General features: G+C 44.4%; 49 protein-coding genes, 1 pseudogene and 1 riboswitch (1 of these 51 running past the window's edge). Of the genes and pseudogenes, 43 read left to right on the top strand and 7 right to left on the bottom strand.

Features of this window, described 5'->3' with window-relative positions; all coding sequences use genetic code 11:
* The 8 genes from ASG85_RS21360 to ASG85_RS21325 all read left to right on the top strand — a co-directional run.
* Positions 1-56: the end of a PIG-L deacetylase family protein gene (locus ASG85_RS21360; protein WP_060647704.1), read on the top strand. 652 nt of this gene lie to the left of the window's left edge; only the last 56 of its 708 coding nucleotides appear in the window; its start codon lies beyond the left edge, outside the window; it ends in the stop codon at positions 54-56.
* A gap of 770 nt (positions 57-826) precedes the next feature.
* Positions 827-1,966 (top strand): exo-beta-N-acetylmuramidase NamZ domain-containing protein, encoded by a 1,140-nt coding sequence (locus tag ASG85_RS21355; RefSeq protein ID WP_060647703.1) that lies wholly within the window; start codon positions 827-829, stop codon positions 1,964-1,966.
* Positions 1,967-2,041: 75 nt separating this feature from the next.
* Positions 2,042-4,222: a helix-turn-helix domain-containing protein gene (locus ASG85_RS21350; protein ID WP_060647702.1), complete on the top strand. Its 2,181-nt coding sequence runs from the start codon at positions 2,042-2,044 to the stop codon at positions 4,220-4,222.
* A gap of 201 nt (positions 4,223-4,423) precedes the next feature.
* Positions 4,424-5,347 (top strand): ABC transporter permease, encoded by a 924-nt coding sequence (locus tag ASG85_RS21345; RefSeq protein ID WP_060647701.1) that lies wholly within the window; start codon positions 4,424-4,426, stop codon positions 5,345-5,347.
* Between the two features lie 13 nt (positions 5,348-5,360).
* Entirely contained in the window at positions 5,361-6,221 is an 861-nt protein-coding gene (locus ASG85_RS21340) for a carbohydrate ABC transporter permease (protein ID WP_060647700.1), read from the top strand.
* 66 nt (positions 6,222-6,287) lie between these two features.
* Complete coding sequence (locus ASG85_RS21335) at positions 6,288-7,856, top strand: extracellular solute-binding protein (RefSeq protein WP_060647699.1); 1,569 nt, start codon at positions 6,288-6,290, stop codon at positions 7,854-7,856.
* A gap of 57 nt (positions 7,857-7,913) precedes the next feature.
* On the top strand, positions 7,914-8,969 hold the full coding sequence (locus tag ASG85_RS21330; protein WP_060647698.1) for an amidohydrolase family protein: 1,056 nt from the start codon (positions 7,914-7,916) through the stop codon (positions 8,967-8,969).
* Positions 8,970-8,984: 15 nt separating this feature from the next.
* Positions 8,985-9,344 (top strand): Rieske (2Fe-2S) protein, encoded by a 360-nt coding sequence (locus tag ASG85_RS21325; RefSeq protein ID WP_060647697.1) that lies wholly within the window; start codon positions 8,985-8,987, stop codon positions 9,342-9,344.
* A gap of 138 nt (positions 9,345-9,482) precedes the next feature.
* On the opposite strand, the pseudogene ASG85_RS39965 reads toward ASG85_RS21325, so the two are convergent.
* A pseudogene (locus ASG85_RS39965) lies at positions 9,483-9,698 on the bottom strand (DeoR/GlpR transcriptional regulator); the annotation flags it as partial.
* Here ASG85_RS39965 and ASG85_RS21315 point away from each other — a divergent pair.
* The 7 genes from ASG85_RS21315 (at position 9,699) to ASG85_RS21285 (ending at position 15,925) form a co-directional block, all read left to right on the top strand.
* Positions 9,699-9,989: a Gfo/Idh/MocA family oxidoreductase gene (locus ASG85_RS21315; RefSeq protein WP_414858769.1), complete on the top strand. Its 291-nt coding sequence runs from the start codon at positions 9,699-9,701 to the stop codon at positions 9,987-9,989.
* Between the two features lie 130 nt (positions 9,990-10,119).
* A complete protein-coding gene (locus ASG85_RS21310) occupies positions 10,120-11,130 on the top strand; it encodes a LacI family DNA-binding transcriptional regulator (protein ID WP_060647694.1) in 1,011 nt (336 codons plus the stop codon).
* Between the two features lie 215 nt (positions 11,131-11,345).
* Complete coding sequence (locus ASG85_RS21305; protein WP_060647693.1) at positions 11,346-11,819, top strand: RpiB/LacA/LacB family sugar-phosphate isomerase; 474 nt, start codon at positions 11,346-11,348, stop codon at positions 11,817-11,819.
* A gap of 26 nt (positions 11,820-11,845) precedes the next feature.
* The gene (rbsK, locus tag ASG85_RS21300) at positions 11,846-12,799 is read left to right on the top strand and encodes a ribokinase (protein WP_060647692.1); all 954 of its coding nucleotides are present in this window, start codon (positions 11,846-11,848) and stop codon (positions 12,797-12,799) included.
* Positions 12,789-14,108, top strand: a complete 1,320-nt coding sequence (locus ASG85_RS21295) for an ABC transporter substrate-binding protein (protein WP_060647691.1) — start codon at positions 12,789-12,791, stop codon at positions 14,106-14,108. Before rbsK (ASG85_RS21300) ends, ASG85_RS21295 begins: the two co-directional genes overlap by 11 nt.
* Before the next feature lie 69 nt (positions 14,109-14,177).
* Positions 14,178-15,074, top strand: a complete 897-nt coding sequence (locus ASG85_RS21290; protein ID WP_060647690.1) for a carbohydrate ABC transporter permease — start codon at positions 14,178-14,180, stop codon at positions 15,072-15,074.
* An 11-nt stretch (positions 15,075-15,085) separates the two neighbouring features.
* Positions 15,086-15,925 carry a carbohydrate ABC transporter permease gene (locus ASG85_RS21285; RefSeq protein ID WP_060647689.1) on the top strand — a complete coding sequence of 280 codons (840 nt, stop codon included), beginning with the start codon at positions 15,086-15,088 and terminating at the stop codon, positions 15,923-15,925.
* Here ASG85_RS21285 and ASG85_RS39960 read toward each other — a convergent pair.
* The 3 genes from ASG85_RS39960 to ASG85_RS21275 form a co-directional block, all read right to left on the bottom strand.
* Positions 15,886-16,215: a helix-turn-helix domain-containing protein gene (locus ASG85_RS39960; protein WP_162257282.1), complete on the bottom strand. Its 330-nt coding sequence runs from the start codon at positions 16,213-16,215 to the stop codon at positions 15,886-15,888. The genes ASG85_RS21285 and ASG85_RS39960 overlap by 40 nt on opposite strands.
* Before the next feature lie 99 nt (positions 16,216-16,314).
* On the bottom strand, positions 16,315-17,028 hold the full coding sequence (locus ASG85_RS21280; protein WP_060647688.1) for an SDR family oxidoreductase: 714 nt from the start codon (positions 17,026-17,028) through the stop codon (positions 16,315-16,317).
* Between the two features lie 26 nt (positions 17,029-17,054).
* Positions 17,055-17,606, bottom strand: coding sequence for an NAD(P)H-dependent oxidoreductase (locus ASG85_RS21275; RefSeq protein WP_060647687.1), 552 nt, complete (start codon positions 17,604-17,606; stop codon positions 17,055-17,057).
* Positions 17,607-17,812: 206 nt separating this feature from the next.
* Here ASG85_RS21275 and ASG85_RS21270 point away from each other — a divergent pair, with 206 nt between their 5' ends.
* Complete coding sequence (locus ASG85_RS21270) at positions 17,813-18,151, top strand: winged helix-turn-helix transcriptional regulator (RefSeq protein ID WP_057305472.1); 339 nt, start codon at positions 17,813-17,815, stop codon at positions 18,149-18,151.
* A 628-nt stretch (positions 18,152-18,779) separates the two neighbouring features.
* On the opposite strand, the gene ASG85_RS21265 is transcribed toward ASG85_RS21270, so the two are convergent.
* The 3 genes from ASG85_RS21265 to ASG85_RS21250 form a co-directional block, all read right to left on the bottom strand.
* Complete coding sequence (locus ASG85_RS21265; protein WP_060647686.1) at positions 18,780-19,025, bottom strand: hypothetical protein; 246 nt, start codon at positions 19,023-19,025, stop codon at positions 18,780-18,782.
* Positions 19,012-19,935, bottom strand: coding sequence for a ParA family protein (locus tag ASG85_RS21260; protein ID WP_200961695.1), 924 nt, complete (start codon positions 19,933-19,935; stop codon positions 19,012-19,014). Before ASG85_RS21260 ends, ASG85_RS21265 begins: the two co-directional genes overlap by 14 nt.
* 378 nt (positions 19,936-20,313) lie before the next feature.
* Positions 20,314-20,676, bottom strand: coding sequence for a response regulator (locus tag ASG85_RS21250; protein ID WP_060647684.1), 363 nt, complete (start codon positions 20,674-20,676; stop codon positions 20,314-20,316).
* A gap of 129 nt (positions 20,677-20,805) precedes the next feature.
* A riboswitch (cyclic di-GMP riboswitch) is annotated at positions 20,806-20,894 on the bottom strand.
* 327 nt (positions 20,895-21,221) lie between these two features.
* On the opposite strand from ASG85_RS21250, the gene ASG85_RS21245 reads away from it, so the two are divergent.
* The 27 genes from ASG85_RS21245 to ASG85_RS21115 all read left to right on the top strand — a co-directional run bounded on the left by ASG85_RS21245 (position 21,222) and on the right by ASG85_RS21115 (position 57,300).
* Complete coding sequence (locus ASG85_RS21245; protein ID WP_057306268.1) at positions 21,222-21,569, top strand: hypothetical protein; 348 nt, start codon at positions 21,222-21,224, stop codon at positions 21,567-21,569.
* Positions 21,570-21,828: 259 nt separating this feature from the next.
* Positions 21,829-22,935, top strand: a complete 1,107-nt coding sequence (locus ASG85_RS21240; protein WP_060647683.1) for an ABC transporter substrate-binding protein — start codon at positions 21,829-21,831, stop codon at positions 22,933-22,935.
* 70 nt (positions 22,936-23,005) lie between these two features.
* Positions 23,006-23,938 carry a nucleoside hydrolase gene (locus ASG85_RS21235; protein ID WP_060647682.1) on the top strand — a complete coding sequence of 311 codons (933 nt, stop codon included), beginning with the start codon at positions 23,006-23,008 and terminating at the stop codon, positions 23,936-23,938.
* A 27-nt stretch (positions 23,939-23,965) separates the two neighbouring features.
* Positions 23,966-24,787, top strand: coding sequence for an ABC transporter permease (locus tag ASG85_RS21230; RefSeq protein WP_057305466.1), 822 nt, complete (start codon positions 23,966-23,968; stop codon positions 24,785-24,787).
* A gap of 4 nt (positions 24,788-24,791) precedes the next feature.
* Positions 24,792-25,580 (top strand): ABC transporter permease, encoded by a 789-nt coding sequence (locus tag ASG85_RS21225; protein ID WP_057305465.1) that lies wholly within the window; start codon positions 24,792-24,794, stop codon positions 25,578-25,580.
* Between the two features lie 15 nt (positions 25,581-25,595).
* Positions 25,596-26,657, top strand: coding sequence for an ABC transporter ATP-binding protein (locus ASG85_RS21220; RefSeq protein WP_057305464.1), 1,062 nt, complete (start codon positions 25,596-25,598; stop codon positions 26,655-26,657).
* A 21-nt stretch (positions 26,658-26,678) separates the two neighbouring features.
* The gene (locus tag ASG85_RS21215; RefSeq protein WP_057305463.1) at positions 26,679-28,391 is read left to right on the top strand and encodes an adenine deaminase C-terminal domain-containing protein; all 1,713 of its coding nucleotides are present in this window, start codon (positions 26,679-26,681) and stop codon (positions 28,389-28,391) included.
* A 298-nt stretch (positions 28,392-28,689) separates the two neighbouring features.
* Positions 28,690-31,083: an EAL domain-containing protein gene (locus ASG85_RS21210; RefSeq protein ID WP_060647681.1), complete on the top strand. Its 2,394-nt coding sequence runs from the start codon at positions 28,690-28,692 to the stop codon at positions 31,081-31,083.
* 252 nt (positions 31,084-31,335) lie between these two features.
* Entirely contained in the window at positions 31,336-31,866 is a 531-nt protein-coding gene (locus ASG85_RS39290) for a GxGYxYP domain-containing protein (RefSeq protein WP_060647680.1), read from the top strand.
* The gene (locus tag ASG85_RS21200) at positions 31,866-34,514 is read left to right on the top strand and encodes a GxGYxYP domain-containing protein (RefSeq protein WP_060647679.1); all 2,649 of its coding nucleotides are present in this window, start codon (positions 31,866-31,868) and stop codon (positions 34,512-34,514) included. Before ASG85_RS39290 ends, ASG85_RS21200 begins: the two co-directional genes overlap by 1 nt.
* A gap of 98 nt (positions 34,515-34,612) precedes the next feature.
* Entirely contained in the window at positions 34,613-36,343 is a 1,731-nt protein-coding gene (locus ASG85_RS21195; RefSeq protein WP_060647678.1) for a sensor histidine kinase, read from the top strand.
* Positions 36,336-37,958, top strand: a complete 1,623-nt coding sequence (locus tag ASG85_RS21190) for a response regulator (protein ID WP_060647677.1) — start codon at positions 36,336-36,338, stop codon at positions 37,956-37,958. The genes ASG85_RS21195 and ASG85_RS21190 overlap by 8 nt, the downstream gene beginning before the upstream one ends.
* Before the next feature lie 160 nt (positions 37,959-38,118).
* Complete coding sequence (locus ASG85_RS21185) at positions 38,119-39,081, top strand: ABC transporter permease (RefSeq protein ID WP_235550190.1); 963 nt, start codon at positions 38,119-38,121, stop codon at positions 39,079-39,081.
* A gap of 54 nt (positions 39,082-39,135) precedes the next feature.
* A complete protein-coding gene (locus tag ASG85_RS21180; protein WP_060647676.1) occupies positions 39,136-40,029 on the top strand; it encodes a carbohydrate ABC transporter permease in 894 nt (297 codons plus the stop codon).
* 49 nt (positions 40,030-40,078) lie between these two features.
* Positions 40,079-41,767 carry a hypothetical protein gene (locus ASG85_RS21175; RefSeq protein WP_060647675.1) on the top strand — a complete coding sequence of 563 codons (1,689 nt, stop codon included), beginning with the start codon at positions 40,079-40,081 and terminating at the stop codon, positions 41,765-41,767.
* A gap of 101 nt (positions 41,768-41,868) precedes the next feature.
* Entirely contained in the window at positions 41,869-44,052 is a 2,184-nt protein-coding gene (locus tag ASG85_RS21170) for a hypothetical protein (protein ID WP_060647674.1), read from the top strand.
* A 45-nt stretch (positions 44,053-44,097) separates the two neighbouring features.
* Complete coding sequence (locus tag ASG85_RS38040) at positions 44,098-44,247, top strand: hypothetical protein (RefSeq protein WP_156390158.1); 150 nt, start codon at positions 44,098-44,100, stop codon at positions 44,245-44,247.
* 1,223 nt (positions 44,248-45,470) lie between these two features.
* Entirely contained in the window at positions 45,471-47,345 is a 1,875-nt protein-coding gene (locus ASG85_RS21160; protein ID WP_060647672.1) for an ADP-ribosylglycohydrolase family protein, read from the top strand.
* Between the two features lie 3 nt (positions 47,346-47,348).
* Entirely contained in the window at positions 47,349-48,179 is an 831-nt protein-coding gene (locus ASG85_RS21155; protein WP_060647671.1) for an amidohydrolase family protein, read from the top strand.
* A gap of 307 nt (positions 48,180-48,486) precedes the next feature.
* Positions 48,487-49,485, top strand: coding sequence for a LacI family DNA-binding transcriptional regulator (locus ASG85_RS21150; RefSeq protein ID WP_060647670.1), 999 nt, complete (start codon positions 48,487-48,489; stop codon positions 49,483-49,485).
* The gene (rbsK, locus tag ASG85_RS21145; RefSeq protein ID WP_414858768.1) at positions 49,478-50,419 is read left to right on the top strand and encodes a ribokinase; all 942 of its coding nucleotides are present in this window, start codon (positions 49,478-49,480) and stop codon (positions 50,417-50,419) included. The genes ASG85_RS21150 and rbsK (ASG85_RS21145) overlap by 8 nt, the downstream gene beginning before the upstream one ends.
* Positions 50,416-50,811: a D-ribose pyranase gene (rbsD, locus tag ASG85_RS21140; protein WP_056839153.1), complete on the top strand. Its 396-nt coding sequence runs from the start codon at positions 50,416-50,418 to the stop codon at positions 50,809-50,811. The genes rbsK (ASG85_RS21145) and rbsD overlap by 4 nt, the downstream gene beginning before the upstream one ends.
* 14 nt (positions 50,812-50,825) lie before the next feature.
* Positions 50,826-52,334: a sugar ABC transporter ATP-binding protein gene (locus ASG85_RS21135; RefSeq protein ID WP_060647669.1), complete on the top strand. Its 1,509-nt coding sequence runs from the start codon at positions 50,826-50,828 to the stop codon at positions 52,332-52,334.
* A gap of 34 nt (positions 52,335-52,368) precedes the next feature.
* The gene (locus ASG85_RS21130) at positions 52,369-53,280 is read left to right on the top strand and encodes an ABC transporter permease subunit (protein WP_321166602.1); all 912 of its coding nucleotides are present in this window, start codon (positions 52,369-52,371) and stop codon (positions 53,278-53,280) included.
* 23 nt (positions 53,281-53,303) lie between these two features.
* Positions 53,304-54,257, top strand: a complete 954-nt coding sequence (gene rbsB, locus ASG85_RS21125; RefSeq protein ID WP_057305451.1) for a ribose ABC transporter substrate-binding protein RbsB — start codon at positions 53,304-53,306, stop codon at positions 54,255-54,257.
* Between the two features lie 120 nt (positions 54,258-54,377).
* Positions 54,378-56,135: a methyl-accepting chemotaxis protein gene (locus tag ASG85_RS21120; RefSeq protein ID WP_060647668.1), complete on the top strand. Its 1,758-nt coding sequence runs from the start codon at positions 54,378-54,380 to the stop codon at positions 56,133-56,135.
* A 235-nt stretch (positions 56,136-56,370) separates the two neighbouring features.
* Positions 56,371-57,300, top strand: a complete 930-nt coding sequence (locus ASG85_RS21115; protein WP_057305449.1) for an EamA family transporter — start codon at positions 56,371-56,373, stop codon at positions 57,298-57,300.
* Positions 57,301-57,671: the final 371 nt, after the last annotated feature.

Here is a 57,671-nt window from a genome sequence, read left to right as displayed (position 1 = left end):
CACAAACCTTCATGATTCCAGAAGAAAATATGCGTGTCATCCAAACTGAATTATAAAAAATAAAACCAACCTCTACACACGCGGCCGCTCATTCTTGAATGGTCTCGTTGGAGGTTTTCTCAATTTGGGGATGGGTAAAGGGTAGATGACCTTCGATTTGCATAGTTTGCAACATGGCATAAGGGAATTTTACATAGATAATCACTCGGTAAAGTGATGATTCTGTTTTTTGTTTTCTGGTTTGTAGGGGAAGTGAGTGGGGAAAGTGGGAGTTAGTAGTTTGTTGTTAGAAGATAGATGTTGGAAGAGAAGTAGAAGTAAGAGTTAGTAGTCAGAAGTTAGAAGTTAGAAGTTAGAAGTCAGAAGTCAGTAGTCAGTTGTCAGTAAGTAGTAAGTAGCAAGTAGCAAGTAGTAAGTAGTAAGTAGGAGCTTGGGGTTAGTAGTTAGGAAATAGGTAGGCAAGTTGTACTTCATACAACAATTCTCCTCAGTTTCTTCAGGATAAGCTGAAACTGTTGTACGGTGTACAACAATTTAGCCATATTTCTCGCTAAAAGGTTACTTTTGGTTAAAATTGTTGTATTTTCTGCAACATTCGCGAGGATTTCGTGGATTCTCTTGTCTATTGTTGTACAACGTACAACATTTCAGGGAGGAGCAAGATATCTTAGGCGAAAAGTGGGGTTGACCACCTCCCGGAGGTGCTGTAACGCGTACCCAGGATTCGAGCGCGTCAAAATTTGCTCGGCATCAACTATGCATAACACACTCAACTAGAACGGCAAAATCCGTTTTTCTTTTATCAAACAAAAAGTAGGAGGCAGCTATGATCAGAAACGGTATCGATTGCATTGAGCAGTACACTCATCTATTTAAAGGGAAACGATTGGGACTAATAACAACCCCTACCGGCTTAACTAATGACTTCGTTTCCACCATTCAAATTTTGCATGAGAATTTCAATCTCACAGCCCTTTTTTCACCGGAACATGGTGTGCGTGGAGATCAAGCAGCAGGCGCTATGGTAGAAACGTATCTGGACCCAATCACACAGGTGCCGGTGTATAGCTTGTACCGTAAGGATTCCAAGCGCATGAGTCAGGAAATGCTGAATGAGATAGATATAGTCGTCTATGATATTCAGGATGTGGGCACACGATACTACACTTTTATTTATACGATGCTGTATGCTCTGGAAGATTGTGCGAAAGCAGGCAAGCCATTTGTCATTTTGGACCGGATCAACCCACTGGACGGGGTGACGGTAGAAGGTAACATTTTAAAGCAGGACTACCAATCTTTTGTTGGCAATTATCCACTTTGTGTACGTTACGGTCTAACTGCAGGTGAGGTGGCCACTATGGCTAACGATCAGATGAACTGGCATTGTGATCTGCATGTGATACGTGCTGAGGGCTGGGAGCGGAAGATGCAGTTCGCTGATACCGGTCGGCACTGGGTGATGCCCTCTTTGGGCATTCCCCGGTTTGATACGGCATTGTTGTATCCAGGAACCTGTATATTTGAAGGCACCAATATGTCGGAAGGAAGAGGAACCACAGTTCCTTTTGAAATCGTAGGAGCCCCGTTCATCGACGCTCAACAACTGGCGGATGAGATGAACAGTAAGAAACTGCCTGGGGTCGTTTTTCGTCCAACTTATTTTAAACCGACCTTTTCCAAATTTCAGGGAGAGTCATGCAGCGGCGTTCAGCTTCATGCGTTGGATACCCGAGCGATTCGGCCATTGGAAACAGCGATCACATTGATGTATACCATTAAGCGTAACTATGAACAATTTTCTTTCCTGCCGCCTCTTAAAGAGGGATCAAGGCCTTTTATTGATTTATTGTGCGGGGATAAGGTGTACCGTGAAGATCCAGTAGATGTTTCGGTGTTGTTGGAGCAATTTCGGGACGAAAGTCGGGAATTCGCACAGATGAAACAGCAGTATCATCTGTATTAAGGAAATTTGAGAACGCGACAAGATAGTTATTCATAATGCCATCACTGCGAACGTTACAGGGGGCGGGAGGCGATCGTGTTGAGCATTTCTAAGGTACATAAGTTCCGATTCGCCCTTTTTTGGCGGCTTTTTACCACCTATTTCATCGTTATTCTCATGCCGGTTATTGTTGCCAGTTTGATGGCACATGTTCTGGTGGTCAGTACGATCGAGAAGGATGCAGAGAAGCTCAACGATGTCATCATAAGCCACTTTTCCAAGCAAACGGACACCGCATTAGATTCGCTCAAGACAAATATGATTAACATGCTCAGCTCTTCCAATTTAACGAGTCTGCTCCGTACTGTGGACGATTCGCGTGAAAACCAACAGCGTGCGGAGCAGTTTCACTCTCTCAGAGAGCAGTTGATGAAGCTTCAATCCGATAAATTGGTTTCAAAGGTATTCTTATATTTTGTGAATCACGATCTGGTTGTCGATGTCGATATTTATACGGACAAAAGGTATTACTTTGATTTCACTTATCCGCTTGACGAGCAGCAGAGAAAGGCGTACCTGTCCCATTTTACAGGCAAAAAAATGATGGACTTTACCGATCCGAGTACAAACGGCATGTCGGCCTTAATGAGCTATCCGTTTAACAGCGTTAAGCCCGATGTGTATTTGGTTGTCGATTTCGCTGAGGACAAGGTCAAGGAGCAGATCAGCATTCCGGAAAAATGGGTGACAGGAACGGCAATTGCGAGCAGCCAAGGTCTCATCATGAATCAGGTTGGTTTGACAGATAAGGAAGCGAAGGCGGTGCTGGAGCATACACACGCAAATTCCAAGGGGTCTCAATTTCTCATTACGAACGAAGTCGCAATGTCACTTGTGAAATCTAGCTTCGACGATTCGTGGTATTACGTGAGCATCGCGGATATGCGTACCCTGATGAAGCCAGCGTACATCACACGGGTGATTAGTTGGGCGTTTCTCGTCTTTTTCCTCGTGGTGGGCAGCTTCGTGTCTTACTATTTAAGCCGTCGCGTCTATCGTCCGATAAAGGAAATTACGGAAGAAAATAAAGAGCTGTCTCAAAGGGTGAGCGGGATGTTCCCCGTCCTGCAGGAGCTTTTCGTAACCAAGATTCTGCTGGGTGAATATCGGGACGCGCTGTCCATCGAATATTATGCGAAGGAAATCGAGTTTACCTATAACAAGAACGCGATGCGCACGGTTCTCTGCATTGCGTTTCACTACAATTCGCCCGCCTATGAACAGCTGTCGGAGACGTCGAAGTCTTTCCTATTCATGGAACTCAAAGAACGCATTGTCAAATCGTCGCCATCGCTGGTCTGGCTCTGCCAAACAAAGCCGGACGTGATGGCTTGTGTGGTGCTGCATGACCCGTTTCTGCACTTCGGAGCCGAGGAGGCCGCGAACATTGTCAGCCTCTTGCTTGAACAGTACAGCGAATACTTTAAAGCGACGATTGGAATCGGGAAGACGGTGAACGCTACCGAAGAGCTGCATGAGTCGTATAAGCTCGCGTTGTCCTTGCTGCAGAATCGCGGACTTGATTCCGATGTGGAGATATGTCGTGGACCGAATGTATGGGATCGAACGCAGTGGGAAAGCTTCTTATCTGTTCAGGATGTTAACCGTATCTTCAACCAATTCAAGACGCGGGAATATGATAAGCTGCTGCAATCTGCTTTCGAAATGCTCGAAGTGGGAATACGCAAGAATGCCACTGCCATCCAGGCTAAATATTTATGTACCGACGTTCTCAACACATGGATCCGCGCAGTAGAAACCGAACAAAACGATTTTAACGTGCCGTTCTTTTCAGACCTGTTCGAGCGGCTCAATCGTTGCATGACATGGGATGAGCTGAAAGTCTGTTTCCAGGACATTCACAGTGTCTTATTTCGGACAGAGGAGCCTGATCAGCGTGCAAAGCAGTTTACAGAGATTTTGGACTATATTCATGCGCACTATAATGAGGAGCTGTCGATCGAATATTTTGCCGGGCTCTTGAACATGTCGAACGGCCACTTCAGTCGTACCTTCAAAGAAGAGATTGGCGAGAAGTATGTGGAGTATATTGCGAAATACCGACTGATGAAGGCGAAGCAATTTTTGCTGGAGACGGACATGAAAATCGATGACATTGCGGAGAAAGTAGGTTACTGGGGACGCAACTCGTTTATTCGAACGTTTCGTAAATATGAAGGGATTACGCCAGCGAAGTATCGCACGATTAACCATTGAACGAACAGAGACTTCATTTTTTCCGAAGTCTCTTTTTTTTCATCCGATCTCCTGAAATGACCTGGAATCCCTAGGAAACCTGCGTCTGCAAAAAAAGAGACTTCCCGTAATTATGCAATCTTTACGGGGCAGTCCTTGCTTTGTATAGTTAGGCCATTAACTCAGAGTTGTAATTGTTATGAGTAAATGGGGGTGGGTGATATGGTGCCGCAACGAAATGTTATGTGGTACATATTGAAGAAACATAGAGCGCTATATCTATTAATGCTGCCGGGAATTTTGTACTACATCATTTTCAAATATGTGCCCATGTATGGCGTCATCATCGCGTTTCAAGACTATTCGATCGGTAAAGGCATTCTAGGCAGTAAATTTGTAGGCTTGAAGCATTTTATCGAATTCTTCTATGTAAATCCGGACTCCTGGAAGCTGATCCGCAATACCGTCATGCTCAACGTGTACGATTTGCTGTTTCATTTTCCAGCACCGATCATTTTGGCCATTCTGTTTCACGAGCTTAAGAACAAAACGTTTAAACGAATTGTACAAAGCATCAGCTACATGCCGCACTTCTTATCAACGGTAGTCATCGCCGGCATTCTCGTCACGTTTCTGTCTCCGCAAACCGGGATCATAAATTTCATTCTTGTCAAAATGTTCGGGATGGAGCCAATTCTATTCCTAGGGCTGCCGAATTGGTTTCGGACAATCTACGTCAGCTCCGAAGTTTGGCAAAAAATCGGCTGGGGAACGATTCTGTATCTGGCTGCAATTGCCGGCATCGATCCGACTCTTTATGAAGCCGCTAAAATGGATGGGGCGAACCGTTACCAACAGATGCGCCATATTACGTTCGTTGGCATGGTGCCCGTCATGATCATCTTGTTCGTTCTTACGCTTGGCCATTTTATGGAGACCGGATTCCAAAAAATATTGCTGCTTTACAATTCCATGAACTATGAAACATCGGATGTCATCAACACATTCGTGTATAGGCGCGGTATCTTGGATGCGGATTTCAGCTTCGCCACAGCCGTCGGATTATTTCAGTCGGTGATCGGCCTTATCCTCGTCATCGCCGCTAACCGGATCGCTAGAAAACATTCAGAAACGAGCTTGTGGTAAAGGAGGAGCCCTTTTGAAAATTAAACAATCGATGGCTTCAAGGGTATTTGATACCTTCAACTATGTGATCATGATCCTTCTGATGATCGTTATGGTATACCCGCTGGTTTATGTATTCAGCGCTTCGATCAGTGATAACGCCTTCGTATCGAGCGGGGATATGCTCATCTTTCCTAAAGGGGTAACGCTTATTGCTTATAAGCAGTTGGTGAGCAATCCGGATCTATGGATCAGTTACTGGAATACGATCCGTTATACGATCGTTCATGTGATACTAACCTTGCTCGTAACGTCGGCTATGGCGTATCCGCTAGCGAAGAAATGGCTGCCCGGCCGCAGAATCATTTTGATGATGGCCGCTTTTACGCTGCTGTTTAGCGGCGGTATGATTCCAACGTTTCTCGTTGTGCAGAAGCTGGGGATGTTGAACTCGATATGGGCAATCGTCCTGCCTTCCCTGATCAGCACGTGGTACTTGTTCATCATGCGTACGTTCTTTGAGGCATTACCGGAGGAGCTTGAAGATGCAGCAACGATCGACGGCTGCTCCTCGTTACAAGTGCTGCTGCGTATTGTGCTTCCGCTATCCATGCCGGTATTGGCGACAATCGGCTTATTCACAGCCGTGAATCAGTGGAACGCTTTCTTCGATGCACTCATTTACTTGAACGACCGTTCGATGTACCCGCTGCAAATTATGCTCCGGAACATTCTTGTGGCCGGTACTACGATTCAGGCTGAAGGCGATCTGAGCCTGCTCCAAACGATGAAGTACGCCATCATCATGATCGCTACGCTCCCGATCCTATGCGTTTATCCGTTCATCCAGAAATACTTCGTGCAGGGAACTATGATCGGCGGCATCAAAGGATAGTTCTAGATTCCCCGGAATCTAACGCTATAGAGGGATACTTTTTTACCACGATAGGGAGGGTTTCATATGAAAAAAAGAAATGTCGCAACAGGTTTGACTACGGTTATGCTCATCAGTTTGGTCGCAGCAGCCTGTTCGAGCCAACCGAATGGTACTCCTGCGGGCGGAGAACCGAAGAAACCGGACGAGTCCAAGAAGCCGATCACATTCACATGGCTAGCTTACGACCGTCCAGAAGGAAAAGTGCGCCAGGACTGGGACATCTTTAAGGAAATCGAAGCAAAGACCGGCGTAAAGGTCGAGTTTCAAGTGGTCAGTCAAGAAGGTTTGAAGGAAAAGAAGCAAATTATGATTGCGACGAACTCAGTCACGGACTTCATCCAGGTAGATACGTTAGAGGGAAGACAGCACGGTCCTGATAAAGTATTTTTGAACTTAAAAGATTACTTGGATAAAGCACCGAACCTAAAGGCATTTTACGACAAATACCCAGAGGCTAGAGCGGTCGCAACTGGCGTTGACGGCGGTATTTATACCGTTCCTGTTATCGAGGGCGACGCAGAAGGGAAAGGTTTTAACTTCGTCTGGTATACACGCAAGGACGTCATGGATAAGTACGGACTGAAGGCGCCGACTACAGTGGATGAGTTTTACCAGTTCCTCAAAACGCTCAAAGAAAAGCAGCCGGATACTTATCCCCTCATCAATAATGCCATTATTGGCGATACCGGGTTATTTACGACATTCGGCAGAGCGTTCACCGGCATACACGGCTTCTATAACGTCGATCCGGCTACCGACAAATACGCGTTCGCTCCCTATCATAAAGGATATAAGGACTCGCTTGTTTACTTGAATAAATTGTTTAACGAAAAGCTGCTGGATCCTGAATTCTCGATGATTACGCAAGCACAATGGGAAGAGCGGATTCTTAAAGGCAAATCACTCGTGACGTTTTTCTGGAAGGCTGACTTGGAGACGCTTATGGACAAAGGCCGTAAAGCGGGTATAGCGGAGTATACACTCGATGCGATTCCACAATTTGCTGCAGACGGTATTAAGAACTACCAATTCTCACGTCCGGTTGTTGGCGCTACCGGCCGCGCGATCTCGGCTAAGGTGAAAGACAAGGACAGGGCGGTTCAATTTCTTGACTACTTACTGGGAGAAGAAGGATCTAACTACTTATCGCTTGGTATCGAGGGCAAAACGTATACGAAGGAAAACGGCAAGCCTGTCTACAACAAGGATTTTGGCGCTTCGCCATTCACAACACTGCGTAAGGATTGGGGCGTTTGGTACGATATGGTTACGCTCGATAATGCCAAATCCCGCGAGGTGTGGGAGGGTGGCTTAAGCGACAAGAGCAAGGACATTAACAAGAGATACGAATCGTTCATTATTCCAGCGCCGAAGCAGATCGTCAAGACAAAGGAAGAGCTGGAGCTAGAAAAATCGAAGCTGAACAACCTGAACAAATTCCTCGAGCAGAAGCTGACTGAATTCGTAGCGGGCAAGACGCCGATCAACGATAAGACGTATCAAGAATTTATCGATCAAGCGAAGAAGCTCGGAGCTGACGAACTGTTAGGTATGTACAATGCTGCCTATACCCGCACATACGGCAAGAAGTAATCAATTCGTGCAGCTAGGAGGCAAAGGTAATCTATACGCCGGAACGGAGGGGTTCGTATGGCCGAAGATTTCAAGGTCATTGATGTGGATGTCCACAATGAACAGAATGATGTTGACTTGCTGCCGTACTTGGCAGAACCATGGAGGTCACGCGTAGCGGCGACCGGAATCGGGTATGCTGGTTCCGGTTACTATTCGCCTGTAGGTGTCATGAAGAAGGACGCTATTCCGGCCAGCGGCGGTAAAGCTGGCTCGGACCCAGACCTCATGATCAAGCAGCTGCTTGAGGGCTACAATGTCGAATACTGCGTGTTGACCGGGGTTGTGTACAATATTTCAACGACGCACGACCCTGATTACGCGGCTGTGATTTGCTCTGCTTACAACGATTTTTTGATCGCCGAATGGCTTGGTAAACACAAGGCGTTCAAGGGCGCCATGGCCGTCGCCACGCAGGACCCATGTCTTGCCGCGAAAGAGATCGACCGCGTCGGTGGCCATCCCGATATCGTCGAAGTCATGCTTTCTAGTGCGGCTCGTGCCCCCCTCGGCCAGCGACAGTATCATCCTATCTATGAGGCTGCGGAGCGGAATGGTCTACCTATTGCGATTCATCCGGGTGCGGAAGGAGGGGGCAGCTCCACTGCACCTACCGCTGCTGGGTATCCGTCCCGTTACATCGAGTGGCACACATGCTTGTCGCAAATGTTCATGGCTCATCTTGTTAGCATGGTATGCGAGGGCGTATTTGAGAAGTTCCCTCGGTTGAAAGTTGTGCTTACGGAGGGAGGGATTGCTTGGCTGCCGCACCTGATGTGGAGGCTGGATAAGAACTATAAAGCGCTCCGCTCTACCGTTCCTTGGCTGAAGAAGCTGCCTAGTCAGTACATTCGAGAGCATTGCTATTTAACTACACAGCCCATTGAGGAACCGGACAATCCGCAGTATTTGATCGATTTGTTCAATATGATTGATGCCGAGAATATGATTTTGTATTCGAGTGATTATCCCCATTGGGATTTCGATTCACCAAGTATGATTCTGCGGAGACTAAAGCCGGAGGCGAAGCGTAAAATCTTTTACGAAAATGCCAAAAGCTTATATAACCTTTAACTCACGGAGGACCTTATGACGGTACATTACGTGCTGGATGCGGACGCTGTCTCCGAAGGCGGTCACGCCGTCGTCACAATCGAGGGGAAGAGCATCGGCATTTACCGGATAAACGATGAATATTATGCTTTAAACAATTATTGCCCCCACCAGGGGGCGCCGATGTGCGCAGGACTCGTTTCTGGTACTACGCTGCCTTCGGACGTGTATGAATACGAGTACGGTAAAATGGGCGAAATCATCCGCTGCCCCTGGCATGGCTGGGAATTCGATATTCGAACCGGCAAATCTTTATTCAGCGAAAAGATTTGGGTGAAAACGTATAAGGTGAATGTGCAAGACGGCAAAGTTGGTGTTGATCTGGAAAGAAAGTAGACAACGAGAATAAGCCAAATATGAGGGATCGAATGGGTTGAAAACACCTATTCGATCCCCTTTATTCTTTTTGCAGCATGATAGAATTGAATTCATTTAAGCATGCTAATATTTGTTAAAAAATGAAAATTAGAGAAGTCACAAACTGTTATTTAAATTATCCGAAGGGACTACGATTAATTCAACTTCATTAGTGATTAATATTTCCTTCATTTTACTGTCCGGTTCTTGATCTGTAATAAGGACATTAATCTTTCCGAGATCACAAATCCGATGGAAAAGGCTTTTTCTGAATTTAGACGAATCCGCTAATACAATGACTTGATCAGCTCTTTTTATCATTTCTAATTTTACATAGGCCTCGTCAAAGCATTAAAGCAAGGTCAGGTGCCGGGCGATGCGCATTGGGGCAAGGATCAAGAAGAATATTATGGGGAGTTAACGATAGGTATAGGTGATCGCACGCTAAAAGGGAAAATTGAGACCAAAGCAGGCGCTTATGAATCTTATTATCTAGGTATATATCAGGCAATTGTTGATAACAAACCAGTACCCGTTTGTACAAACGATGCAATGAATACCATTAAGGTGATTGAGTTAGTTAAAAAAAGCAGTCAGGAAAAAAGTGTCGTTTTATTTGAATAAACGAGGTGCAGCAAGGAAAAATGAACAGATTTGCTGCTTTAAAAGAAAGCGCAGACATTTATGTTGACACGAAAGATATTCCAGCCTTATAATTCAGTTAATCGATTAAACGAGGAGGTGAAACGACTAATTGAAGAGGTCGACACTTAAAGAGGTAGCTAAACTAGCTGGTGTATCTACGGCTACTGTATCCAATGCACTAAATGAGACGAAATACGTTAGTGAAGAAGTCAAAGACAAGATTAATAGAGCGATTGAAGAGCTGAATTATCAGCCTAATATTGTAGCCAAAAGCCTGCGCGTTCAGGAATCTCGCATCATTGGCGTGCTAATTTCTGATGTAGCTAATCCATTTTTCTCTATTGTTGTAAGAGGCATAGAAGAAGAATTATCCAAAAGCAATTATAGTATTCTACTTTGTAACACGGATTCTTCTGTGGAGAAAGAGCGAAAGTATCTCGAAGTGATGATTGGCAAAAGGGTAGACGGTTTGGTTGTCTCATCTGCCGGTAACACAGGTGATTATTTCCGCTCATTGGATAAAACGGGTGTTCCAATTGTATTCCTGAACAGGTGCCCGGAATTCATGAATTCCGATGTGATTATGACGAATAATATTCAGGGGGCTTATTCTGCCACCGAACATCTGATTCGGCATGGTTACGGTAAAATCGCAATCATTACAGGGCCTTCTTCTATTAGTACGGGCAAAGATAGGTTAATCGGCTATAAGAGAGCGCTTGAGGATTACGGTGTTGCCTTATCGGACTCGCTTGTGAAAGAAGGTCTTTTCACCATCCAGAGCGGTTACGACAAGATGAAAGAACTGATGGAGCAGGATTCGAAGCCGGATGCCGTGTTTATTTCCAACAATTCGATGACACTAGGGGCGTACAAATACTTGAAGGAAGCGGGAATTAGAATTCCCGACCAGATCGCGGTTCTCGGATATGACGATCCCGATTGGGCGGATATTGTGGAACCGCCAATAACGACGGTCAGGCAGCCAGCCTATCAATTAGGTGTACACGCGGCAAACTTAATGCTGGCTCGAATAAATGAAAAGCAAGTGAAGCGTGAAATCATGTATATGGATACGACATTGATTATCCGACGCTCCTGTGGCTGCACAGGCGAATAAGACCCATAGGGTTTTCGACCAGAAGAGAGAAGCTCTTAAGAGCAGCTGTCGTAAACCCGATAAGTGGACTCATCACATCATTTTCAAGTTTTTATAGCGGTTATTTAATCGATTAACCGAAAAAGTGCTCATAATTAAGCATTTAAGTAAAATTTTACTGAATGTGATCGCATCCTATTTTAAAATAAAAATAAAAACAACTTGGAGGAACGAACATGAAAATAGCAGTTGGAGGAGACCATGCAGGCTTTCCATTAAAGGAGACTGTTGTAAACGCTTTAATAGCTTTGGGGCACGAGGTAACGGATCATGGGTCGTATGATAGCAATCCTGTCGATTTCCCTGATATTACCCGCACAGTATGCGCAGCAGTGCTCTCGGGTGAAGCGGAACGAGCAATCATGGTATGCGGAACAGGTGTAGGTGCATGCATTGCAGCGAATAAAATTCCGGGTATTCGCGCATCCGTTTGCCACGACATTTATTCCGCACATCAGTGTGTGGAACACGACGATGTTAATGTGATGTGTGTTGGCGCGCAAATTATCGGCCCTGTAATCGTAGTGGAACTGCTGGAAAGCTTTTTGAAAGCGGAATTCAGCACGGCAGAGGAGTTCAGACGGAGAGTTGAAAAATTGCATGAGATGGAGCGCCAGTTTGCGTCGCTGAATCCAGCGGTGTCCGAGTAAAGATGCTGAATTCACAGGAGGTTAATATGGCGCAACCAGCGAGAATTGTTGTTGTCGGAAGTCTGAATATGGATTTGGTCGTCGTTGCGCCTCGGATAGCTCTTGAAGGAAAGACAATCCTTGGCGGACAGTTTTCCACCATGCCTGGCGGTAAGGGCGCCAACCAGGCGGTGGCCGCCAGTCGACTTGGCGCCAAGGTGCACATGGTTGGCTGTGTCGGTGATGATGGGTTTGGTCAAGAGCTGCTAGCGCATTTAAACCATGAGAAAATAGATTCAGAATATGTAACAACGCTAGCTGGCATATCGAGCGGAGTGGCCATGATTACGGTTAATGAATCCGGAGAAAATAGCATCGTAGTCTCTTCGGGTGCCAATGCCCGGATGACACCTGATCATGTTCGACAAGCGGAATCGGTCATTAGCTCATCTGATCTGCTCTTGATTCAATTGGAAATTCCAATGGAGACCGTAGAAGAAGCCGTTACAATTGCGAATCGCCATCAGGTTCCGGTAATACTGAATCCTGCTCCTGCGAACCAACTATCGGAAGCTCTTCTGAAGCAAGTGGATATCCTGACTCCGAATGAAACGGAAGGCAAGCTTATCCTTACCGGTCGGGCGGACGGCGATGCCAGTGTTGAAGAAATCATTTCAACGCTTATCGATAAGGGTGTCAAACGTGTCGTCATGACCCTTGGTGGCGACGGGGCTGCTTACTCCGAAGCTGGAACCATTCAACATTTGAAAGCGCATAAAATGGAAGTCGTGGATACCACAGGGGCTGGCGATTCATTTAATGCAGGGCTTGGCGTTTATCTCGCCGAAGGCGGTTCACTTGAAGAAGCGGTACAATTTGCTCAAAAAGCAGCAGCACTGTCTGTTACAAAGTTGGGCGCTCAACCAGCAATGCCAAGCAGAATCGAAGTGGAACAATTTCACAATAAACGATCCAATGGAGGAGAAGTTTATGAATCATAAAACAATTATTCATTCTATCATGTCCATCATGTTGGTTTTGGGAGTAGCCGCTTGCAGTACGAAAGAATCGAATAATGGGGCATCGACTACGCCGACCACTGCTGCTGCACCTGCTTCAGGAGAGAAAGTAGATCTTCGCGTAGCATGGTGGGGAGGTCAAGCCCGTCATGACAAGATGAATAAACTGTTCGATCTGTTCGAACAAAAGCACCCGAACATCAAGGTTTCTCGTGAATTTACGACAGAGAATCAATATGCAGAGAAATTCACAACGCAAGCGGCGGGTGGCAATGCGCCTGATGTCATACAAACGAGCAGCTTCTTCCAATTCGATTTTGTGACTCGAAATATGATGCTTGATTTGACCCCGATTGTTTCATCAGGGGCCTTGAATACGAAGGATTTCGATCCAATCGATGTAGGCGGCGGTAAAGTTAACGACAAGCTGTATGCGATTAGCCTTGGACATAATATCACGGGTGTTCTCTATAATACAGCCATGTTCAAAAAAGCGGGATTAGAACAGCCCAAAAATAATTGGTCTTGGGACGACTATGTCGCAGCAGCGAAAACCGTGCAAAAATCATTAGGTAATGATGCATGGGCGACTGAGGACGAAGGTGGCGTGTATCGGGGGTTAGAGCTATTCGCCCAACAAAGAGGCAAATCAGTGTTCAAAGAAAAGGGCCTTGGCATCGAGAAGCAGGATCTGACGGATTGGTTCACCTTTTGGGATAAGATGCGTAAAGACGGCTTAACCCCGCCTCCAGCGATTCAAGCTGAACAAGGCGATAAAACGCAGGAACAGTCGATGCTCGCGCGTGGCAAGGTGGCTATGATCAGCAAAAGCTCCAATCAACTTAAAATCTATCAGGGCAGCGCCAAAGACGAGCTTGGCATCGTAAGTTATCCAATGGATCCGAAAGGCGATAAAAAGATTCCGCTGATCGTAGCATCGCTCGGAATTACGGCGAAAACCAAACATCCAAAGGAATCAGCTATGCTCATCGATTTCGTCGTCAATGATCCAGAAGCGGCTCAAATTTTTCTAGGTGAGCATGGTCCGCAAGCTTCAAAGAAAATGCAAGAAGTGATTAAGCCGTTACTTGGCGCTCCAGAAGGAAAAGAATACGCATTTGTAAATGAAATGCTGCCTTCCACGAAACCATATCCAACGATGCCTGGCGGCAGTACATCTGTGCAAAAGCTGCTGCTTTCCAATAATGAAGCGATTGCATTCGGCAAAAAAACCATTCCGCAGGCTGTAGACGAATTTTTTGCACAGGCGAATCAAATTTTGAACCGATAAGTCATTTATTAAGGGCAAGGGCTCAAGAAGCAAAGCTCGAGCCCTTGTTCACACAGAGGAGTTCATGTCATGTCGACATTATTGAACCGCAAACGATGGTTATGGATCATCCCATACCTCTTCCTAGCGCCCTGGCTGATTGGTCTGTTGTTGTTCAGTACCATTCCGATTCTCAGCTCATTGTACCTTTCCTTTACAAATTATAATTTTGTGAACAGTCCTAACTGGATTGGATTAAAAAACTATGTGACCATGTTCACCTCCGATCCTCAATACTTGCAAGCAATGAAGGTTACGTTTAGCTACGTACTCATTGCTGTTCCACTGGAGTTAGCCTTTGCTCTCTTTCTGGCGCTGATGTTAAACAAAGGGATTCGAGGGTTAGGCATTTACCGTGCCGTTTATTATGTGCCGTCGTTAATTGGCGGAAGCGTGGCCATCGCCATTTTATGGCAGCAGGTGTTTGGGGAGCATGGCATTGTTAATCAAGTGCTTGGAACTATCGGAATCGATATGCCGAGCTGGGTGGGGACTCCTGACTATGCCATCTGGTCGATTATTTTGTTAAAGGTTTGGCAGTTTGGTTCACCGATGGTCATTTTCCTAGCCGGACTCAAGCAAATCCCGCAGGATTATTACGAAGCATCATCTCTGGACGGTGCTGGCAGGTGGAAGCAATTTCTCCATGTCACCCTGCCGATTCTGTCACCGATTGTTTTGTTTAACGCGATCATGCAGATTATCAGTTCGTTTCAAGCTTTCACGCCCGCCTATATTATTAGCAACGGTACAGGCGGACCTGTGAATTCTACCCTATTTTATACGCTTTATTTGTACCAGAACGGTTTTGGCAACTTTCAGATGGGCTATGCTTCTGCTATGGCCTGGGTGCTGCTCGTTATCATTGCTTGCTTCACAGGGTTAATATTTTTGACATCAAAAAAATGGGTTCATTATGGGGATTAGGGGGTGAGGGGATGGCAATGAAGGTTCAGGTTCATAAATTACTGCTTCACGCACTTATTATCGCAGGTATCGTACTCATGATGTACCCCGTATTATGGATGATCGTCAGTTCGTTTAAACCAACAGAAACGATTTTGACGGATAACAGTCTTATACCGAAAAATTTGACGCTCATGAACTATTTTAAAGGGTGGAAAGGGACATCGGGAACAACGTTCAGCACGTTTTATTTGAATTCGCTGCTCATGGTCGGGTTAGCTGTAATTGGCAACATCGTATCTTGCTCGTTGACGGCTTACGCATTCGCAAGGTTGGAATTTAAAGGAAAAAAAATCATGTTTGCCTTAATGCTAATGACAATGATGATTCCAATGCATGTGCTTATTGTTCCGCAGTACATCGTTTTCAATAAATTGGAATGGGTCAACACCATTCTGCCGATCGTCGTGCCGAAATTTTTTGCTGTAGAAGGATTCTTTATTTACCTAACTGTTCAATTTATACGAACGTTACCGCGCGAGCTAGATAAAGCAGCTACTGTCGACGGATGTGGTCCAATCACCATCTATACGCGGATTATTCTGCCTTTGACGACTCCAGCCATTGTAACTACAACGATTTTCACATTTATTTGGACATGGAATGACTTCTTCAGCCAGCTACTTTACCTTAGTGGCGTGAAGAAATATACCGTAACGCTGGCGCTTCGCATGTTTACCGATGCTGGCGGTGAGGCAGCTCTCGGGTCACTGTTTGCCATGTCTGTTGTTTCCATTATTCCGGTATTTTTAATCTTCTTGTTCTTTCAGCGTTATATTGTCGAAGGGATAGCGACGTCTGGAATTAAATAGACAAATAGCAAAAAGTGTATATTGCCGTGATGATGGCAGGATACACTTTTTTTTCTGTTTATTATTTTTGACTTGATTGAGTGCGTTTTTCTAAAGGCGTTTGGCGTAATTCCCTCGCTTTTTTTAAATCGTTTAATAAAATAACTCGGACTTTCAAAACCGACTTTCTCGGAAATAAATTTAACCTCCAAATCTGGAAGTCGCTGAAGGAACTCTTTGGCTTTTTGGATACGGAAACGATTGATGTACTCGAAGGGCCTTGAGCCTAACGTTTGTTGAAATAAAAACACATGTATAATGCGGGGTTACCGCTATTTGGTTTGCTAAATCCTGAAGGGTGATGGGTTTTATTTATCATTCCCAAGAAAAGCATCGGCTTCATTGTATCCTTAAGTCAAAATATGTCCACCCTCAACGTGAAGAACCGTTCCGGTCACGAAACCGTTTTGGATCAAGTAAAGTACGCTTTGCGCGACATCTTCCGCTGTGCCCACTCGTTTCACAGGGAGTTTGTTCGCAACCGTTGCATAGAAATCATTACGCGCTTCTTCAGTCATTTTACTGCGTGAAGGCGTATCAATAATACCGGGTGAAATGATATTCACTCGAATGGGAGCAAGCTCCAGCGCCAAGGTTTGGCCTAGGACTGCCACTGCTGCATTGACTGCGCCGAGTGTAGCAGAACCAATCATGGCTTTGTAGGCAACGACGCCCGAGAATAAGGTGATTGAACCGTTCGATGAAATTTTCGGTGCTCCGTATTTAGCGGCATAGTATTGGCCCCAGAATTTGTTTTCGAACAACTTCCGGGCTTGGGCTGTATCCGTTTGGAGGAATGACCCGCCAGATGTTTCCGCTGCACTCACTACAAGATGATCGAACTGGCCGACGGTTTCAAAGAAAGATTGAACTTGTTGTTCTTGTGTCGTATCCAGCGTGTAAGCCGCAGCTCGAGATCCCAACTCCACTTTTGCTTTTTGCAATTTATCTTCGGAACGGCTGGCAATGATCACATCTGCTCCAAGCGCTATGACTTGTTTAGCTGTTTCCAAACCAATTCCAGAACTTCCACCGATTATCACTACTTTTTGATTTTGCAACATGGTTATTCCTCCTGATTTTGTGTGTATTAAAAATTCAATACCTCTTTTAGATGTACATCAAGTTCGGATACAAATTTATCAACGTTCGGATTTTTGACGACATCATAACAAGCGAAGCTCTTTAGAGGCTGCATTCCGAGAAATTCCTGTACGCGATGCAAGTGACTTACTGCTTCTTCTAAGTTATTCCCTTTAAAAAACTGAGTTGGATCGTTAAATGCTTGTTTAGGAGCATTCCAAGTAGTTGAAAACATATATTTTTTGCCGGTTAATAATCCGCCACTCCCGTATTGATCGGCACCTTTGAAAAATAATCCGTAAGCATAAACTTCGTCCATATATGTTTTAAATAACCCAGGAACACTGAACCAGTAGATGGGTGTTTGGTAAATGATAATATCAGCCCAGAGAAATTTTTGTTGTTCTGCTTCAATTGAATATCCGTTTTGAATAATGGTTGTTTGGATAGTGTTCTTTTCTTCTAGCAATCTCACCATGCTATCCATCAAAGTTTGATTCAGTTTCCCAGATGATGAACCATATTGCTGGTGACCATTAATAATCAGTATGTTTTTCATCTTCACTCTTCTCCTCCATAGGTTCTCAATTGCTTAACCAAGATATTTCAATTCTTTATAGGAATTAAACAATTGGTTCTTCGCTATTATAGATGCAGTTAATTCATTTAGGGAAGTAGTGATATTAATTTCATATAATTTCCGAAAAGTTACTTTTGTGATATGATGGGGTAAATCATAAGAATTTTTTTATGGAGGATATTAATATGAATGCTATTGAACCGATCGTACTGAGCAAAGGAACACCAGGCGTGCCTTGTCCCATTGCCAAAACACTTGACGTGATTGGGACTAAATGGACCTTTTTAATCATTCGGGACCTTCTTATCGAAGGTACACTGCGATTCAGCGACTTGTTGAAATCAATGGATGGCATTAGTCCAAAAACGCTCTCGCTCCGTCTTAAGGTACTAGAGGAACACGGGGTATTGGAAAGGAAAGTGTTTCCCGAAGTTCCCCCTCGTGTTGAATATACGTTAACGGAAAAAGGAAAGAGATTGGAACGTATCTTTGTTGAATTGAAGAGATTTGGATTAAATTTGTAAAAGAGACTGTTTCAAATGTAAATAAATTCACTTAGGCTTAGGTGCACAGAAAACAAAAAAATGAGAAGGCAGGGTTATGCCTTCTCACTTTTTTGTTTTCTTCGACTCCAAAGGAAAGTCACCCGAACTTTATTTAGCGGAACGTCGATCCGTTATTTCAGGAAATCTGCGCTTGAAATCAAACAAGAGGAACGTGAGTGTGTTATTTGATCAAAATGAATGATCCGGAGGCAAAAAACAGCGAAATAACGCATCGACGTTCCTCTTCCTCATGATTTCTGGGGGTTTTCGTCCAAATAGCACATCGACGTTCCCCCTCGGCAAATTCTGGTTTTCATAGCCTATTACAGTAAAGGGTAAAGAGGCATAACATCCCAAAATAGCTTTGGAACAGCCCCCTTTTTTAGGATTCCACCAATCTTATTTTTCCCTATTTAATATCATAATAGAAAATATTTAAGTCAGAATGAATTATTATTAGGGCACGGAAGTAGATGGTATCGAGCGATAACTAGATTTTATCCTGATTGTCTTTGTGACAGCAAGTATCATAGGGTAAATTGGTCAATGATTATCAGTCCGATATCTGGTATCGGGCAGACTGTAAAATGAACGAATCCCCACTGGCCTACTCGACCGGTGGGTTATTTTTATGTCTTCGCATATACTCTTTCACGGCCTCTACCACAACATCAACCATCTTCTTATTCTGTTTCGCTGCGAATATCTTTAGCTCAGTATGGAATTGATCATCGAAATCAAAAGTTGCTTTTTTCTTATTTACAGGTTTCTGTATACCTGTATTTACAGTTTCCTGTATTTCTAGACTCCGCCGTTTTCCTAATAACTGCTCAATCGCATCACGCTTGGACACGTTGCTCCAGCTCCTCGACAAAATTTCTATAATTCCTTAGTGCCGATGTATCCGAATTACTGTATTCCTGTATTCCTGTAATAGAAAACTCCTTGATTCTATTTCTTCGCTTTATTTCCGCTCGAAACACAACTTCCTCGTATTCTCTCCTTACCCTATCAATGATTGTTTTATCAATGATTGTTCTAGAATCGATCATTGTTGGCAATATGCCACATAAAACAAGGTCCAGCTTTTTAACCTCTTTGATGTGAATCATTGTTGCGATGTATCTGTCCAGCGCGTCATAACACATTGGTTCGCATTGTAGCATGACGATTGCATAATCGGAAGCCACTAAACCATTAATCGTGTGCTCTCCGAGATTTGGAGGTAAATCAATAAGTATGTAGTCGTATCTGGCCTTTACTTTATGTAGTGTATCTCTCAAAATGGTCGAACTCATTGAAGGATTTTGATGGATAAGCAGGGGCAGAGTTGCAAGCATTTCATCAGCCGGAATGAAGTGAAGGTTGTAGGTTAACTTGCGGATGTAGGGGGTGGGATTCATGTTTTTACACGCCTCAAAAATAGTCATTTTGGAGTAATCGTGTATATCTCGTTGAGTAAGAAACTGTGTCAAATTGCCTTGGCTATCGAAGTCCACACAGAGAACCTTGTACTTCTTAGAGAGAAGATACCCCGTAATGGCCGTGGTTGTCGTTTTGCCAACACCGCCTTTTTGATTACCGATTGAAATAATGGCTCCCATAACCCATTCCTCCTTATTTCTGTAAACCTTTATTCCTGTATATAGTTCTACAATAGATCTATTTAAAAGGGGGTCATGCACGGTCAAGTTGAGAGTGTATTCAGCAACCATAGCGCCAGGAATTTCTCTTTCAAATGAATTCTCTGTATATGTATCCATAAGGTCAAATTTCGCCAAAATATTTTTTCTAACGAATTCTGCAACAAATCGTCAAATTCGCTGTCATGCACAACAAATTCCAACGAATTCTGAAACAACAAAAACGGAGCCATGCGATTAGCGGGCTCCGTTTATGGAATATCACAAAGAAATGAACGAATCGATAGAAGGGAATTGTTTGAATTCTATATAGGACCTCAACAAAACTACGAAATACATAATCAAGGCTAAAATAAGTGATTACTCTTTCTTTAGATCGTAAATGCATGGGAAATTCCGCCTAACTGTTTAAGTATGTGAATTGCTAAGATTTTATTATAATGTGGAGGTACAAAAAGTGGAATGGGGAGGCATTCAGGTGGAGAGCTTTGTGGGCATTCACGTATTCAGAACCTTTTTTACAGCTTCTGCTACCCTCTCTTTATCAAAAGGCTTCACAATAAAATCTCTTGCACCAAGGGTAATGGCTTCAATAACAAAGGATTGTTGCCCCATTGCTGATACCATTATTATCTTTGAATCGCTGTTGTAACGTTTAATTTCCTTTAATGCAGTAATTCCATCCATCTCGGGCATTGTTATATCCAACGTAATCATGTCAGGTGAATGCTGTAAAAACAGAGAGATTGCCTCAAGTCCATTCGATGCTTCGGCTACAATTTCATGCCCTAATTCTAAGAGGATGTTCTTAATCATCAATCGCATAAAGATAGAATCATCTACAACCATTAGTCTGGCCATTTTAATTATCACCTTTCAGGGGGACTTTCTACCTAGCTATTTACTGTAATAGATGGCTACCATAATTCGTTACATAATGAAAACTCCTCTTATTAGAAGAATAAGGGGAGTTGTAGATATGTCCCTTCCTTCGGTAACTGGCAAGCATAGCGAAGTATTTCGCCTTAGCTCCTTTAGCTTTGCGTCACTAATTTTCATTAGCTTTGCTCTTATCGTATAGCAGAAGAATTACTATTCATTTATTAAATTATAGCACTCTTTTTACTAGGAATAAAGTACTAGTATTAAAGGTGTGCCTTAAGCAGCCCTTGATTGTGTTAACCGAGTTAGATTTATGTTGCCCGAGATTTTTTAACGTGTATTCGTCACTAATATCAAGCAAAATTTGTAAGACATTCGGTAAATTGGATCATTTAGATGTGATGTAGGTAAATAATGCCCGATTTCAGTGAGAAAGACGAACGATTCTCTTGATTAATTCTGAAATCCTATGTATTATTAAGTTAGATTTACAAGGGTTGATAATTGATCTTGAAGGTGATTCCATGCCACAACTAGATTCTAATGAATATAAGAAGAAGCTGTGTCACCTCTATAACGAAATCTCCAAAGAGTTGTTCGGGTTTGGCACAACACTGCTGAAGGTTTCCATTGATCAGAACATTATTACTTTTCATGCCAAGCATCGCCGTTCTCCGCGTTCAACCGCATTGGAAGGCGAGGCGCCAACGCTCAAACACGAAGTCGATTTTTATATGTCCTCTATATACAAGAAGAGAATCCGGGACAGGCTTGAGCAAGAACTTGGCTTATCCATGGATGCGGTATTAAGGGACTATGATCCGCCGACGCAATGGGCTATAACGAACATTATTCTTAAACAAACCGAATAGTTTTGTCGGGCGGTGTTCTCTTTTGATTTATCTTAAGAGGAAACCACATGTATACCAATAGATGTCACTTTACATTGTTTACAATGAAGAGTGCTCTTGATTAGAAGCTTCTTTCTATCAAGGGTACTTTTCTTTTTTTTGTATAGCTGGATTTACGGCGAAACGCGCATATATCTTAGGTCTTGAAGAATACTAGTAAAAATTTAACAGGGGATTCACGTATTAAAATCATACAAGATAAAACTTGGGAGGACGATGAATGATGAGACAAAAAATGGTACGCGGTTTAATTTCTTTATCTGTAGTAGGACTAGCCTTAACAGGTTGCGGCACAGCGAAGAACCAGGGCAATACAAGTGGAGCTACAACGGCACCCACAGCAGCTGCCACAGCGGCATCTAAAGGGGAACCTACAACTTTAATCATTTCCACCTGGGGTTTTGCGGATGATTTCTTTAAGAAAGAAGTGTACGCGCCATTTGAGAAAGAGCATAATGCTAAGATCGTTCTTGAAATAGGCAATAACGCAGAACGTTTGAACAAAGTGAAACAAGGCAGTTCGAGTGTGGATCTCATTTATTTATCCGACTATTACGCACAACAGGGCATTGAAGCGGGACTTTTCGATAAGATCGACCGCAGTCGTATTCCGAATTTGAAAAACATCTATGATTTGGCCAAGGCGCCTCTGGGCGAAGATTACGGTCCAGCCTACACAGTAGGTCGACTGGGTATTGCCTACAATCCGAAAGCAACCACCAAAGAGATCAAGTCATGGAGCGACCTCTGGAGTCCTGAGCTTTCCAAGAAGCTGACACTTCCTAACATCACATCAACAACAGGTCCAATGGTCTTGGATGCAGCATCTGTTGTCGCTGGTAACACGACGTTTAATGAGGATCAAGCTTTCGCAAAGGTTAAGGAAGTGAATAAAGGAGTCGTTAAATACTACGGCCAAACCTCCGAATTCGTTAACATGTTCTCGCAAGGTGAAATTGCAGCGGGGCCTATCATGGAAATGTATGTGAAGGATTTGAAAGCGGCTGTGCCAGAAACGAAGTTCGTCTCCCCGCAAGAAGGGGCTTACGCCGTTATGAACACGGTCAACGTGATTAAAGGAAGTAAAAATAAGCAGCTGGCTGAGGATTTCATCAACTGGCATTTGAGCAAGGAAGTACAGGAGAAATCAGCGAAAGCGAAAGTAGATTCACCTGTAAACACGACACTTCAGCTTTCGCCTGAAGAAGCTACGGGGATTACCTATGGCGCTGACGTCGTAAGTAAACTTCGTAAATTGGATATGAAATTCGTCAATCAGAATCTTAAAGCATGGATTGCCCGTTGGAACAAGGAAGTTGCTCAATAATTAAAATCAATCAAGGGTATATGCGGATATACCCTTGATTTCTTCAATAGGACTTAAAGGGGGCTTAGTCATGAAAAAGAAGGTCATCCTAGATGTAGACACAGGTGTGGATGATGCGCTAGGTATTCTGTTGGCTGTCCGCAGCGGAGAGATGGAAGTGCTCGGAATTACTACCGTGAATGGTAACGTTTCTCTGGACCAAGCGACCAAGAATACATGTAAGATCCTCCAACTGCTTGGGATGGAAGATAAGATTCCTGTCGTTAAAGGGGCAGACAAGCCTTTGATGCGAGCTTCTCACTTTGAGCATCATGTCCACGGCAATGACGGGCTTGGCGGCGCTTTAAGCGATATGCCGGTTCATATGCAGACGACTGCTGGACATGCTTCCGATTTTATCGTGGATCAAGTGCGGAGTCACGTCGGAGAAGTCACTTTAGTCATGACAGCTCCGTTAACGAATCTGGCTTTGGCGGTTATGAAGCATCCTGATTTGATTCATCAAGTCAAGGAAGTGATTGTGATGGGGGGCGTCGTTCAAGGCTTCGGCAATGTAACGCCCACGGCGGAGTACAATATGTATGTCGATCCGGAAGCCGCGAAAATCGTTTTCCAGGCGGGTTTTCCATCCTTAACCCTTGTAGGGTTGGATGTGACGCGTAAAGCGCTGCTGACCGATGAACATATCCGTGAGCTCGGAGATTCTCCCATAGCTAGCTATGTTCAGGAAAGCACCGCGAATTATATGAAGCGATATTATGAACGTAACGGAGTTCGGGCCTGTGCGCTTCATGATCCGCTTGCAGTCGGAGTGGCTCTGAATAAACAGTTGGTCAAGACACGCCATTATTACGTTGATGTCGAAACCCGCAGCGAGCTGTGTGACGGACAAACCGTATGCGATTTCCAGAACCGCTTATCCAAAGAGGCTAATGTTCATGTGTGTACGGAGGTATCGGCTGACGAATTCCTCCAGCTTTTTATAAACGTGCTGCGTGCCTAGCGAACCCAGGAACAGGAGTAAAGCTACATGAAAAAAAAGTTCTTATTCTTATTATTGCTACCGGGACTACTGTTCCTGATGATTTTCATGGTGGTACCGATCCTTCTCACGATAGGTTCAACCTTTTTCGATAAAGGGACATTTACGCTTGGAGGGTACTTAAATTTCTTTAAAGACCCTTATTTTCTCAAAATCGTATGGACGACGCTGCGTGTCAGCTTGGTAACTACCCTATTTTGCATCTTGCTTGGATTTCCGGTGGCTTACTTTATCTCCAAACAGAGTCCGAGACAAAAAGCGGTCTTACTGGCCTTAGCTATTTTCCCGCTGCTTACGAGCTCGGTTGTCAGGTCGTTCAGCTGGATGATTATTTTAGGTAAAAAAGGGCTGCTCAATAATGCCTTGATGGCCATTGGTATCATCCAAGAGCCACTCGATATTTTGTATACGCCAGCTGCGATGATGATTGGCCTGCTCCATTTATTTCTTCCGCTCATCATTATTACGTTGGTCGGTGTTCTTGAGAATATAGATCCGGATCTGATCAAAGCGGCGGAGAGCTTGGGAGCTAGCCGATTTACGGCTTTCGTCAAGGTCATCGTGCCGCTTAGTGTACCCGGATTAATTATAGGCAGTATCCTTGTTTTTGTCGGAAGCTTGACAGCTTATACGACACCGGCTTTGCTCGGAGGCAAGCAGCGGGTCATATCCACATTCCTCTATCAGAATGCGATTACTCTGAACGATTGGTATCTCGCCTCTGTCATTGCCGTGATTATGATCGTGATCACTTTCGTGGTTATTGCGCTTATGAACAAACTGGCTACTAAATTAAATCCGAAGGGGTAGAAGTATGCGGGAGAAGAATCGAGGACTGGCCTTATTTACACTACTTGTCTATATATTCTTGCTCGGGCCGCTCGTCATTATTGCATTTGCTTCATTTGAGCCAGGGAGTGTATTGAAATTCCCACCGACAGGATTCTCATTGAAATGGTATCGCAACATTTTGGAAGTCAAGATGTTCATGACGACCGCGGGTACCTCTGTTATCGTATCGATGATCGGTAATTTGTTTGCATTGCTGCTTGGTATCCCAGCGGCTTATGCGTTAAGCCGGTTTGAGTTTAAGGGCAAAGGGGCACTTAATGCAATTTTTATTTCCCCCGTGCTTATTCCAGGTATCGTGCTTGGATTTACGATGCTTAAGTACCTTATCGTCACCTATCACCTGCCGATCTATGCAGCTTTGCTGATTGGACATACCGTGATTATGCTTCCTTTTATTATCCGCGTCATTGCATCAAGTTTATCGAATTTTGATTTCGCTATTGAGGAAGCTGCGTTAAGTCTTGGCGCCGGTCAGCTTAAAACCTTTTTCAAAGTAGTCCTACCGAACATCAAATCCGGTATTATTGCAGCCATTCTTATTGCATTTTTAGAATCATTTAATAATGTCGACATTTCGGTCTTTATGACGGGTCCTGGAGTCAGTACACTGCCAATACAGATGCTGACATATGTGGAGAATCATTTTGACCCTACAATTGCCGCTATTTCTGTCTTACTCATGCTCTTCACTGCCGTACTTATGTTCATCATTGAACGGTTGATGGGTTTATCCTATTTCACCAAACGATAACGGAGGCTTTCATCCATGGCATTGCTATCACTGGAAAATATTTCGGTTGCCTATGACCAGCAATATATTCTGCAGGACTTCAACCTAAGTGTTGAAAAAGGAAGTCTGATTTCGCTGCTCGGTCCAAGTGGATGCGGGAAAACGACGACTTTGCGGCTAATCGCGGGATTTATAGAGGCAAGGGCGGGCAAATTTTCACTAAACGGAAAAGATTATACGCACGTTCCCGTCAACAAACGAAACTTCGGATTCGTGTTTCAGAGCTATGCTTTGTTTCCACACTTATCCATTTATGATAATGTAGCATTCGGTCTGCGCCTTCGGAAAGTGAGCGGGGCAGAGATCGATCGGCGGGTCAGGAACATCCTTGATATCGTAAGCTTGTCCGGCTTCGAAAAGCGCTTTCCGAAGGAGCTCTCAGGCGGCCAAAGACAGCGGGTCGCTATTGCTCGGGCGCTTGTGATCGAGCCGGAACTGCTGCTCTTCGACGAACCGCTAAGCAACTTGGACGCTAATCTGCGCATTAACATGCGGGTCGAGATCCGCCGCATCCAGCAGGAGCTTGGTATTACTACGGTCTACGTATCGCATGATCAGGAAGAGTGCTTCTCTATCTCCGATCAAGTTGCGATTATGAATAAAGGCATCATTGAACAGCTTGGCGCACCAGCGGCGATATTTAAATATCCAAAAACGGAGTTTGTGGCTCGGTTTATTGGCTTTACGAATTTTATTACTTTCGATTCAAGGTTTGCTGGAAACGAAGAGATTGCATTAAAGGTGAAAGACTATATGTTCGCCGTTACGAAGCATGCCAGCAAAGGAGAGCAGCTGGGTATGCAAGGGGCTATTCGTCCGGATGATGTAGTGATTGGAATGCCTGATGAAATAGAGGCAGGAGCGAATCGATTGACAGGTCGTGTCAAGGTCAGCACCTTCCTCGGAAGAAGCTATCAATACGTTGTCGAGACGGAGCTGGGAAATTTCACAGTGAATAAAGAAATGGAGCTTCCTTACCTGAATGGTCAGGAGGTCCGGCTTCTTTTTCCTAGCGAGAAATTAGTTCTAGTTGAGTAATGTACTTGGAGGCGAAGGCAGATGCGTGTAGATTTACTGATTGAAAATGTACGAATTTATAATAGTTATTTTAAAACATTCATCCAGGGTAATGCAGCGATATTGGATGGAAGGTTTCTATATATCGGGGAACGGGCTACCGATAGCTTCGAAGCGGCCGAGCACTTGGACGGTCAAGGACGCTATATGATTCCCGGCCTCATTGATATCCATCTGCACATCGAAAGCACGATGGTCACGCCGGAGACGTTCTCATACGGACTCATTCGCAACGGTGTTACAACCATCGTTCCAGAGCCGCATGAGATCGCCAATGTTTTCGGACTTGACGGGGTGAAGGAATTCATTAAAGCTAGCCAACATTGTGTGGCGGACATGTTCTACGCCATCCCGAGTTCAGTTCCTGCCACTTCGATGGAAACGACCGGAGGCGCGATTGAAATCGAAGATTTGGACGAACTGCTTCGTACGGAACGAATCATTTGTTTAGGCGAAATCATGAACTACGTAGACGTCATTACGGATCCTGACTGCAAAACGAACCACATCTTAAACCATATCCGCAGCCATTATCCTCATCTCATTATTGAAGGACATGTCCCGAAACTATTAGATCTAGATTTGCATCGAATGATCTATAGCGGGGTAGATTCTGATCATACACATCAATCGATCGAGGGCATGGAAGCTCGGATTGCTGCGGGCATGTTTATTGAAATTCAAGAAAAATCGATGACGCCTGAAGTAATGGCATATTTGATAGAGCATGAGGTATCCGAGCATTATTGCTTTGTTACCGATGATGTGATGGCGGACTCTTTCGAGCGTAGGGGACACTTGAATCACCTCGTTCGTAAAGCGATCGGGATGGGCATGAAGCCTGAGCAGGCGATTTATGCCAGTACGCTTTCTCCAGCCAAAAGAATGCGGATGTATGATCGCGGCGTAATAGCGCCTGGTAAAATTAGCGATTTTCAACTGATATCCAATCTGGAGCAGATGACAATCGACCAAGTATACAAACATGGGCGCAAGGTCTATGATGTTCGCGAGCCTTACAAGCCTACCGTCCATGCACCCGCTTTTCCAGCACACTACTATCAAAGCGTTCATATGTCGCCGTTAACAGAAGCGGATTTCTCAGTGAACACTGAGGTAGCTGATGGCCGGTATGCTTGCCGAGCCATGATGGTAAAGGATGGCTCCACGTTTACAGAGGAGCATCAGGTTGATGTTGAAGTTCGTCAAGGGAAGCTTAACTGGCAGGAAAGCGGCTATGGGCTCATTGCTACATTTGAACGCTACGGGATAAACGGTAATCGCGCTTATGGTTTAATCGGCGGTGATACGATCAAACGCGGAGCCATAGCAACGACTTATTCCCACGATAACCATAACATGCTTGTTGTCGGGCACAATCCCGTCGATATGATGATCGCGGCTAATGAAGTCATTAAGAATCAAGGGGGCTTTAGCGTTGTTGAGAACGGAAAAGTGATCGCTAATCTTGAGCTTCCTGTCGGCGGTATTTTAACAGAAGTTCCTTTGGAACAAGTCGCCAAGGAAGTTGAGCAGCTGCGCAAGGCCATGGAATCGTTGGGCTACCGTCATTATAATCCGATCATGTCCATCAGTACGCATTCTTTACCGGTTAGTCCTGCACTGAAAATAACGGATTTTGGTTTAATTGATGTGAATGAAGGGAAAGTTGTGCCTTTAATCATACACGGTTAATTGAAAAAGCTAAGTCATAGATGGTTATAACCACTGTGACTTAGCTTATTTTCGTTGATTTAGGAACCGCCTAATGATAGTTCAATTATATAATACTTAAGAACTACTTGTTGTGTTGTTATTTATAGTCCATTATAATCAGATTAGATAAATACAAAGCGCCACTCCAGTCAGTTACCGTAAAAGAAAACCACATCTCTCTGAAATTGATGTGGTTTTTTTGAATGGAGATAATAGGCAGCTATTCAACCTAAGGACTATTGCAGAAAGAAATTCATCATTGGAGGTTGATGTTGCCATGTCGCTTCGCCGGAAAATCATCATCTGCGTTGGGATGACCACGCTTTGCATGCTTTCACTTCTATACTTTATTTCAGAGAGAGCTCTTTTGCGCAATTATGAGCAGATGGAGCTTGAAAGTTTGCGTGAAAACGTGAAGCAAAACCTTCTCTCGTATTTTGATGAGTATACAAATCTCGGTGCCATTGCGATTAATTATGCGGGCTGGGACGATACATACAACTTTATGGTAAGACCGACGATTCCTGCTAATAACGATCCTTATCTCATGGTCAATTATACCGATTCTTTGTTTATGTCAAGTCGTCTTAATATAACTCTTCTGATGAACAACCGAAGGCAAGTTTACTTCGGAAAAGCTTACGATTATGGCAAAAACCAACCTCTCGCCTATCCGAGTGCATTCATCCATACCTTACAGACAGAGTATGCTTCTTTCATTGAGCAGTCGGACGCTTCTTCCCGGAAGATGGGGTTATTGCTTGTTGACAAGCAACCGCTGATCGCAACCTCATACCCAATTTTAACGAGCAACAACGAAGGACCCGTTCACGGAACCTTGGTTTTCGCGCGTTTCCTAGACTCGAATTATGTTCAGTATATTTCCGAAAAAACGGACTTGCCTTTAAGTATATCTACTGTGGATCCATCTTTTATAGCTCCTGTGCAAGCTACAACTGTAACCGTTTCCAGAAACAGAGCCATACCGTTTTGGACCGAGTCCGATAAAACAACGATCACAGGCTTCTCACTGTTAACAGACGTCAATAATAAACCGGCCGTTCTCCTGAAGTTCGTGAAGCCGAGAGCATTATATAAGGAAGCCCAGAGAAGTATCTTATTTTACTTGTTCTATTTCGGGCTTTCCGGGTTGGTCTTCTTTTTCATTATTAGTTGTGTCCTTCAGCGAACGATATTTGCTAGATTGAACCGCACAATCAATGGGATGAATGTGATCAAAACAAAACAAGATTTTTCGATTCGTATTCAGGAATCCGGCAAAGACGAGATTACCCAGCTCGAGAAGTCGTTTAACCACATGATGACGTCGCTCGAGCAATCGCAAGACGAAATTCAATATCAAGCGGATCATGATAATTTGACCGGACTCACCAACCGAAAAGCTTTTTTCGAATATCTGGAGAAAATCATTAAACATGGTCAGCTTCCATGCCGCTTTGCCGTAATCTTCATCGACTTGGATCGCTTTAAGTTGATCAACGATACAATGGGTCATCATACGGGAGACTTGTTGCTGATTGAGGTTGCCGGGAGATTACGGCTTTGTATAAAGGAGGGTGAATTCCTTTGCCGATTGGGGGGAGATGAGTTTTGCATCATTTCCCATAACGTTCACGACTACAACCAAATTGAACACATGGCAAAGGTTATCAAAGAGGCGATTAATGTGCCCTACGATATAGATGGCTATCGTGCCACGATTTCAGCCAGTATCGGAATAAGCCTGTATCCTGATCATGGAAAGGATTCGGAAAGCTTGCTTCATCATTCCGATATGGCTATGCTGGATGTTAAAGAATCCGGCAAAAATAATTACCGCTTGTATTCGGAATCGATTGAAGCGATTCGAACCAGAAGAATGCTGCTAGAGCAATACTTGAAATGTGCGATTGACAACGACGAGCTTACTCTTCATTACCAGCCGAAATTGGATTTGGCGCGGAATCAAATTGTCGGGGTGGAAGCGCTGCTCAGGTGGACGAACAGACAACTCGGACATGTATCTCCTTATGAATTTATTCCCATTGCTGAGTATTCCGGAATCATTAATGAGATAGGGGAATGGATCATGCGGTCGGCATGTCGGCAATTCATCGCATGGCGAAAGCAAGCGGTGAACATGCCTCTTATCGTTGCCATTAATATTTCAGGTGTCCAACTGCTGCAGCCAAACTTTGTTGAGCGAATTCGCGGTGTGTTCGCAGAAGAAGAGGTCGACCCTTGCCATTTCGAGCTGGAAGTGACGGAAAGTTTTGCGATCGAAAACTTTGAAGAAGTGATCAACATATTGCTCGAATTGCGTAATCTGGGTTTTTTGATTTCCATTGACGACTTTGGAGCAGGCTACTCTTCAATGAAATATGTATGTCAACTCCCCATACAATGTATGAAGATTGATAAAACGTTGATCGATCAACTGGCAGATAACATTCGAAGTCAAGTAGTCGTATCGTCGTTAATCGAAATGGCTCACCGGCTTCAGCTAACCGTAGTGGCGGAGGGAGTTGAGCTGCCGGAGCAGCTTCGTATTCTCCAAACCTACCGGTGCGATCAGATTCAAGGGTTTCTCATCAGCAAACCGGTGCCGGCCAGCAGAATCATTGAGATGTTGAATTCTTCTGATTTGATTCAGGTACCCGAAACAAAATGACAGATGTAAAATACAATTTGGATGAATTGAATAAGCTGAGTCAGGGAAGCTGCGCGGAACCTGGCTTGGCTTTTTTGCGTTAATGGGTAACCATCGATTGCATAGGAGCTGAGGCCCAACCTACAAGTCTTTCTAGGAGTTTAGTAGAAGTTTTAAATGATCTAAATGACATGTAGAATATGTTAATAATATATTGTATAATTCAAATGACAATCAATCCAGTCATACATTCATAATTTGAGGAGGTTTATAATGAGAAAAACCAGTTTATTCATCTTATTTGTATGCTTTTTTATTGTCATATCACTCTTAGTAACATCTGTGTCTCCTTCCGCTGCAGCTAATGAATTAGAGTCCGATAATGAAACAACGCTTTCTCAAAGCAGTTCACCGCAATTGGACACTAACTACGTAAAAGCTGCTGTTAAAGCCAAAAAGCTTTACGTGATCCGTTTGAGCGATATGTCGGAAACGGAAAGTGTCATGATCGCTTCGCTGCAAGGGATACTCGCTAATAAGTCCTCCAATCAAATTTACATACTGCCCGACTCCGGGAATTACAAGTTATGGCTGGACGATTTGGTCCTAAAATACGGGGTGAAAACGGAATTTATCCGTGATCCTTGGAAGCTTGTGAAGGAATTCAAGAAGCAGTTCGACGGCTATTTACTATGGGAAAAGGGGAACAGCTCCATCAATGCAGCAACTTCACTAGCCCATTTGAAGCAATCCATCTTAATTGAAAAAGCGATGTCAAACAAGCCAAAAGCTATAAGCAAGTGATGGATCTCTCAACGAAGGATGAAGCTTGGGTCAAGCAAAACTACTGGAATCAGCTCAACCATCGTACCTTGATCGAGCAAAAAGGGGAGACAAGTGAAGAATTGGCGTCCGGTATGGGTGGCAAACTACGAGATTACGCTGTAATGGCTAACGCTTTTACTTTTTATGATGGGAACAGCGCGTTCCGACAATCCGTCGTTGCGGACGCGGAGCCAGATGCTGTCATTTTAGGCTGGGGAGATGCGTCAAAAGGCGAAGACGCTTTCATACGTCCGAGTTCATCAGCCGGTGTATATACACTGCCGGCAGATCATGCCTATAATTTGTCAGTGTTAAGCAGCTTTAACATCAAGGAGCTCAAACAGAAGGATCAGTCGCAGCCAGCAGTTCAGGAGCAGGTGCATTATGTGTCATTCGTCATGTCTGATGGCGATAATATTCAATGGATGCTGAACGATTTGGCCGAGAAGGGCAAGCCTTGGTTCGGTAACCCAAACCGTGGGAATTTCGATATGGGTTGGGCTGTTTCTCCCAGCATGATGGATTTGGCCCCGACTGTTCTGGAACGTTTTTATACGGATGGTACAACGAAAGATAATTTTGTCGTTGGTCCGTCAGGCGGCGGTTATATGTATCCGTCCATGTATCCAGAGCAGGAACTCGATACACATCTCAATAGGTTAAACACTTATATGGGCAAAGCTGATTTATCGCTTGTTGAAGTTATAGATTTTAATGCTTTTAACAAGAAGGCGATCTGGGATAAGTATACGGCTCAGCCGAATATCGATGGCGTCATTTATTTGGAATACAGTAACCATAAAGCACTAAACGGGGCCATAAAGTGGTCTAACAATAAGCCTATTGTCACCCCGAGTGAAATGCTATGGCATGGTATCGCTGGAAGCGACGTGAACTCAGTTGCCCAGCATATCAATGCGGCGCCTAGAAATCCGAAGAGTGCCGCAGGCTACTCGCTTGTTCTCGTTCATGCCTGGTCTTCCTCCATGGATGAAGTAAAGGCTGTTATCGATCAACTTCAAGGCGATGTTCAAGTCGTAACGCCTGAGAAAATGGTGAAGCTAATTCAAAATAATGTCCCTAAAGAGGATACAGAAGTAGCCAACAAGGTGTATGAAGCGGAAAGCGATTTTGGTCATAACACAGGGAAATTGGATGGTGATGGCTGGTCAGCTAATCCGCAGGAGCATGCGGCCGGACATATGCTCTTCGGACCAGGTGCCTCAGACATTCCTGCAGGCCGCAACCAAGTCAAATTCAAAACGATGATTGACCGTGTGACTGGCGATAATGATCGTGTGCTGAATCTGGATATCTATGATGATACAGCTGGTGCGATAGTTGCTGAGAAAGCCGTGCATCGCTCCGAGTTCCAAAGCGCAGACACATACCATAATGCGACACTTGAGGCTGACTTTGTTGCTGGTCATTCTTATCAGTTTAGAGCTTGGTATGATGGCAACGCCAAGGTTAAAATCGATCGAGTCACCGTCGTGATGAACCGTAATTTAGCGCAGCGACTCTATGAAGCCGAGAACGATTTCGGGCATAACACAGGGGTGCTTGACGGGGACGGTTGGTTGGCTAACACCGAACAGCACGGAACTGGCCATATGTTATATGGTCCTTATGTGGCCGATTTACCATCAGGCGTGCATGATGTCACTTTCCGCATGAAGGCTTCGGGTGCGACTGGGTCTGAGGATACCATTGCTATCATTGATATTAATAATGCGAGTGCTGATCAAATTATTGCTTCAAAAGAGCTGAAGTTACGGGATTTTGCCGTACAAGATCAGTACATGGATATAAGTTTGGAGGACGTCGACTTTTCACTTGGCAGCACCTATGAATTCCGTGTGCACTTCGAAGATAAGGCGAACGTCAAAGTTGACCACGTGAGACTGGATATGCCAGAAATAACGAAGCCGAATACACAATCGCTTTATTTTAAATTCGGCGGATCAAGCGTGTCTTCGTTGGTCTTCGGAACCGATGCAGGGCAAAAGCAGCTTCAGCTGTGGGGGAAAGCGAGCGAGCAAGGCAAGCCGGACGTTAATTTGACGGTAGATGGGACTTGGACCGTCGTGCAAGGTGAAACTGCGGTCAATATCGGTGCCGGTGGCGCGCTGCAGGTGCTTCAAGGCGGAGATGCCATCGTGAAGGCGTCGTATAATGGCCTAGAAGCGCAGATTCCGATTCATGTATCGGCGAACTATACGAGCCGAATTTTCGAAGCGGAGCGTGACTTCGGCCATAATACGGGAGCTGCAACCGCATATGGTTGGTATGCGAATCCTCAGGAACATGCGGCAGGTCATATGCTGTATGGCCCCGGGGTAGCGGATCTCCCTTCCGGAAGCCTTAAGGTCGACTTCCGCATCAAGATCGACAATCCTGTCGGCGGTTCTGAGCGGGTCCTGAATCTAGACATCTATGACGGAACAGGCAACAAAGTAACTGGCGAAAAAGCCGTGCTGCGCAGTGATTTCAATGCCGCTGATACGTATCAGTCCATTGTTATGGAGGCTGATTTCGTACTGGGGCATGCCTATCAGTTCCGTGTGTGGTACGACGATAATGCGACTGTACAGATCGATAATGTGACAGTGCGTATTCCACAATAATCCATTATTAATTATTACCATAAAGGAAAAGTCTGTCCCCTTAGGGAAATGAAGAGACAGTTATGCTTACTTACTTAAACTAAGGGGGACAGACATGCATGAAGTTGCACAAAAAATTAATGATCGTATATTTGGTGACCATTCTACTTCCGATTGTAGGGTTAACGAATTACTTCCTTAATCAAATGTCAGACCTCATTATCCGGTACGTATCTGATTCATATCAAAAGATATTAGTTCAATCCAACAACGGCATTTATTACAATATCCGATTCTACGAAAGCATTCTTGACAATTTAACGGTGTCGGAGTCCGTTCAAAACGTACTTTCCGAACCCGATGTGTACCGGGAAAAAGGCGTTATTATCATGAACCGGGAAATCTCCCGTGCGGTCCGGTTCATCCAAGCCTATCAGGCGACCGATGTCGAGAGCATCGAATTTTTCTCCACATCTCCTGACGTCATGTCCGATGGCGTATATCTTTTTCCAGAGGATAGGCTTCGAAGGGTTCTCGGCTTGAATGAGATACCGGACTCGAAGTTTTGGATACTTGAGCAATATGACGGTAAATATTATTATGCGTTGGTGCGGCCGATTTACAGCATCGGAGAGTTTAAGAAAATTGGCTACATAAAGCTAACGATCCAGATCCCTTCCGTGACGTATGTGCAGGAAACGATGGGCAACAAGGCTGACGCAAGCGGAAGCCTAATCATCGCAGATAGTAAAGGAACCATCATGTTTAACCCTGACACCGATCAACTTGGCAAACCGCTTCCACAGGAAATCGTCGAACAGACGAGTAAGGATCGAAGCTCCGAATCCGAGTTGAACCTTCAAATTCAGGGAACCGACTATGTCATGTGGTACCGCAAGCTCCAGAATGTTGACTGGACGATGTACCTGCTTGTGCCCAAAGCGTCCATTCAATCCAAAGTGAATGAAATTCGACAAACCATTTTGACAGTCAGTATCATTTGTATGATTATTTTTTCTTTTTTGACCTTGCTTATAACCCGTCAGCTGACCCGCGGGATCAGGCGTCTTCACGCCAAAGTATCTCGGGTTGGCAGGGGGGTGCTCTCTACGAGCCGCAGAGTCCATGTTAAAGGCGATGAGATCGATGAACTAGATCGTAATTTTGATAACATGCTCGATAATTTACGAGACCTCATTCACCAAAACTATGTCGAAAAACTGGAAAGAAGGGAAATGGAGCTCAATTTTTTGCAAGCTCAAATTAATCCTCATTTCCTATACAATACACTGGATGCAATCAAGAACGAGATTGACATGGACGAGAAGCAGACGGCCATTGGCATGGTCGTCGCCCTAGCGGACCTCTTTCGAATATCGGTATCCAAGGGAAGTAACACCATCCGTTTCGAACAAGAAATTGATCACGCCAAATGTTATTTGAAAATATTAGAAATCCGTTTCGGTGCTCGACATACGATCGAATGGCAAATAGATCCGCAGATTCCAAGTCTCTATACCTTGAAAATCATTCTTCAGCCTCTCCTGGAAAATGCGATCCAGCATGGGTTAAAGGGAATGGCGGGAGGCAATGTGACCGTGATAGGCGAGCTTACGGAGCAGGCTGTCATCGTGACCGTTCGTGACAATGGGGTGGGGATGACGAAGGCTCAAGCAGAAACTTTGCTAAGCGATCATTCGCCCAGCAAGGGCATCGGGTTGTACAACGTGAACAGTCGAATTCGGATGTATTTCGGCAGTGAGTATGGCTTGTCAATTAAGTCCGAGCCCGGGAATGGAACGGAAGTTGTATTAACGCTGCCAGTGCTTGAGGGGGTTGAACATGTATAAGCTGCTGATTGTTGAGGACGAATTATCAACTCGCAAGTGGTTCACTAAGGTTATTAATTGGGAGCAAAATGGTTTTGAAGTCATTGCGATTGCGGAGGATGGGCAGCAAGCTTGGGAAATCCTGAAGGAACGACCTGAAGTGGACGTAGTGATGACCGATATCCGGATGCCCTACATGGATGGTCTGGAACTAACGGAGCGCATCCGATCACTGCCGGGTGAACCTGTGGAAATTGTCATTCTGAGCGGTTTCGGGGAATTCGATTATGCACAGCAGGCCATTAAGCTTGGCGTGCGGGATTACTTGCTGAAGCCTGTGACCAAAGAGCAATTAACAGAAGTATTCGAAACAATCGCGCGAAGACTGGATGAACGTCATTTGCAGTCGACGAAAATCCAATATGCCAATCAAATGCAGAAGGAGAAGGCATTGCTGGAAAAAGCGCAAATCTATGAGCGCTGGCTGACGCGTAAAGACATCCTGATCTCTCCAGAGCGGTTATTCAATCGATTTGACGCTCAATTAGACATCTTGAATGGCACCTTTCTTATGATTGTCGCGGAATTCGATGATTACATCAAGTTCACCGATAATTATAACGATGAAGACCAGAAACTATGCCGATTCATTGTTCATAATATTTTGGATGAAATCTCTCACAATTACGGAGCGGTAGATTCTGTGCTGATGCCGCCGAACCGTTACGTTTTCCTCCTTGAAGCCGGATCAGAAAGAGAGATCGATAACAAAGGACTTCTTGCGGGTCATGCGTTCCAAGAGAGCTTAAACAAATATTTGCGGTTATTTAACGTTCAACTTTCAGTAGGATGCAGTCAACAGTTCCAGAGTATTTCCAATGTTCCCGAGGCATATGATCAAGCGTTCAAGGCGCTCAGGCATAAATTTTTCACGGGTAAAGGGTCTGTCAATCAATTTCAGCCATCACCGCAAGGACAAAGCGAGGGCTTCTACCCGACTGAGCTTGAAAAGAGACTCATCATCGCCTTTAAGCAAGGTGACGAGCAGGGCGGTTATGGACTCTTTAATGATTTTCTGCGGAATTTGTGCAGCAGCGGGGAATCGGAGGATTCCATACGTTTCATCGTAGGCGAGATGCTCGTTAATCTGTTTCGCCAGCTCAGGGAAGTTAAATCTCTTCCAGTGACGAGCGAAGTCATGGAAATGTTTATAGAGGAAATCCGTTGTCAGGAAACATATGTTGAGCTTACCGAGAAGGCGAAAGAGTTGATTCAGTTTATGCTGCAATCGATTGCCATCGAAGCCCTTTCCCTATCGCCGGTCTCCAAAGGCATAGAATACATGAAGATCAAGCTGTCTCGGGATATTTCTCTTCAGGAGGTTGCTGAATATGTGGGCATCAGCGCTTCTTATTTCAGCACTTTATTTAAGCAAGAGAAGGGTTATAACTTCGTAGATTTTCTCGTTCGCCTTCGAATGGAGAAGAGCTTGGAACTGCTTGAACGAACGGCCTTAACTGTAGCTCAAGTTGGGGATGAGGTCGGATACCAGAGTTACCGCTATTTTACAAAGGTATTCAAAGATTACTATGCGATGACACCCACCCAATTCAGGGAACGGCTCAAGATGACGTGACAATCAAGATGATGTGATAATCAAACAAATATGACAATTCCAAAGAAAGTGATACCTGATCATAAATTTTTGGACTTTCGAGTGGGTTTCCAGCACTGATATAATAAATATATCAAATGGAACCTATGAGCAAGTCCAATAAGGAGGTAAAACGCTTACAATGGAATCATTGACAAATTCTATGACGCAAGTTCAGCCCCGAAAACCGATGTCATTCAAGCGTTTGCTATGGAAACGCATTTGGCAGCATAAAGTATTTTACTTATTCATGCTGCCAGGCATCATTTGGTTCTTTATTTTTTCTTACGTTCCTCTATACGGCATTCAAGTGGCGTTTCGTAATTTTACGTTCACCGGCGGCTTCTCAGGAAGTCCTTGGGCCGGCTTGAAATACTTTCGCCAATTCTTCGATTATTATCAAGCAACAGAGCTCATACGTAACACCATTGTGATCAGTCTGTCAAAGCTTCTCATCGGTTTCCCGATGCCGATTATTCTCGCGATTCTTTTGAATGAAGTTCGCAGAGTGAAATTCAAAAAAGTGGTCCAGACCCTTTCCTACTTACCATACTTCGTATCATGGGTCGTAGTCGTGACGCTGATGCAGCGCCTTCTAACTCCGTACGGAGGACCGTTGAATGACCTGCTTGCCTCACTTGGCTTGGAGCGCATTCAATTCCTTTACAACACGACATGGTTTTATCCCATGATATTGGGGTCTGATGTTTGGAAAAATATTGGATGGAACTCGATCATCTATATGGCGGCAATAGCCGGGATTGATCAGCAATTGTACGAAGCGGCGAAGATTGACGGCGCAAATCGTTTTCGGCAAATGTGGCACGTCACGCTCCCCGGCATTCGCAACATTGCCGTGATCCTCTTTATTCTTTCCGTCGGTGGCTTGATGAGCGCCGGGTACGAGCAGCTGCTTCTCCTGAATGGGCCGGCAACAGCCCGAATTGGCAGCGTCCTCGACGTGCATGTCATCACTTCCGGTATTAGTGGAGGTCGACTAAGCTATGCGGCTGCTGTTGGTTTGTTCCAAAGCATTATAGGCCTAGTGATGATTCTAGTTGTCAACCGACTCGCCAAGAAATACAGCGACGTGTCCCTTTTTTAAAAGCAAATGCTTACGAAGAACGTTTACTTACGAAGACGCTAAGGAAGTGATGAGATGAAGCGCGATTTTTCCTTGTTCAGCACACTGAATTATATCATCCTGGTGCTGATCGGTTTCTCGATGATCTACCCGTTCATTTACATTCTCGTGTACTCATTAAACGATGGAAATGACTCCATGCAGGGTGCGCTATATTTCTGGCCTCGGCAGTTTACCTTAGATAACTACGCGCAAGTGTTCCACAATCCTCGTATCTGGCAAGCTTACAAAATTACACTGTTGCGCACGATTCTCGGTACTTTTTTACACGTACTATTGTGTACCCTTATGGCTTACGCATTGGCAAAGAAAACACTGCCTGGAAGAACATTTTTCACTTTCTATATCTTTTTACCTACGATTTTCAGCGCGGGTTTCATTCCTTACTTCATCACGCTGCAAAAGCTGCATCTAATTAACACTTTCTGGGTGTATATCATTCCGATGTTATTCAACTTCATGCATATTGTCATCATCCGGACGTTCCTGCAGGGGATACCGGAAGAGTTGGACGAGTCGGCACGCATTGACGGATATGGCGATTTCACGATTTTCTTGAAAATTATCCTGCCCTTATCTGGTCCAGTGCTAGCAACAATAAGCTTGTTCATTGGTGTCGCACATTGGAACGATTGGTTTGCTGGGGCTTACTACGTATCCAACAAAAACCTAGTTCCAGTTCAAACGCTGCTGCAGCAAATGCTGACTGAAGCAGAAGCGCTCTCGAATTCGATGCAGCGTGCAGCTCAGCAAGGAGGCCAAACGATTAGCGTGAATCCAGCCGGTTCAACGCCCGAATCGTTACGGATGGCGCTCCTGGTTATCACCGTCTTCCCGATTTTGTGCATCTACCCATTCCTGCAAAAGTATTTTGTCAAGGGTGTCTTGCTAGGCTCCGTTAAGGGTTAGCTGTCCCCGATTTTGGGGGCTTATCATATAAAAATGAAGGAGGGTTCTCATGAAAAAGAAATGGTCTAAAGGTGCTTCCGTTGTATTAGCATTAACGCTTGCTGGTGGTTTAGTAGGTTGTACTCAGAAGGATGAAACGTCTCCAAGCCCAAGTTCAAATTCAAACACAAGTCCAAGTGCAACTACACCTGCCAAAACGGACACCAAGAAAGAGGTCACGCTTAAAGTTTTGCATAACTGGAATGGTTCCAGCGGTTCTGAGAGCGACATGAATGCCGTAGCCAAAGTGATCAAGGAGAAAACCGGGGTAACGGTTCAAATGGAATACACCAAAGGAAGCGAAGTGGAGAAAGTTAACACGATCTTCGCAACGCAGGACTTGCCAGATATATATACGGGACCGGCGTGGGGCGGGGAGCTGGATGGCATCATCAAAGCCGCAAAAGAGGGCCAATTGGTTGATCTCTCCGGCAAGCTGGCCAATTATCCCAACCTAGCCAAAGAAATCGCCAAGGAAAACGTACCGCCTGCACTCTATGAAAAAGGAATCGACGCCTATGGTGGCAAAAAGTATTTGCTATATCAAAATCATCCTGCAACAGACAAGGATGCCATGGACTGGCTGTACGGCTTCTATGTACGCAAGGACATCGCTGAAAAAGTAGGGGTAGATCCGCAGTCCGTCAAAACAAAGGACGACTTTTACAATTTCTTGAAGAAGATCAAAGATGCGGGCCTCAAAGAAAGCGGTCAACCCGTCATTCCACTCGGCGGCTTTCACAACGGTTGGGCCGTTAATATCGGCGATCAGATGTTTATGGGTTCTGGCTTCCTCGATAAAGGAGATGGCTCCCTAGAAAATAATTTCTTTACTAAAGCATACGAAGACTACACGTTATACTATCGGAAGCTGATTTCCCAAGGGTTGCTCGATTCCGAAGCGTTTACGCAGACGGATCCCATCGCGAATGAGAAGGTAAAGCAAGGGCGCGTAGCCGTCCTCGCAGCTCACTATCCAGCTATTCTTGATGCCTCCAAGGACTACGTCCAGTCTCACCCAGGCAGCGATTATGTGCCTGTAGGTCCATTGGAAAGAGCAGGTGCTGAAGCCAACCGTCCGGCCGATCTAGGCGTGCAGGGCAACAATGTGACTGTTATTACGAAGCAAGCTAAGGATGTGGATGCGGCCCTGCGCCTGCTGGATTTCCTAGCTTCTGATGAAGGCTTCATGCTTACTCGCTACGGCGTTCAAGGCGTCCATTGGGATATGCAGAACGGTAAACCGACAGCGAAAAAGGAATGGTTTGATAAGTTTGTGAATGACAAAACCGGGAAGTTGAAAAAGAACGAAGGGATCGGCGTCGGCTACGAAAGTTTAACGGGTCTTGACCGTACGAATTCCAAAGGTAACGGGGACATCTGGGCGGATCAGAATCGCGTGGCCGCTCTAGAGAAAGCGCGTAAAATTTTGCGCCCGAATGGCATTAAAGTTATCACAGCTTACAATCCTTGGGACGTTATTACGAAAGCCCCTCAATGGGAATCGCTCAAACCATCCATGGATAAAACCGGTGACGTTTGGAAGGAAGCGATATTTGCCAAATCCGATGAGGCGGCACTCAAAATCATCAATGATTTACGTGGGCAGATGGTAAAAACAGGCTATCGCGAAGCGATTAAATTCACGAATGATAATCTAAAAGGCAAAGACGTGGTAAAACTTCAAATGCCAAACTAAAACTTAACAAGAGGCTGCTCTGGTGGCGAACGACGGGAGAGGCAATATGACTCTCCCGTTCTTGTTCTGCCGAGTGGGAACTCCTAGAGGAGGGATTACCTTTGTCGAGACCGGTATCGGATAGGAAGGAATGGACGGGTTTCCAAGAATCGCGTCCGTATGGAGCTAAGTACGATTTGCGAAGCGATTTTGTCATGGTGTATGGCATCTCGGATGACTTGGAGGAACGAATCGCCGGGTGGAAAGAAAGGGGCTATATCATCCACCTCATGACAGGAGTGTCATGGGGAGAATATCAAGACTATTTGTACGGAAAGTATGATGGCCGTGATCATTGGGATGAAGCACAGACCAATCGCGCCGGCGACCACCTGCTGCACGGCAAAGACGTGCCTTATATGGTTCCGACGATTTCCTTCAGCGAGTACCTTGCAGCCGGTATTAAGCGGGCAATCGACTGTGGGGCCGAAGCCATTCATTTGGAGGAGCCGGAGTTTTGGGTAGCTGGCGGATATTCGGAAGCTTTCCAGCGGGAATGGCGCATCTTTTATCAGGAGTCGTGGATACCGCCTCATGAGTCGCCAGACGCGCAGTACCGGGCGTCCAAGTTGAAGGCGTATCTGTACTATCGTACGCTAGATCGCTTATGTGCGCAGATGAAGGAATATGCGGAAGTCCAATATGGGCGTGCGATTCGATTTTATGTACCGACACATAGTCTGATCAATTACACGCAGTGGCGAATTGTGAGTCCGGAAGCGCTGCTCGTCAACATGCCAGCTTGCGACGGGTTTATTGCTCAAGTATGGACGGGAACAGCGCGTACGCGTAATGTGTACAAAGGTATCCGTGAGGAACGAACGTTCGAAACGGCATTCCTTGAATACGGCGTCATGCAAGAGCTCGTTCGCGGCACGGGCCGTGATATGTGGTTCCTGCATGATCCGATTGAGGACAATCCGAATTACACGTGGTCGGACTATAAGATTAATTATGAAGATACAGTTGTGGCTTCTCTGCTTCATCCTTACGTAAACAATTACGAGATATGCCCTTGGCCGCGAAGAGTGTTCGAGATTGCCTATCCGAAGGAAGACGGCAAAGGGAAAGAAATGATCCCGCCCGATTACGCGACCGAGCTGTTGACCGTTATGAACGTACTTCGTGATATGCACCGCCATGAGGAAATCATGTCCGATGAACAAACGGATGGAATCGGTCTCCTCCTGGCCAACTCAGCGATGTTCCAACGGGGTGACATTGAGTTGCAGTCAAATGAGGCTGACTTTCGTTACGATGGCACCATCAGTTCGCTAATTCTCCCTTCCGAGCATCACGAAGAGATGCTGAATTGGTCGGCATTCTATGGGCTGGCGCTGCCGCTTGTTAAACATGGCATACCGCTTCGCCCGGTTCAGCTGGACAATTTGCTTCATTTTCCGGGATATTTGGACGATTATCGAGTACTGTTGCTTAGTTATGAATTTATGAAACCGGAGCATGCCGGTCTTCATCAAGTGCTGTCGCAGTGGATACGAGAAGGAGGCTGCTTAATCTATGTTGGCGATGGCAGTGACCCGTACCACAGTGTCAAGGAATGGTGGAACCAAGGCGCCAAAGCCTACGAACGGCCAGATGATCACCTCTTCGAGGCGATTGGGATAGGGCGCCGCCCCGAGGATGGAGAGTACCGGATAGGTCAAGGCGGTGTTATCGTCCACCGCGTACATCCAGCCCGGCTGGCTGAAACCGAATACGGCGCGAATTGGGTCCGCGAAAGTGTAAAGCGTGCACTAGCTATGCGCGGAGATGAGGAGCCATTGCATGAAAAGCAATACCTTCAAATCCGTCGAGGTCCGTATGTCGCGACACGCGTCATGACAGAGTCGCTTTCGGATGAAGCTGTCACCGTTCATGGCCGCTTTATCGATCTTTTCGATGCCAGACTTGCTATTGTGAGCAATCCGGTTGTCGAACCAGGCAAGGGAAGTTTACTCTATGACCTTGAGGTAGCTCCTGAACAGACTTCAGCTGTCATCGTCAGTTCATCGCGAATCCGTGACGAGGAACCCATCGTAAATGGGAAGTTTCAGTTCGTCTCCGAGGCACCTGCAGGAATAATCGTGAGTACAAGGCTTCAACTGAAAGAGGACCCTCGTCATGTCATCGCGGATGGTCTTGAAGTTGTAGATCGAAGCTGGGAACCCGGATCTCAAACGCTTCTAATCCGCTATCCTGGAGTACCGGAGGGGACACTCGTTTCAGTCAATTTCGAAAAGGAATAAATTGTATGAAGATGGAAAACCTACTCTCAGGAAGGTGAGAGAAGGATGGACAAAGAGAACATGAATCTCTTGAATACGCAGGATTTAGATGAAGCCAACATGCAGGAGGAAATCTGTAATCCGGATTTTGATTTGATGCGCGATTATGCCAATCAGCTTAACGGTGAGATGGACGTTGATACGAAAGACAATTGAAACCTAGCGGCATGGTGTTCGGCACTTTGTAAGAGAAGGCATTTCGCTATAAAGCGAAGTGCCTTTTTGCTACCGCCTATGTCACCCGACTTCTAACTAGCGGAACGACGACGATGCGTTATTTCTGGAAATCTCGTGTAAAATTGAATGAGAAGAACGTGAGGGCGCTATTTGATCAAAATGAAAGATCCGGAGCATAATCACCGAAATAACGGCTCACAGAATACGATTTACCTCCCTCTATGCACTTAACTTTTTACAACTTCAATTAAGGAGCGCATCTCCATCTCATGGCCCAATCTGGCAAGCAGCACCCATAGTTGTTCTTTCCGTTTCCAAATTCAACCCGCAGCTGGCATCACTAGACGTAGGAGCCTGTCGATGAAATCGATAGGCTCCTTTTCTATCATCAAAAATAAAGTACCTCTCTAAAGCCTCTAAAGTACATTCTTAGGACAGAAATAAGTGTTCCAAAGGGCAACGCTTGAGCTTGAGCTTGAGCGGTTAATAGGATTAAATCCATTGGATCAAATACAATGAAATTCAACATGCTACTCGTGAATGCATCATTCCATTGGACAATATGCAATGGTTTTCTCTCCGAAGTCTACTTTTGAGCCATTTTCGGAAAAAACATTGCATTTTATCCAATGGAATTGCTTATGAACACTTCCTATATGAGATTCCATTGGATATTGTGCAACAGAATCTATACGGACATCTATTCTTCTTATTCAAAACAACCTCACAAACCCAAAATAACCTCAATAACACCTCAATAACACCTAAATAAACACACAAACCTAATACAAACTTCTTCAGCAGCTGACGGAATTCCTGGCTCTGCCGTAGCACGACCTTAAACGGATTAATTAGCAGAACGCGTAACGGTCCAGCATCGGCATAATCACCGAAATAAAGGCTGTTCGTTCCCTATGATCCGCAGCTTAGCAGCTTATATGTCCGAAGTCACTCCTCAGAGTTGAATTCGACCAGCTGTTTATCAGTATTTTTGGGATTTTCTGCCCAAATAGAAGATAGACGTTCAATTAAATCCACTTTTTTGTTAAATATTCCCGATTCATAGCAATTGTTCAAAGCACGGCGCATGACAACTTCTAATATTTATTCTTTTGAAAACATAACGATGGACATGGCTCCTTTAAGAAATCGGTCTTATGATGAAGTTATGAACACAAAAACAACTTACGGGAGGTTTCATCATGAGTATCCGAATTCTGAATGAACAAGATTACTATCGCATCGTATATGGGGGATGGCTTGGGAAAAATATAGGGGGAACACTTGGTGCACCCGTAGAGGGCATTAAGGAACTATTGGAGTTGACCTTTTATCCGGAGCTGCCGGACGGTCCGCTCGAGAATGATGATCTGGACTTACAATTGGTGTGGCTGCATGCTTTGGAGCAATATGGTCCGGGATTGACTGCGCGAGAGCTTGGGCAGGAGTGGTTGGAGCATATCTTTTTCCCATTTGATGAGTATGGATACGCGCTGACGAATCTGAGAAGAGGTCTTCTTGCACCCGTTGCTGGATCATTCAACAATCCGTTCAAAGAGTGTATGGGTTCACCCATTCGTTCCGAAATCTGGGCCATGGTGACACCTGGTTCGCCTAGTACAGCGGCTCATTATGCTTATCAGGATGCCATTGTGGACCATGCCGGCGGAGAAGGGGTGTACGGAGAAATGTTTTTTGCCGCCCTCGAGAGCGCTATATTCTATGAGAAGGATCGGGATCGCTTGATTGAGATCGGCATGACCTATATACCTGAACATTGCCGCACCGCCAATGCATTGAAAGATCTGCTCCACTGGCATAAGGAAGGGAAAGATTGGCTCGAAGCGCGTTTGCTTATTCTTGAGCATCATGGCAACGATAACTTTACGGATGCCCCGCAAAATATTGCATTTACCATTCTTGGCTGGTTATATGGCGAGGATTTCGAGGATGCGATTTTGAAAGCGGTCAACTGCGGTTACGATACGGATTGTACAGCTGCTACTCTTGGCGCTATATTAGGCATGCTGCTCGGTCCAGAAGGTTTGCCGGATAAATGGGTAAAGCCTGTCGGTGATCGGGTTGTCGTTAGCCCGCCAATTAAAGGATTTCCCGCGCCAAAGGATTTGGATGAGTTAACCCGGCGTACCATTCGCATGGGCAAGCAAATTCTTGCAGCTTGGGATACGGACATTCTAGTGCATCCCGACCTTCCTACTTCATGGAACCAACCATTAGAAACGAACGAAACGGATGAGAAAATAAAGGAGCTTTGGTCAAGGAAGGTAACGGCTAATCACTACCTGCTGCCGCAAGGAATTCGTAACAGTCCGGATGCTGAGCTTGAGATCGATTTCGGTCAGGAAGGTCCAGCCATCGGAGTGAATCAGAAGAAAACGCTGCATATCACATTTACCAACCGTTCATTAACATCACTAGTAGGCAATATCGCGTTAGAACTGCCGAAGGACTGGGTGGGACAGATTGCACTTGAGGTAAACTTGCAACCTAATGAATCGATAGAATGGCATACGGAAATCACAGCTGGAGCGATTGCTAAATCAAACTATGAGCTTGCATTCGTCTGGACACGATTTCATGACCACTCCGTATGGGCTGCTCAAAAGGTTCCTTTTTCATTGGTAAACGCTTCTAAATGGATGATTTGGGGACCAAGCGGCAACGAGGGGAAAGAAGTGTTTTTCCCAGGCAATCGTTTGGTATGGGAGAAGGAACTCGGTAGTGAGGACGATGGCTTGTATCGCGCTCAAACGAAACTCTTCAACCCGATAGAGCGAAAGATTCGTCTTATTGCGGTCGCAAGAGGACCTATCGTATTGAAATTAAACGGTAAAATCGTCATTGAATGTAAAGAATCGTTGGAATTCATGCCAGCTTATCATCGGGCTCCGGAAGAACAAAGGATTGAAATAACACTAGCTGCAGGAAGCTATGAGATTGAAATAGAGGCAACAAGGAACGGATGCCCTCTAGAGGTTTATGTCTTACCGGTGGCACTTCTTAACACAACACTACCTGGTCCCCACTATTACTTTACTGATATTTTGTTTGGGTGACCTATGAGAATTGATGCGCATCAGCATTATTGGAAAACGGAACGCGGAGACTATGGCTGGCTGACCGCTGAGCAGGGTATTTTATTTGCGGACTATATGCCGGAGCAGCTGCAGGAATCGTTGGAACGCTATCACTTCGAACGTACGATTGTCGTGCAAGCCGCGCCGACGCTGGAGGAAACGCAATTCTTGCTATCTTTATATGATGAGTATGAATGTATAGCTGGAGTGGTCGGCTGGCTAGATCTGGATTCACCGCTATTTAGCCAGCAATATGCTAAGTTTCGAGGGGATAAAGGATTTGTTGGCTTTCGTCCGATGCTTCAGGATCTACCGAATGCATGGATTCTTCGACCACAAGTCATGCAAAATATGGAGCAGTTGGTCAAGGATGATTTTCCGCTTGATTTGCAGCTTAGACCACGGCATCATCCATATATATTGGAGGCGTTTCGAAGCTTTCCGACACTTCGGGCAGTGGTCGATCATGCGGCAAAGCCTTTTATCGCGGGACGCATCTTCGAACCTTGGAAAACAGAGATAGCTGAATTGGCTGCATTCCCTAATGTCATGTGCAAGCTGTCAGGACTAGTAACAGAAGCCGATCAGCAAGCTTGGAACTGGATGGATCTGGCTCCTTATGTGCATCATGTCATCGAAGTGTTTGGCACAGATCGGGTGATGTTTGGCAGCGATTGGCCTGTATGTTTAACTACTTGCAGCTATGATGAGGTTTATTTGGCTTTGCTGAACGCGCTTCCCTCCAACCTGTCTAGGGAGGATCATTCTGCTATCTTTGGAGGTAATGCAGCACGATTTTATCAATTATTGTAGGCTTACCTAAAAACATATAGGGGGTAGCTATAAGCGGCAGCCCTTTTGAATATCCATGGAAATGCTCCTTTCTGCCATTAGGCAGCAGGGGCTTTTCGCATCTGAGCTATAAGTTAAGATCGGTTTGAACAGATTGATTGGTGTTTGCAACAAACGCTTGTTGTTAAGATATTTATCTTGCGAATGAAAATAAACTATGATATATTTCATGTGTAACCGGTACCACATTGTGAAACGTATATATTGTTAAGGTTATTATTAATTTGCGGTATCGTTACCATAATATGAAGTTGGAAGTGAAACTAGGATGGCAACCATTCGTGATGTAGCCAAGTTAGCCGGAGTCTCTGTTGCCACTATTTCTCGGTACTTAAACAAAAGTGGATATGTCAACGCAGATACGGAACTAAATATAAAACATGCGATTGAAAAACTGAATTATTTACCGAGTGTGGTAGCAAGGGGACTTGCTGGAAAAAGCACAAAAACATTTGCGCTAATTTTACCAGACATTTCAAACCCCTTTTTTCCAGAGCTAGCCCGGGCGGTTGAAGATGTTGCTTCTACGTATGGATTTACCGTCATATTATGCAACTCTGATGGCCAAATTGGTAAAGAAAAAAATTATATTGATATATTAAAGAGCAAAAACATCGATGGCATTATTTTTGCATCCAATACATTGGGACAAGAAGATGTAGACAAATTGGCGTCCTTTAACATCCCGTTTGTTTGTTTAGACCGAGCGCCTACCGATAAATCCTGCAGCGTTGTTCGTTCGAACAATCGTGAGGGAGGCAGATTAGCAGTAAAACATCTTCTTGAGTCAGGAAGCAAGAAAATCGGGCATATTTATGGTCCTCAGGATCTGATCCCTGCCAAAGAGAGATTAATTGGATATGAGGAATCCGTAAGAGGTTTTGATTGGTTCAGCCCAAGCTTAATGGTTCAAGGGGATTTTGGGATTAGCGGTGGTATAAAAGCTACAGAGGAACTTATGCGGCGGCATCCTGATATTGATGCTATTTTTGCAGGAAATGATTTAATGGCTGTCGGAGCCTTGAAAGCGCTGCATAGAATGGGCATTCAAGTACCTGGACAAGTTGTAGTTTGTGGATTTGATGGAATAAATATGACGGAAATAACAGAACCTGAACTAACAACGATTGCGCAACCCATTTACGATATGGGTGCTTTAGTATCGAGGATTTTGATTAAGAAGATCGAAGGCACCATCGAAGCGGATCAAATTTATGAACTGGATGTCACGTTAATCCCAAGAGAATCTACGAAGAGGAGTGGGTAAATTGAAGGTACCACATATCGTTGTGATCGGAAGTTTAAACATGGATATCGTTATTGAAGCAGATAGACACCCACAACTGGGAGAAACGATTCTTGGATCTAACGCCCGGTTCATACCAGGTGGCAAAGGTGCAAATCAAGCGGTAGCGGCTGCAAGGCTCGGAGCCAAAACAACCATGATTGGAGCGGTCGGCACAGACAGTTTTGGTCAAGAGCTCCTGAAAGCATTAGATGATAATAAGATCAGTAGAAACTCGGTTAAACTCGTGGATGGCACTGCAACGGGGATAGCTTCCATCTTTATTTCAAATGGGGATAACAGCATCGTGGTTGTTCCAGGTGCTAATTATCAATTGCTGCCAGACGATATCGATAGATATGAGGCAATCATCCAAAATGCGGACATCCTTCTTCTTCAGCTGGAAATTCCTTTAGCTACGGTTATTCATGCTGCGAAGAAGGCAAAGTCATTCGGGAAGACTGTCGTTTTGAATCCGGCTCCCGCTCAGTTTTTGCCCGATGAGTTATTGAGGAATGTAGATTACATCACTCCCAACCGGTCAGAATTGAGTTTGCTTACTGGGATTCAGGCAGAGGGTGATGAATTGGAAACTGCGATGACAAGCATAATACAACGGGGAGCTAACAACGTTATCACGACGTTGGGTGCTGATGGATCCGCTTTTTTAGAAAAAGGGAAGCTGCAAAAAGTACCCGGTTATAAGGTTTCTGTTGTTGATACGACAGGTGCTGGAGATTCATTCAATGCCGGATTAGCTGTTTCGCTTGCCAAGCACAACAGCTTGGAACAATCTGTATCATTTGCAGCAAAGGTTTCCGCACTAGCTGTTACTAAGTTTGGTGCTCAAGCTGGAATGCCAAGCATAGAGGATGTGGAACTATTTGCGAAAAATTCCAAGGGAGAACCTACATGAAAAAGATTGGAATTTTAAATAGTGAAATTTCCAAGGTGATCAGTGAACTTGGGCATACCGACACGATTGTCATTTGTGATAGCGGGTTGCCTATTCCTGCTCACGTAAAGCGAATTGATCTGGCTTTGAAACAAGGTGTTCCTTCTTTTATGGATTGTTTGGAAACCGTACTTCTAGAAATGCAAGTTGAGCAGGCTTTCATTGCAAGTGAAATGGATCAGGTAACTCCAAAGCTAAAGAAGCAAATGGAAACTTCCTTAAACGGGGTAACTGTGCACGAGGTGAGTCATGAAGAACTGAAGACAATGACTCATCAGGCTAAGGCAATCATACGAACAGGTGAGTTTACTCCATATGCCAATGTCATTCTTCAGGCTGGAGTTATCTTCTGAAAGGAGGAATTGGAATGACGTCCAAATTGTTAGAAATGAAGGGAATCAGTAAAAGTTTCCCTGGAGTTAAGGTGCTAGAGCAGGTTGATTTTACCCTGCATCGCGGAGAAGTTCATGCGTTGATGGGGGAAAATGGGGCTGGTAAATCTACGCTAATGAAAATATTAGGTGGAATTTATACAAAGGATAGTGGGTCCATTACTGTTAATGGAAACGTTTACGATATTGCATCACCTTCCATGGCACAAAACTTAGGCATCGTTATTATTCATCAGGAGCTAAATATGGTTCCCCATTTAACGGTTATGGAAAATATTTTTCTTGGCCGAGAATTCACTTATGGGAAGTCGAAGCTAATTAGCTGGAGACGGATGAGACAAGAGTCTCATCGTTATTTATCGCAATTGGGTTTGAATATTGATCCGGGTACGTTAGTTAATGAGCTTTCTGTAGGTCAACAGCAAATGGTCGAAATTGCGAAAGCGTTATCTATGAAAGCAGAAATTCTTGTTTTGGATGAACCGACGGCGGCCCTCACGGACCGTGAAATTGAGGCATTGTTCCTGGTCATCGCTTCCCTTAAGGAAAAGGGTGTTGGCATGATTTATATTTCCCATCGGATGGAAGAAATTTTTAGGATTTGCGATCAAGTTACGGTGATGCGCGATGGACATTATATTGGAACCGAATACATTGCCAATACGACAATGGATCATCTCGTCAAAATGATGGTCGGCAGGGAAATTAAAGACCGTTTTCCTAAAGTGAAAGTCACCCTAGGTGAAGAAAAACTAACGGTCAATGGTTTGACTCAAAAAGGGAAGCTCCATGACATTTCGTTAACTGTAAGAGCTGGAGAGATCGTTGGCATCGCTGGACTTATGGGCGCTGGAAGAACAGAACTGGCGAAAGCATTGTTCGGAGTGACACCTATTGATCGTGGAACGATTTCTATTAACGGAAAACCAGTCTCCATTCATAAACCAATTGATGCCATTCACGCGGGTATTGGCTTAATCACGGAAGATCGGAAAGATGAGGGACTGCTCCTTCCCCTTTCGGTCAACGACAACCTAGCCCTTCCGAATTTAAAGATATTGTCATCATTTGGATTCATGAATCGTTCAAAGGAACGGGAACTATCGGATTCCATGATAAAAAAACTACTGATTAAAACACCAAACAGTGAGCAGAAGGTCGGCTCTCTAAGCGGAGGTAATCAGCAAAAAGTGGTCATCGGGAAATGGTTGGCCACGAACCCGCAAGTATTGATATTGGATGAACCTACACGCGGAGTTGATATCGGTGCGAAGAAAGAAATCTATGATCTAATGAATGAATTAGTTTCACAAGGTGTAGCCATTCTTATGATCTCTTCCGAGCTTCCGGAAGTTTTAGGAATGAGTGACCGTATACTCGTTATGCACGAGGGGAAAATAAGCGGTGAATTTACACAAGAAGATGCAAGTCAGGAAAAAATTATGTTAAGTGCAACAGGGGGAGGGAACCGACATGCAGGTTGACGGTAAAGCTTTAAGCAGACCCAAAATCGGTAAGATGCAGAGTTTGGGGTCTTTATTGGGATTGGTTCTAATTGTAGTCATTTTGTCGGTAGTGAACGGTGACTTTTTAACCGTTGGTAATATTTTTAACGTTCTTCGTCAAATTTCAATTAATGCTCTTATTGCCTTCGGTATGACATTCGTCATTCTGACTGGGGGAATCGACCTTTCTGTAGGATCCATACTGGCTTTATCAAGTGCTTTTACGGCTGGTTTAATGGCAAGCGGGATGAATACGTGGCTAGCTGTAGGAATCGGTTTAGTTGGCGGTTTGGTCATGGGGGCGATCAACGGTTTATTAATCACGAAAGGCAAGGTAGCTCCATTTATTGCGACACTGGCAACGATGACCGTATTCCGCGGACTTACCTTAGTTTATACACAGGGAAGGCCAATTACAGGCTTCAAAGAGGATTTCGCGTTGTTAGGGAAGGGGTATTTTCTGCAAATTCCAATGCCGATTATATGGATGGTTATTGCATTTGCAGTTTTATATATCATTTTAAAGCATACAACTTTTGGTCGACGTGTCTACGCACTCGGCAGCAACGAGGAGGCGACTTGGCTTTCAGGTATTAACACATCGAAAGTAAAAATCTTGGTTTACTCGATTAGCGGTTTATTTGCAGCAATTAGCGGTATCATTCTAACTTCCAGACTTAACTCCGCTCAGCCGACAGCTGGAGGAGCGTTTGAACTGGATGCGATTGCAGCCGTAGTTCTCGGTGGGACCAGTTTATCAGGGGGAAGAGGCTGGATTGTCGGTACATTAATCGGAGCCATGATCATTGGTGTATTGGACAACGGTCTTAACCTATTAAATGTTTCGTCTTTTTATCAGCAGGTGGTTAAAGGGGTAGTTATCTTAATTGCTGTATTGTTAGACCGATCGAAAGCTCGAAAATAAAACACATCAAAGGGGAGTTTACCATGAAAAAAATGAATCTCGTATTATCCGCCGTAGTAGCTGTGTTCCTGATACTCGCTGGTTGTTCGACTCAATCTAAGGTTGAGGGAGGAGCTACGACTGCACCATCAGCTACCGCGGATAGCAAAGCAGCTGCTGGCAAAATGACAATTGGGCTTTCCGTTTCCACTTTAAATAATCCATTCTTCGTCACCTTGAAAGACGGTGCGGATAAAGCGGCAAAAGAAGCTGGTGCTACTTTGGTCGTTGTAGATGCTCAAAACGATACAGCGAAACAAATTAGCGGTATTGAAGATTTAATTCAGAAAAAGGTAAGCGTAATTCTTATCAATCCGACAGATAGCGATGCTATTGTTACTGCAGTTCAATCTGCCAATAAAGCCAACATTCCTGTAATTACAGTTGACCGTGCAGCCAATGGAGGAACAGTCGTTACTCACATCGCTTCAGATAATGTAAAAGGCGGTAAAATGGCAGGCGACTTTATTTTGAAAACCCTTGGTGATAAAGGTAATCTTGTAGAACTTCAAGGGATCGCAGGAACTTCTGCAGCACGTGATCGCGGAAAAGGCTTCCATGATGCTGTTGACGGAAAAGCTGGCGTAAAAGTGATTGCTTCTCAACCTGCTGATTTCGACCGAGCAAAAGGGCTTTCCGTTATGGAAAATATTTTGCAAGGAAATAAAGATATTCAGGCGGTATTTGCTCATAATGATGAAATGGCATTAGGTGCCCTTCAAGCGATTCAATCCTCTGGTAAAAATATTGCTGTAGTTGGTTTCGATGCTACAGATGACGCGGTTAAAGCTGTAAATGACGGGAAACTTGCCGCAACAGTTGCTCAAAAACCGGCATCCATCGGAGACACGGCTGTAAAAACAGCGTTGAAAGTGCTTAAAGGGGAAAAAGTTGAAAAATTTATTCCTGTAGATTTGGAATTGATTACGAAAAAATAAGAATACGTATATGTTTATCATATTAGCAAAATGAGCGATGAACCCTTCCACTGAAGGAAATAAAGGTGGTGGGGTTCATCTTCTGTTTAAAAGGTGAATTCAACATTGGAGGTTGGCACTGTGAATCAACGATTTAAAATAATAAAACTAACTGTCGGTAAGAAGTTATATGCCGGCTTTATCGTAATTTTGTTATTGATGTGTATGCTTGGTTTGACAACAATGAATCAATTGAAATCTGTGAACGTTAAAACTAAAAACATTACTGCAGACCGGTTGCCTGGCATTGAATTGATTAATGAGATTAACTATTTAACGGAGCAAGTGCGTTCCCTGGAACTTCGAACTTTAATTGAACCCAATCAATCTTTAATTGGAGAACTTAACGCCCAAACGCAAATAGCCATGGAGAAGATCGAAAATGACTTTCAGACATATGCAAAGACGATTGCTACCGATGAAGAGCAAGTAAATTTCAATTCGTTAAAAGAAGAGTGGGACAAATATAAATCTTTACATAACCAATTTATTGAGTTATCTAAAAAAATTAATCTCATTTATAAGGGTTCAGGAGATAAAGGAGATCAGCTTTTACAATTCTTAAGGGATTCACAAAAAGTATTTGATAATATGCAAATCAATGTGAACTTTTTAGTTAAAATCAATCATGATGGTTCAATAAAGGCGGGAGAAGAGTCTCAACAAGTCTATCATTCAGGTATTATAACTTCTCTAGTTTTCATTATCATTTCGCTCATTATTTCCATGATTCTTGCCTATTTTATTACCCGAAATATTTCTAATCCAGTACGTTTGGTATCTCGTGTGCTAGAGCAAGTGGCATCAGGTGACCTTAGAATCAAAGCAATGAAAGTGAAAAACCGCGATGAAATTGGTAATTTGGTAAATTCACTAAATCAAATGATTGGAAATTTACAAAGTATTGTAATTAAGATTCAACAAGCTTCCATAACAGTAGCTTCTTCGTCAGAGGATTTGTCGGGGAGTTCGGAAGAAACATCCCTTTCTACGGAGCAGATTACAACAGCCATGCAAGAAGTGGCCGCAGGGGCGGAGAATCAAATGTTGGGATTCTCTGAAACAAGTAAGGCCATGGAAGAGATGTCAAAAGGCATTCAGAATATAGCTGAAGCTTCAAGCAATGCGTCAGATCTTGCAATTGAAACGACAAAAGGAGCTATTCAAGGTAATGAAATGATCCATTTAGCTATCCATCGGATGAATGCTGTAAACGATATTGTACAAAAGAGTGCTGCTGAACTTATACAATTAAATGATCGTTCTATAGAAATCGGCGGCATAGTAAATATGATTACCGAGATCGCATCTCAAACACATTTGCTTGCTTTGAATGCTTCGATAGAGGCAGCTCGTGCGGGGGAACTAGGGAGAGGCTTTTCAGTCGTTGCTGCAGAAGTTAAAAAGTTAGCAGAGGAGTCTGAACGGTCAGCTCAGCAAATTCAGGAATTAATTCGGAGTATTCAAACGGATACAAGTCGCGCAGTCTTGTCCATGAATGAAGGAGTAAGTGAAATTCATGACGGGATGAAATCTGTCAGCTTAGCGGGAGCCGCTTTTGAAGAAATCGTGGGTGCATCCGACAGCTTATCTATCCAGATTCAAGAGATTGCATCATCATCCGAACAAATGTCCGCGAGTAGTGAACAAGTGACTGCGTCCGTATTGGAAATGACTCATATCTCCAAAAAGTCTTATAGCCATACCCAAAATGTTGCAGAAACATCCATTGGACAATTAGCTTCTATGCAAGAAATCACAGCTTCTTCGAATTCCTTAACTGTAGTCGCACAAGAATTACAACAAGTAATTAGTATGTTCAAAATCGATAAAGAATAAAAGACTGTATTCAAATACGAGTTGAAGAGCAGGCCGCTCTCATTTTTAAAAATTTGTCCGAAATAATGCGCCGTTAAATGGAGTGGCCATTAATCACCCTTGGAACACTTTCTCAGTAAAGTAGTTTAAATGGAAGTGACTCGATTTCGTCATAAGATTTATATATAATGGCATAATAACGAAACGTGGCGGACTGGGCACACAGTCCGTTTTTTTCTTTTCGCAGGGAGGCATCATGAAATACATTTTATTTGTTTTAGCTGGGGCATGCAGCTTCGGTTTATTATCTACTTTTGTAAAGAAAGCTTATGAGTCTGGTTTCAATGTCGGCGATGTCGTCGGCAGCCAAAACCTACTCGGTGTGATTATGCTGTGGCTGTTGGTATTCGTGACTGCGAAATCGGCCAAGCAGTCTACAGCGTCGCATTCATTTAAAGTAACAAAGCGGCAAGCACTCTCGCTCATGGCTGTTGGAACGACGACAGGCTTAACGGGAATGCTATATTATGCGGCTCTGCAGTATATTTCGGCTTCGTTCGCGATTATCTTGTTGTTTCAATTTACGTGGATGGGCATCTTGCTGGAGGCAATCGTCGAACGCAAACGTCCTGGTAAAGATAAGATTTTATCGCTAGTCATCTTGTTTGTTGGGATAATTATGGCAAGCGGTTATTTGGGCGGAGACCAGGAAGCTGTTTCTTGGATAGGTGTTACCCTTGGCTTATTGGCTGCAGTAACTTATGCACTCTTCATCTGGTTTAGCGGAAAAACAGCCAAACAAGTCGCTCCGATCACACGAAGCGCGATTATGCTGACGGGTTCGTTTATTCTCGTCATGTTGGTGTTTCCACCGCATTTTCTTGTAAATGGCTCTTTGCATGAGGCGCTTTTGCCTTGGGCGCTGCTCCTAGCTCTCTTCGGTGTTGTCATTCCGCCGTTGTTCTACGCCATTGGCGTACCGCGTGTTGGCGGCGGGCTAGCTACAATCTTGAGTGCGGCTGAACTGCCAACGGCCGTCATTATGTCATACGTCGTGCTGAATGAGTCCGTCAACTGGCTGCAATGGCTTGGCGTGGGGATCACGATGTTCGGCATTGCCCTTCCTGAGCTTATGAAGCGCAAGAAGAGTCAAGCCGTTACTGTCGGCGCGAATGTAAGTGCGTGATCATGGGTCTTTTCTCAAAAGGTGGATGCGAAATCGTAAAGATTTCGTGTTCGCCTTTTTCAGTTGGTAAGGAAGTATAAGTTGAGTAGATGGGCTACAGTGGTTACCAATGTTGCATTTTTTGCAGCAATTTACACGCCCTAAGGCTATTTTGCAACTTGAAGTTGCAGTCTGTACAACATTTCGAGCCCATTTGTTGCGAAATCGCCTGTTTAGGACAAAATTGTTGTACGTTATACAACAACGAACGAATAGAGGATAGATTAAGGCAGGAATTCGGTCTAACCCCCTAATACTGGACACTAGTCGACTAAAGCAACAGATTACTTATTAAATTGCGAGTTTAAACGGCTTTACTTCATTTTTCTTTA

Origin of the sequence: Paenibacillus sp. Soil724D2 (assembly GCF_001427935.1) — a bacterium.
Lineage (GTDB): Bacteria > Bacillota > Bacilli > Paenibacillales > NBRC-103111 > Paenibacillus_E.
Note: the sequence above shows the minus strand (reverse complement) of the source record. Positions and strands in the feature narration are given on the sequence as shown.

Bases quoted from the DNA above. Each gene is read 5' to 3' on its own strand.
- ASG85_RS21200 (WP_060647679.1), top strand. From the start codon at position 31,866: ATGGATCTCTCAACGAAGGATGAAGCTTGGGTCAAGCAAAACTACTGG.
- rbsD (WP_056839153.1), top strand. From the start codon at position 50,416: ATGAAAAAGATTGGAATTTTAAATAGTGAAATTTCCAAGGTGATCAGT.
- ASG85_RS21270 (WP_057305472.1), top strand. From the start codon at position 17,813: ATGAATGCTATTGAACCGATCGTACTGAGCAAAGGAACACCAGGCGTG.
- ASG85_RS21355 (WP_060647703.1), top strand. From the start codon at position 827: ATGATCAGAAACGGTATCGATTGCATTGAGCAGTACACTCATCTATTT.
- ASG85_RS21225 (WP_057305465.1), top strand. From the start codon at position 24,792: ATGCGGGAGAAGAATCGAGGACTGGCCTTATTTACACTACTTGTCTAT.
- ASG85_RS21210 (WP_060647681.1), top strand. From the start codon at position 28,690: ATGTCGCTTCGCCGGAAAATCATCATCTGCGTTGGGATGACCACGCTT.
- ASG85_RS21195 (WP_060647678.1), top strand. From the start codon at position 34,613: ATGAAGTTGCACAAAAAATTAATGATCGTATATTTGGTGACCATTCTA.
- ASG85_RS21290 (WP_060647690.1), top strand. From the start codon at position 14,178: ATGTCGACATTATTGAACCGCAAACGATGGTTATGGATCATCCCATAC.
- ASG85_RS21115 (WP_057305449.1), top strand. From the start codon at position 56,371: ATGAAATACATTTTATTTGTTTTAGCTGGGGCATGCAGCTTCGGTTTA.
- ASG85_RS39290 (WP_060647680.1), top strand. From the start codon at position 31,336: ATGAGAAAAACCAGTTTATTCATCTTATTTGTATGCTTTTTTATTGTC.
- ASG85_RS21185 (WP_235550190.1), top strand. From the start codon at position 38,119: ATGGAATCATTGACAAATTCTATGACGCAAGTTCAGCCCCGAAAACCG.
- ASG85_RS21285 (WP_060647689.1), top strand. From the start codon at position 15,086: ATGGCAATGAAGGTTCAGGTTCATAAATTACTGCTTCACGCACTTATT.
- ASG85_RS21135 (WP_060647669.1), top strand. From the start codon at position 50,826: ATGACGTCCAAATTGTTAGAAATGAAGGGAATCAGTAAAAGTTTCCCT.
- ASG85_RS21235 (WP_060647682.1), top strand. From the start codon at position 23,006: ATGAAAAAGAAGGTCATCCTAGATGTAGACACAGGTGTGGATGATGCG.
- ASG85_RS21335 (WP_060647699.1), top strand. From the start codon at position 6,288: ATGAAAAAAAGAAATGTCGCAACAGGTTTGACTACGGTTATGCTCATC.
- ASG85_RS21345 (WP_060647701.1), top strand. From the start codon at position 4,424: ATGGTGCCGCAACGAAATGTTATGTGGTACATATTGAAGAAACATAGA.
- ASG85_RS21250 (WP_060647684.1), bottom strand. From the start codon at position 20,676: ATGGCCAGACTAATGGTTGTAGATGATTCTATCTTTATGCGATTGATG.
- ASG85_RS21295 (WP_060647691.1), top strand. From the start codon at position 12,789: ATGAATCATAAAACAATTATTCATTCTATCATGTCCATCATGTTGGTT.
- ASG85_RS21305 (WP_060647693.1), top strand. From the start codon at position 11,346: ATGAAAATAGCAGTTGGAGGAGACCATGCAGGCTTTCCATTAAAGGAG.
- ASG85_RS21180 (WP_060647676.1), top strand. From the start codon at position 39,136: ATGAAGCGCGATTTTTCCTTGTTCAGCACACTGAATTATATCATCCTG.
- ASG85_RS21280 (WP_060647688.1), bottom strand. From the start codon at position 17,028: ATGTTGCAAAATCAAAAAGTAGTGATAATCGGTGGAAGTTCTGGAATT.
- ASG85_RS21150 (WP_060647670.1), top strand. From the start codon at position 48,487: ATGGCAACCATTCGTGATGTAGCCAAGTTAGCCGGAGTCTCTGTTGCC.
- ASG85_RS21130 (WP_321166602.1), top strand. From the start codon at position 52,369: ATGCAGAGTTTGGGGTCTTTATTGGGATTGGTTCTAATTGTAGTCATT.
- ASG85_RS21230 (WP_057305466.1), top strand. From the start codon at position 23,966: ATGAAAAAAAAGTTCTTATTCTTATTATTGCTACCGGGACTACTGTTC.
- ASG85_RS21175 (WP_060647675.1), top strand. From the start codon at position 40,079: ATGAAAAAGAAATGGTCTAAAGGTGCTTCCGTTGTATTAGCATTAACG.
- ASG85_RS21160 (WP_060647672.1), top strand. From the start codon at position 45,471: ATGAGTATCCGAATTCTGAATGAACAAGATTACTATCGCATCGTATAT.
- ASG85_RS21325 (WP_060647697.1), top strand. From the start codon at position 8,985: ATGACGGTACATTACGTGCTGGATGCGGACGCTGTCTCCGAAGGCGGT.
- ASG85_RS21245 (WP_057306268.1), top strand. From the start codon at position 21,222: ATGCCACAACTAGATTCTAATGAATATAAGAAGAAGCTGTGTCACCTC.
- ASG85_RS38040 (WP_156390158.1), top strand. From the start codon at position 44,098: ATGGACAAAGAGAACATGAATCTCTTGAATACGCAGGATTTAGATGAA.
- ASG85_RS21215 (WP_057305463.1), top strand. From the start codon at position 26,679: ATGCGTGTAGATTTACTGATTGAAAATGTACGAATTTATAATAGTTAT.
- ASG85_RS21220 (WP_057305464.1), top strand. From the start codon at position 25,596: ATGGCATTGCTATCACTGGAAAATATTTCGGTTGCCTATGACCAGCAA.
- ASG85_RS21155 (WP_060647671.1), top strand. From the start codon at position 47,349: ATGAGAATTGATGCGCATCAGCATTATTGGAAAACGGAACGCGGAGAC.
- rbsB (WP_057305451.1), top strand. From the start codon at position 53,304: ATGAAAAAAATGAATCTCGTATTATCCGCCGTAGTAGCTGTGTTCCTG.
- ASG85_RS21190 (WP_060647677.1), top strand. From the start codon at position 36,336: ATGTATAAGCTGCTGATTGTTGAGGACGAATTATCAACTCGCAAGTGG.
- ASG85_RS21240 (WP_060647683.1), top strand. From the start codon at position 21,829: ATGATGAGACAAAAAATGGTACGCGGTTTAATTTCTTTATCTGTAGTA.
- rbsK (WP_060647692.1), top strand. From the start codon at position 11,846: ATGGCGCAACCAGCGAGAATTGTTGTTGTCGGAAGTCTGAATATGGAT.
- ASG85_RS21260 (WP_200961695.1), bottom strand. From the start codon at position 19,935: ATGGATACATATACAGAGAATTCATTTGAAAGAGAAATTCCTGGCGCT.
- ASG85_RS21330 (WP_060647698.1), top strand. From the start codon at position 7,914: ATGGCCGAAGATTTCAAGGTCATTGATGTGGATGTCCACAATGAACAG.
- ASG85_RS21275 (WP_060647687.1), bottom strand. From the start codon at position 17,606: ATGAAAAACATACTGATTATTAATGGTCACCAGCAATATGGTTCATCA.